Here is a 47,573-nt window from a genome sequence, read left to right on the forward strand (position 1 = left end):
GGGGCCCCGCGGTGGGGGGCGCCCCCCCCCGGGGTGCGGCCCCCCCCCAGGGGGTCGGGGTTGGCCGCCCCGCGGCTTTTTGCGCCCCCGCGGGGGGGGGGGGCCCGGCCCCCCCCCCCCGACGCCCGTTCACGGCCGGACCGCGCGGTGGCCGCGTAGCCGTCCGCTCCGGCGTCCCGGCCGCCGCGCGCATGGTCGTACTGCCCCGCGAAGACATGGCGGCCCGCGGGCACCGTACGGCCGTCCTTCAGCGTCCAGCGGTAGACCAGGAAGCCGCCCTCGGGCCGGACGGTGAAGGTGAAGTCCTCCTCGGGCAGCGTGCGCCACGCACCGGTCGACCGCACGCCCTCGGTACGCGCGACGCGCAGCTCCACGGCCAGGGCGGTGAGCGGCTTCGCCGTCTGCAGGGTCACATTGCTCTGGGCCCAGAAGTCGTTGCTGTGCGGGTCGACGGAGCCGTCGCTCCAGAGCGGGCCGTCCTCGGTACGGGCGCCACCCCGGGGGTCACCGGGCGCGGACGAGCCGCTCGGCACGGGCGGCGCGCTGTGGGCGGGCGGGGCGGCGCCGTCGGCCCTGCCACCGCTGCCGTGGTCGTCCAGCACCGCGGACACGCCGTAGCCGCCGGCCGCCAGGACTCCGGCTACGGCGGCCGTCGCGCCCGCGATCCGCAGCCAGGGCGCCGTACGGCCCGACCGCCCCGGCACGGGCCGGTCGGGCACGGTCATACCGCGCTCGACCCGGGCCAGCATGCGTTCCCGGTCCGGGCGGTGGGCCGCCGCGGCCTGCCGCAGCCGGCGGCGCACCTCGTCCATCACGTCCTCCTGCCGACGAGTTCCCCCGCGGCGCGCGCACCCAGCAGCCGTTCCAGCTGCGCCATCCCCTTGGAGGTCTGGCTCTTCACCGTACCGACCGAGATGCCGAGGGCGAGCGCGGTCTCGCGCTCGGACAGATCGAAGGCGTGCCGCAGCACGACACAGGCCCGCTTGCGGAACGGCAGGGTGCGCAGCGCCTGCTGCACATCGACGACGGCGGGCACGTCCGGCGCGTCGGTGTGCTCGGAACACTGCGCCCAGAACAGCGCGATCCGGCGGCGTTCCCGGATGGCGCTGCGGATGTGGCTGCGGGCCAGGTTGGCGACGACACCCCGGGCGTACGCGGCGGGGTGGTCGGCGGCGCGGACCCGGTCCCAGCGGTGCCAGAGCGCGACCAGCGCGTCGGCCGCCAGGTCGTCGGCGCCTTCGGTGTCGCCGGTCAGCAGCCGGGCGAGCCGGCCGAGTTCGGCGTAGTGGCGTTCGAAGAACGCGCGGAACTCCGTGGCGGCGTCGGCGGGCGCGGCCACTGCTCCGTCCACGGACCTGTTCACCCACCCTCCCTTTTGTTCGGGATTTCGACCACTCCTCGACATGGCGAACACAGGCTAGGGGCGGTCCGGGCCCCGGGCAACCGTCCGGAAGGCCCGCTCCGGTTCGGGGGACGGTGGCGGCGATGACGGCAACGGCGGCAACCCTTCCGGGCGCTGCGCCCACCGGAGCACACGGGATCCCTCCCGTACCCCACCCGCACCGCACGCCAGGAGGCAACGTGCAACATCCCCAAGCGCCCCGTCCCCGGCGGAGACAACGCAACGACCGCCGCCGCGCCCTGGTCACCGCCGTGGTGGCCGGCACACTCGCCGCGGCCGGTCTCGCCGCGCTCCCGGACACCGCGTCCGCCGCCCCCGCCCGGCAGGCCGAGAAGCTCGACCGCGGCGTGGTCAGCGTCCACACCAGCGGCGGCAATCTGGTCGGCTGGCGCTGGCTCGGCACCGACCCCGACAACGTCTCCTTCAACGTCTACCGGGCCGGCACCAAGGTCAACTCCACCCCCATCACCGGCTCGACGAACTACTTCCACGCGGGCGCGCCCGAACAGGCCGACTACACCGTCCGCGCGGTCGTGAACGGCACCGAGCAGGGCGACTCGGCGCACGCCGTGCAGCTCCGCGCCGGCTACAAGGACGTACCGATCACTCCCCCGGCGGGCGGCACCACCCCGGACGGCGTGGCGTACGCCTACGAGGCCAACGACGCTTCGGTGGGCGACCTCGACGGCGACGGCGCGCTGGACTTCGTACTGAAGTGGCAGCCCACCAACGCCAAGGACAACTCCCAGTCCGGCTACACCGGCAACACGATCGTCGACGGCATCAGGCTCGACGGCAGCCGGTTGTGGCGCGTCGACCTGGGCCGCAACATCCGCTCCGGGGCGCACTACACGCAGTTCCAGGTGTACGACTACGACGGCGACGGCCGGGCCGAGGTCGCGATGAAGACCGCCGACGGCACGGTCGACGGGCAGGGCAAGGCGATCGGCAACGCCTCCGCCGACCACCGCAACAGCAGCGGATACGTGCTGTCCGGTCCCGAGTACCTGACCATGTTCGACGGCCGGACGGGCGCCGCGATGGGCACCACCGACTACGTGCCCGCACGCGGCAACGTCGCCTCCTGGGGGGACAGTTACGGCAACCGCGTGGACCGCTTCCTCGCCGGCACCGCCTACCTGGACGGCTCCCGGCCGTCCCTGATCATGGCGCGCGGCTACTACACCCGCAGCGTGATCGCCGCCTGGGACTGGCGCAACGGCGCCTTCACCCGGCGCTGGACCTTCGACACCGACTCCTCCACCAACAAGGGCAAGGGCTACGACGGGCAGGGCTCGCACAGTCTCTCCGTCGGCGACGTGGACGGCGACGGCAAGGACGAGGTCGTCCACGGCGCGATGGCGGTGGACGACAACGGCAACGCGCTGTGGACCACGAGGACCGGGCACGGCGACGCCCAGCACCTCGGCGACCTGGACCCTGGCACCGCGGGCCTGGAGTACTTCAAGGTCTCCGAGTCCACGGGCCAGCCCGCCGAGCTGTACATCGACCCCAAAAACGGCTCGGTCCGCTGGCAGCTCGCCGCCTGCTGCGACAACGGGCGCGGCGTCGCCGGTGACATCTGGTCCGGCAACGACGGGGCCGAGGTGTGGTCCGCCTCCGACAGCCAGATACGCGACGAGGCCGGCGCCGCCAAGGGCCGCGAACCGTCCTCGGCGAACTTCCTCAGCTGGTGGGACGGGGACACCACCCGCGAACTGCTGGACGGCACCCACATCGACAAGTACGGCACCGGCGGTGACACCCGCCTGCTGACCGGCGCCTCGGTAGCCTCCAACAACGGCACCAAGGCGACCCCCGTGCTCTCCGGCGACATCCTCGGCGACTGGCGCGAGGAGGTCGTCTGGCGCACCTCCGACAACCGCAACCTGCGGATCTACTCGACGCCGCACGAGACCGGCACCAGGATCACCACACTGCTGCACGACACCATGTACCGCACCGGCCTGGCCTGGCAGAACTCCGGCTACAACCAGCCGCCGCACCCGAGCTTCTTCCTCGGCGCCGGCATGGGAACGCCGCCCCGGCCGACGATCACCACTCCGTAAGCACATCGGACGGCCCGTCAGCCGAGCCGGACGACGTTCCACGACAGCGGTTCCAGGGTGGCGCGCAGTGTGCCGCCCTGGAGCACCGTCCCCGCCACCTCGTGCGGCACGACCCGGTCCGGCGCGTCGAGGGTGTTGCGGGCCTCGGGATCCGCGTCGGCCAGGGCGCTGTGCCCGGTGACATGTGTCACGCCCAGCCCGTGCAGCGCCACTTCCAGGGGCAGCGCGGCGTCCTGGCTGCGGTTGACCGCGAAGACGGTGACCGCTCCGGTCTCCGGATCGCGTACCGCGGTGGCGTGCAGCAGCGGTACCTCGCCGTACTTCGCCGTGGTGTACGTGGGTGAGTCCACCCGTACGTCCAGGACCTGCCCGCGGCCGTAGCGCGAGGCCTGCGCGAAGGGGAAGAAGGTGGTCTGCCGCCAGGCCGGACCGCCCGGCTCGGTCAGGATCGGCGCGATGACGTTGACCAGCTGGGCGAGGCAGGCGACGGCCACCCGGTCGGCGTGGCGCAGCAACGCGATCAGCAGCGAGCCGACGACGACCGCGTCGGTGACGCTGTAGTGGTCCTCCAGCAGCCGCGGTGCCTCGGGCCAGCCGGCCGGCGCCGCGGCGGCCCCGTCCTGCGCCCGGGACATGTACCAGACGTTCCACTCGTCGAAGGAGAGGGTGATCCGCTTCGTCGACTTCAGGCGCGCGCCGATGTGGTCGCAGGTCGCCACGGTGTCCTCGATGAATGACTCCATGTCGACGGCCGAGGCCAGGAAGGAGTCCCGGTCGCCGTCCTCCTCCTCGTAGTACGCGTGCAGGGAGACGTGGTCGACCAGGTCGTAGGTCTCGGCGAGCACGGTCGCCTCCCACGCGGCGAAGGTCGGCATGGCCCGGCCGGAGGAGCCGCAGGCGACCAGCTCGACGCCTGGGTCGGCCTGCCGCATCGCGCGGGCCGTCTCGGCGGCCAGCCGCGCGTACTCCGCCGCCGTCTTGTGGCCGGTCTGCCAGAATCCGTCCAGCTCGTTGCCCAGGCACCACAGGCGGATGCCGTACGGGTCCTTGTCGCCGTGCGCGATGCGCCGCTCGGACAGCTCGGTGCCGGCCGGGTGGTTGGCGTACTCCTGGAGCTCCAGCGCCTCGGCGACGCCCCGGGTGCCGAGGTTGAGCGCCATCATGGGCTCGGCCTGCGGGCCGAGCTTCCTGAGGAGACCGGCGTACTCGGCGAGGCCGAAGCGGTTGGTCTCCGTCGACCGCCAGGCCAGGTCCAGCCGCCGCGGCCGGTGCTCGACCGGCCCGACCGAGTCCTCCCACCTGTAGCCGGAGACGAAGTTGCCGCCGGGGTAGCGGATCACGGTGACGCCCAGCTCGCGGATGAGTGCCAGCACGTCGGTGCGCAGTCCGGCCCCGTCGGCGGCCGGGTGGCCCGGCTCGAAGATGCCGGTGTAGACGCAGCGTCCGAGATGCTCGACGAAGGCACCGAAGAGCCGCGGGCCGGACTCGCCGACGGTGAAGGCGGGGTCGAGGGTGAAGCGTGCCGTGCGCCTCATCTCGGCTCTCCCAGCAGCGCCAGGTAGGTCCAGCCCTCCTCCGGCACGACACCGGCCTTCTTGAACACCTTCTCGTCGATGACGAGCGACATCGTGTTGGAGCCGACCGGGACGCCCAGCAGTTTGCCGTCCACCTCGCCGGCCTTCTCCAGGCCCGACCGGAAGCCCGTCATCTTCAGACGGCCCGCGTCGGCCTGCTGCTTCAGGTCGAGCAGCACACCCCGCTTGTCGTACTTCCGCAGGAACGCGACGGCACACTGGAACACGTCCGGTGGATTGCCGCCCGCGGCCTGGGTCTGGAACTTCTCCCAGAAGGCCACATAGTCCTGGAAGTCCGTCTTGACCTTGATCTTGGGGTGCTTCTCCTCGAAGAGCGCGATGCTCTTCTTGATCCGCTTGGCCCGGTCGTCGGCGCCCCACCACGCGTACCGGATCGTGACGGTCCCGTCCGCCGATCCCCCGCCGGTACCGCAGCCGGCCGCCGTCAGACCGAGGGCGGCGACCGAGCCCCCCGTGATCTTCAGCAGGCCGCGCCGGTCAACTCTCCCACTGGCACGCACAGTCGTCCTCCGCACGTATCCCGCACAGCCCACCAGGGCATCGAAGCAGCCCACAGGTGTGTCGATTTGAATCGTTCAAGGAAAGCGCTTGCCGTGTTGTGCGAACAAGGTAGGGACGCACCGCGGCACGGTCAATGGACCGGACAAAATTGAGGGAGAGCGGATGGGCGAGGGAGATACCGGTATGATGAATCGATTCATGCAACGACACCGCATGAAACCCGTTGCAGAGACCGGTTGCAGACCGCATCGCACGGCACTGCCGCAGGGCGGAACCCATGAGCGCGTCACATCGGGTGATGGCCGAGGCAGCAGGCGCCTCGGTGTCATCCTGGTGGAACCGGTTCCTGGAACCGGTTGCCCGAGGTGGGGATTGGTTGCCTGAGGTGGGGCCCGGTTGCCTCAGTTGCCTCGCTCCGTCCCCGCGACCTGCCGGTCATTCGTTTCGGGCCGGTCCCGTGGAGCCGCGGACGACGAGTTGGGTGGGCAGTGGCAGCACCCGGGGTGTCTGCCGCTCGCCTGCGACGGCGCGTGCCAGCAGGTCGAGGCTGAGCGAGCCGGCCCGGTCCATCGGGACCGCGATACTGGTGAGCGCCGGGTGCGACACCGCGGCGAAGGGGATGTCGTCGACGCCGATGACGCTCAGCTCCTCGGGCACTCGTACGCCCATCGCGCGGACTCCCGTGAGCACTCCCAGCGCCATCAGGTCGTTGTGAGTGATCACGGCGGACGCGCCGGAGGCGAGCACACCGGCGGCCGCGGCGGAGCCGCCGGCCACGGTCTCGGCCTGCCAGCCCAGCAACTCCAGCGCCATGCCCGCTCGTTCGGTCTGCGCGCGGACGAGTGCCACGCGCCGGGCGTTGGACCAGGAGTGCCGGGAGCCCTGTACGTAGGCGAGCCGGTGGTGGCCCAGCGCGACGAGGTGGTCGACGGCCTGGCGCAGCCCGTCCTCCGCGTCCGCCAGCACGCAGTCCGCCCCGGTGGTCTCGCGGTTGACCAGTACGGCCGGGGTGCGGCCGCACAGCGACAGAACCTCGTCGGCGGGCAGCCGCGGCGAGCACACCACCAGACCGTCGGACTGCTCCCGCATGCGCGTGAGCAGCGCCCGCTCGCGGTCCGGGTCGAAGTCGGTGTCGGCGAGGACGACCGTCTGCCCCCGTGACCAGCCCACACCCTGGGCCGCCTTGACGAACGCGCCGAAGACCGGGTTGGCGATGTCCGGTACGACCACGGCGATGGTGGTCTCCGCGCGCCCGGCCGCTTCGGACGTCCGGGACACGGTCGGCTGGTAACCCAATTCCTGTGCGGCGGCCAGCACCTTGCGCAAGGTCTCCGGGCCCAGCCGCCCGGGTTCGCTGAACGCCCGGGACGCCGTGGAGAGCGCCACTTCGGCACGTCGGGCGACGTCGGTCAGGGTGGGCGACATGGCTGCCTTCCTCGCGGCGAGGGCGGGCGACGGCCGGCGGAGGCCGCCGCCGGCATCAGAGCTTGCGCAAACTTATCAACGCTTGCTGAGGCTTGCCGCCGCCCACGACCGGTCGTCGCCGGTCTTCGCCGGACGTCGGGCCTCGCCGGGCGTCATCGGTCCGGTTGCTGTCCCGGCACTCCTCCAGCCGTCCCGGCACTCCCCTGGAGGTATTCGCTGTCGGCGACCGACGGAATACCGATAGGACTCCTTCATGGACTCTTCTTCCTCCGCCGACTTTCCCCGCCAATTCGCCCGCACCCGCCGCTTCTCGCTCGGCGCGCCACGGAACTTCACCCTCTCCCCCGACGGCCAGCGCGTCCTGTTCACCCGTACCGGCGGTGGCCGGGACCCGATAGGCCGGCTCTGGCTGCTGGCGGAGGACGGGGAACGGCTGCTCGTCGACCCGACCGCGCTGGTGGGCGCCGGTGCCGAGGTGCCGGAGGAAGAGCGGCTGCGCCGGGAGCGGGCCCGCGAGCGCACCGCCGGAGTGGTGTCGTACGCGACCGACAGCGCGGCCCGTCTCGCGGTCTTCGCGCTGGGCGGCGCGCTGTGGGCGGTGCGCACGGACGAGGGCAAGCCCTTCCCGGTCCCGGCGGCGGGCCCCGTCGTCGACCCGCGCCCCTCCCCCGACGGGCGGCACATCGCCTATGTGACGGGCCGTTCGCTGCACGTCGTGCCGGCACCGGGCAGCTCGGCCGGTGTGGAGAAGCCGGGGCGGGAGGACCGGCGGCTGGCGGCGGCCGAAGGTCCGGAGATCAGCTACGGACTCGCCGATTACACCGCCGCGGAGTCCATGGGCCGGCTGCGCGCCCACTGGTGGTCCCCGGACGGCGAGCGGCTGCTCGTCGCGCGGGTGGACACCACACCGGTGCGGCACCGCTGGATCAGCGACCCGGCCCGCCCGGACCGGCCGCCGCGCGTGGTGCGCTACCCGGTGGCCGGCACGGCCAACGCCGACGTGACCCTGTGGGTGTACCGGCTGGACGGCAGCCGCACCGAGGTGGTGTGGGACCGGACGGCGTACGAGTACCTGGTCACCGCCGGCTGGGACGCGCACGGCCCGCTCCTCGGGGTGCAGTCCCGCGACCAGCGAACGCTGCGCACGCTCGCCGTCGACCCGGACACCGGCGCCACCTCGGTGCTCGACGAGCGGACCGACCCCGCGTGGGTGGAGCCGGTGCCCGGTACGCCGGTCAGGACCGCGTCCGGCGCGCTGGTGGTCACGTACGACGTGGCGGGCACCCGGCATCTGACGGTCGGCGGCGAGGTGGTGACACCGGCCGGTCTCCAGGTCCGGACCGTGCTGGGCACGGAGGGCGAGCGGGTCTTCTTCACCGCCTCCGACGACCCGACGGAGACCCATGTGTGGTGCCACGACCCGGAGGAGACGGAAAAGATGAAGGAAACGGGGGAGACGGAGGAAGCGAAACCGGTGCGGCTGAGCGGCGGGCCGGGCACGCATGCGGCCGTGGTGCGTGGCGGCACGGCCGTCTTCCACGGGCTGACACCGGACGGACCGTACGCGGAAGTCCGCCGGGCGGGCGGAGCGACGGCGACGACGGCAACGGCAACGGCAACGGCAACGGCAACAGCCTTCACCACCGCCGCCTCCGCCGTGACCGCCCTCGCCTCCCTGGCGGAGGCCCCGGCCGTCACCCCGCGCCCACGCCATCTCCTGCTCGGAGCACGGGAGTTGCGGGCCGCGCTGTACCTCCCGTCCTGGTACGAACCGGGTACGGGGCCGCTGCCCGTACTGCTCGACCCGTACGGCGGTCCCGGCATGCAGATGGTGGTCGCCGCCCGCGACTGGCCGGCGTGCGTCTCGCAGTGGTTCGCCGAGCAGGGCTTCGCGGTGCTGGTCGCCGACGGGCGCGGCACACCGGGCCGCGGCCCCGACTGGGAGAAGGAGATCCACGGCGACCAGCTGACGCCCGCCCTGGAGGACCAGGTGGACGCCCTGCACGCGGCCGCCGAGCAGGTGCCGGACCTCGACCTCACCCGGGTGGCGATCCGCGGCTGGTCCTTCGGCGGGTTCCTGGCCGCCGCCGCGGTGCTGCTCCGCCCGGAGGTCTTCCACGCGGCGGTGGCGGGCGCGGCACCCACCGACCAGCGGCTGTACGACACGTACTGGAAGGAGCGCTTCCTCGGCCATCCCGACAAGGAGCCGCAGAACTACGACCGGTCCTCGCTCACCGGCCGGGGTCACCTGCTGCGCCGCCCGCTGCTGCTGATCCACGGCCTGGCCGACGACAACGTCGCGCCCGCCAACATGCTGCGCTTCTCGGCCGAACTGCTCGCCGCCGGCCGCCCGCACACGGTGCTGCCCCTGTCGGGCGCGACCCACGCGCCCGCCGACGACCGGGTGAACGAGAACCTCCTCCTCTTCCAGTGCGATTTCCTCCGGGACGCGCTCGGCATCGGCACGCGCCCGGCAGCGGGGTGACACACGGCCCGAGGCGGTCGGATGCGTGCGGTGCGGACCGGATCTGGCCGGATCGTCGCCGGAACCCGGCCGCCCGGTACGGGGCCCGCCTACCGCGCTTGAGCGGCGGTCGCGCACCCTGAGAGGGTGCGGCGCGTGGAACTGCGCCATCTCTCCGGGTTCGTGGCCGTCGCCGAGGAGCTGCACTTCGGCCGGGCCGCGGAGCGCCTGCACATCGCCCAGTCCCCGCTCAGCCAGCAGATCCGGCTGCTGGAACGGGACCTGGGCGCCACCCTCTTCGAGCGCACCACGCGCTCGGTCCGGCTGACCGCGGCCGGACAGGCCCTGCTGGCACCGGCCCGCAGCCTCCTCGCCGACGCCTCCGCCGCGCGCCGCACGGTGCGGTCGGTCAGTCTGGGCGAGGCGGGCCGGGTGACGGTGGGGTACGCGGACGCCGGCGGCTACGCGGCACTGCCCCCGCTGGCCCGTGCCGTCACCACGGAATTCCCGGGCATCGAGCTGGCGTTGCAGGGCCAGGTGCACTCCGGCGAGGCGCTCGACCGGATCGCCGACGGCACCCTCGACCTCGGATTCGTTCCGCTCCCCGTACGCCGCGGCATCCTCTCCCGCGTCGTCCGCGTCGAGCGGCTGGTGTGCGCGCTGCCGGACAGCCACCCGCTGGCCGCGCGGGAGGTGGTCGACCTCGCAGAGCTGGCGGCGGAGCACTTCGTGACGTTACCTGCCGCGCGCGGATCGGCCGTACGGGATGCGACGGTGCATGCCTGCCGCACCACCGGCTTCACGCCGCGCATCGCCCAGGAAGCACCGGACTCCTACCACCTCCTCGGCCTGGTCGGAGCCGGGGTGGGCGTGGCTCTGGTAGTCGAGTCGGCCCGCCGCATCCGCCTGGAGCAGGTGGTCTTCCGCCCCTTGGCGGGCGAGGTGGCCCCGTTGCCGATCGCCCTCGCCTGGCACGCGGACAACGGGTCGGCGGCCCTGCACAACGTACTGAAGGTCGCGGAACGGATACTCCCCACGCCTACGGAGTACGCACCGTAGGCCCGCCTCCCCTCTTTTCCTTGCGTTTCCGCGCGTTTCCTTGCGTTTCCGCGTGTCTCTGCATGTTTCCGCGTGTCTCTGCGTGTCTCCGCGTGTCTCCGCGTGTTTCTTTGTCCCGACGGTCGATCGTCCTCCGCTCGAAACACCCGGTCGGGAAACACCCGGTCGGCCGAGCCGCTGAACACCGGAGGCTCGGGGTCCGTATGGAACCTTCACAAGAGCCAGTGGACACCCGCACGGGACCGGTACACCACCGGTCCTCAGGATCCGTCCCGGCTCCCGACCGGGACCGGGGCCTGTGGAGGCATCATGAGTTCACCATCACCGGACCGTGCCGAAGCGGCCGGCCCTGCCGGAGCGCCCGGCGATGCCCGATCGACAGCGCGTCCCGGCAGCGCCCGGCGTACGTTGGTGGCGGCGGCCGGTGCCGCGGGGCTGACCGCGGCGCTCGCGGCGTGCGGGAACGACAGCGGAGGTGGTGGCGGTGGCGGCGGGGGCGGCAACTACGGCTCGTCGTCACCGTCGGCCTCCTCGGCCTCTTCGGGGTCGCCGTCATCGGACGGCTCCCCGTCGGCCGGCGGTTCGGAGTCGTCCGAGGGCAGCGGCCCCAGCCGCGGCGGCGGGAAGGTACTGGCCAAGACCTCGGAGATCCCCTCCGGTGGCGGCAAGATCTTCAAGGCGCAGAAGATCGTGGTGACCCAGCCCTCCGAGGGCAACTTCAAGGCCTTCTCCGCGGTCTGCACCCACGCGGGCTGCCTGGTCGGCAAGGTCAGCGGCGGCACGATCGACTGCCCCTGCCACGGCAGCAAGTACGCCATCGCCGACGGCAGCGTGCGCCACGGCCCGGCGACCAAGGGCCTGCCCTCCGTACCGCTGAAGGTCAGCGGCGGCGAGATCGAACTGGCCTGAGGCCGCCCGCGCCCCCTCGTCCCCCTGCCTCACCGCTCCCGGCGCGGCCGCTTCCAGCAGGTGAGCACCGCGTCCGTGGAGGTGACGGTGGCGACGAGGGCGAGGGTGTTGCGCACCATGGCCGGGGTGTATTCGGCGGGCACCCCGGCGATGGCATCGGCCGGCACCACCGCCGTGTAGCCGAGGTTGACCGCGTCGAAGACCGCGTTGGGTATCGCCACGTTCGCCGAGACGCCGACGACCACGATGTTGCGGACGCCGAGGTTGCGCAGCAGCGCGTCCACGTCCGTACCGGAGATCGGCGACAGCCCGTGCAGCCGGCGCACGATCAGGTCCTCCTCGGTCACCGGTACCGGGTCGGCTATCCGCACCGCGTCCGACCCGGTGATCTGCTGTACGGGCAGCCGCCCGGCGGCATGGAAGAGGCGGGCGTTGTGACTGGCGCCGCGGCCGTCGGGCCGGCGTTCGGCGACCGCGTGCAGCACCTGCACACCGGCCTCGTGCGCGGCGTCGGTCAGCCGGGCCACCTGGGCGAGCGCGCCGGTGGTGCGCGCCGCCTCGGCCAGTTCGGGCAGTGCGCTCTCCGGTCCGACGACGCCGTTCTGGCACTCGACGGTGAGCAGCGCGGTCGTCGCGGGGTCGAGCTGCTCCACCAGACGAGCGGCCTGGTTTGCCTGTGCTTCCGTGGCCATGCGGGGTGCCTCCTGGGGGCGGACGGTCGGGCCCGGGGGTCCATTGCGTTCGCTGAGCCGAGGGCCCATGATTCCTGACACTTGGTCAGACGGCCAGGGCCCGCAGCCGGCCGGTCGGACCGGGGCCGGCGCGGACAAGGGACGTACGGAACACCGGAGGTGGCGGCAGATGGCGACAGCGGCGGGGCAGCGCAGAGGACGCCGGATCATGATGAGCCCGGAGGAGCTGAACACCTTCCTGACCCGGCAGCGGACCTGCCGGATCGCCACGGTCGGCCCGGACGGCGCACCGCATGTCAGCGCGCTGTGGTTCGTATGGGACGGCACATCGCTGTGGCTGTACTCGCTCACCCGCAGCAAGCGCTGGGCCCAGCTCGTGAAGGACCCGCGCACGGCGGTCGTGGTCGACGACGGCCACGAGTACGGCGAGCTGCGCGGCGCCGAACTGTCGGGCAGCGTGGCGTTCGTCGGCGAGGCACCGCGCCACGGCGAGCCCTGCCCGGAACTGGCCGAGCCCGAGCGTCTTTTCGCGGCGAAGTACTTCGGCATGGAGACGATGCCGCACGACGGCCGCCACGCCTGGGCCCGCCTCACCCCGGATGCGGTGGCATCGTGGGACTTCCGCAAGATCCCGGGCTGAGGGGCAGGGGCAGGGGCTGCGGTTCAGAGGTCAGGGCTTCTGTCGGGGGTGTGGTCCTGCACGTCCCGCGCACCCGCCGCGTCGTCGCCGTCCTCCGGCGTCCAGGTCAGTAGCCGTACCTCGGCGACCGTACGGAGGTGCCGGCGCATGGCCGTCGCCGCGCTCCTCGGATTGCCTTCCCTGATGGCCTCCAGGATCCGGCGGTGCTGGGCGAGCGAGCGCTTGGGGCGGCCGGGCTGGCGCAGCGATTCGTTTCGGCTCTCGGTGATCTGCTCGGCGATGGCGCGCATGAACTCGGCGAGCAGCGTGCTGTGCGCGGCCGCGGTGACGGCGGCGTGGAAGCGGCGATCGCCCTCCACGCCCGGCCCGCCGTCCGCGACCTCCTGCGCCATGTGCGCGAGGGCGTCGTCGAGCGCTTCGAGGTCGGCGTCCGTACGGCGGCGGGCGGCCAGTTCGGCGAGCTTGGTCTCCATGGCCTCGCGCGCCTCCAGCACGTCCGGCAGCCGGCGGCGGCGCTCGACCAGCCGCTCGACGGGCTCGGCGGCGTCCAGGGTGCCGCGCACGAGATAGGTGCCGCCGCCATGCCGGACCTCGACCAGGCCCTGCACCTCCAGTACCACGATGGCCTGCTTCACCGACGCGCGGCTGACCCCGAGCCGCTGGGCCAGTTCGCGCTCCGGGGGCAGGCGGTCGCCCGCGCTCAGCCCGCTCTCGGCGGCGTACTGACGCAGTCTCTCGACCACCTGCTCGTAGAGCCGTGGCCTGGTCATCGGCCGCAGTGCCTCGGACATCCGGTCGCCCCCTCGGTTCGTTCGCCGTGCCAAGAGTATTGACGCACGTCGCCGTTGGCCATCAAAGTGGCTCAGCCAATTGGCCATTGACCCAATGTCCCGCCGGGGCCCCTCGCGACCCCACCGGGCCGTCATCCCTGCCCGTGCGCTGTCCCCGCCCTGCACCTCTCCTTCCCCTCTTCCTTTTCCTCCCCCTCTCCCTTCTCCCTCCCCCTCCCCTCCCCCTGTCCCACTTTCCCCAGCCGGTCGGGCCGCTCAGGCCGCTCGGGCCGGCCATGAACGGAGCCGCAGATGTCGCCCGAAGTGATCTCGATCCTCGTGCTCGCCGTTGTCTTCGTACTGGCCACCACCCGGTCGATCAACATGGGCGCGCTGGCGTTCGCCGCCGCGTTCGGCGTGGGCACGCTGGTCGCGGGGATGAGCACGGACGACATCTTCGCCGGCTTCCCCGGTGACCTGTTCGTGGTCCTGGTCGGCGTGACGTACCTCTTCGCCATCGCCCGCGCCAACGGCACCACCGAGTGGCTGGTGCACGCATCGGTGCGGCTGGTCGGCGGCCGGGTCGCGCTCATCCCGTGGGTGATGTTCGCGGTCACCGGCGCGCTCACCGCGATCGGCGCGGTCAGCCCGGCGGCGGTGGCGATCGTCGCCCCACTCGCGCTCGGTTTCGCGGCGCAGTACGGCATCAGTCCGCTACTGATGGGCGCGCTGGTGGTGCACGGCGCGCAGGCCGGCGGGTTCTCGCCGATCAGCATCTACGGCTCGACCGTCAACGGCATCGTCGCGCGCGAACAGCTGCCCGGCAGCCCGCTCGCGCTCTTCGCCGCAAGCCTGATCGTCAACCTGGTCATCGCGGCAGCCCTCTTCGTCGCCCTGGGCGGGCTCCGCCTCCCCCGGACGGGTGGCGGCGACCGTGCCGCGAACACCACGCTCCCGGGTACCGGCAACGGTACGGAAAGCACCACGCTCACGAGTGCCGACAACCGCACGGACAGCACCACACTCACGAGTGCCGACAACCGCACGGACAGCACCACACTCGCGGGTGGCCGGAGCGGCACGGAAACCACCACGCGAACGAGTGGCGAGGGCGGCACGGCGGTGGGGGCCCTCTCCCTCACACCGGCTCGCATCGCCACCCTCCTCGCCCTGCTGGCGCTGGTCGTGGCGGTCCTCGTCCTGGACCTGGACGCAGGCCTGACCGCGATCACCCTCGCCGTCGTCCTCAGCGCCGTATGGCCGCAGGACAGCAAGGCCGCGGTCTCGGAGATCACCTGGCCCACCGTGCTGCTGATCTGCGGTGTCCTCACCTACGTCGGTGTCCTGGACGAGATGGGCACCATCACCTGGGCGGGCCACGCCGTCGGCGGTATCGGCATACCCCTGCTGGCCGCGCTGCTGTTGTGTTACATCGGCGCACTGGTCTCCGCGTTCGCCTCCTCCGTCGGCATCATCGGGGCGCTGATCCCCCTGGCCGTACCGTTCCTGGCGCAGGGCTCGATCGGCGCGGTCGGGATGGTCGCGGCGCTCGCGGTCTCCGCCACCGTCGTCGACGTGAGTCCGTTCTCCACGAACGGCGCACTGGTGCTGGCGAACGCCAAGAATGTCGACCGGGACGGTTTCTTCCGGCAGTTGATGGTGTACGGAGCCCTCGTGGTCGTGGCCGTACCGGCACTGGTCTGGCTCGCGCTGGTGGTACCGGGCTTCGGCTGACACCGAGATGCCGTCGGCCGCCCCGGGCCCGCCCGCCCACGTACGACTCGTCACGTACCACTCATCAGATATCGATGATCACGTACGGGTGATCACGTACCGGTCATCGTCCTCGGGTGTACCGGGCAGGGATCACCCGCCACGGTTCCACAGGGACCTCGGGTATCCAGGAGTGGGTACCCACACAGCAAGAGAACGAAGGAGTTTCGGTGAACGAGCTTTTCCCGGCGCTGCGTACGGCGTCCTCCCGTACCGCACTGCGTTTCCAGGACCGCGCGCTGACGTACGGACAGCTCGCCGCGTCCGCAGGCACGCTCGCGGCGCGGATCGGCGCCGAGCGGCGGGTGGCGGTGTGGGCCACGCCCACGATGGAGACCTCGGTCGCCGTGGTCGCGGCGCTGCTCGCCGGAATCCCGGCCGTACCGGTCAACCCCAAGATCGGCGAGAGCGAGCTGGCGCACATCGTCTCCGACAGCGCGCCCACGCTCGTCCTGGCCGAACCGGACGCCCAACTCCCCGGCCCGCTCGCCGCACTGCCCCGCATCGACGTCGATCCGTACGAGGGGACCGAATCGGGCGCGACGGCCGAGGGAAGCGAACCCGGTACGTCGGCCGGGGAGCCGGGCGCGAGCGGTGCGAGCGCCGAGTCCGGCGCTCCGGCCGGTGCGGCAGGCGGGGCGACGGACGGGGTGGTCGAGCTGCCCCCGGAGCCCGGTGCCGAAGCCCCCGCCGTGATCGTCTACACCTCCGGCACGACGGGCCGTCCCAAGGGCGTGGTCATTCCCCGGCGGGCGATCGCATCCACGCTCGACGCGCTGGAGGAGGCGTGGCAGTGGACCGCCGATGACGTACTCGTCCACGGCCTGCCGCTGTTCCACGTCCACGGCCTGATCCTGGGCATCCTCGGCCCGCTGCGCCGCGGCGGCACCGTGCACCACCTCGGCCGCTTCTCCACCGAGGGTGTGGCGCGCGAACTGGCCGGCCCCGGCACGATGCTGTTCGGCGTGCCGACGATGTACCACCGGCTGGCCGCCGAGGCGGGCGACAACCCGGCGCTCGCCAAGGCGCTGGGCGGTGCGCGGCTGCTGGTATCCGGCTCGGCCGCGCTGCCGCTGACGGACCACCAGAAGATCACGGCGGCGACCGGCGCACGGGTCGTCGAGCGGTACGGCATGACCGAGACCCTGATGAACACCGCCGTCCGGGCCGACGACACCGCCGCGCCGGGCACGGTCGGCGTGCCGCTGCCGGGCGTGCACGCGCGGCTGGTCGACGAGTCCGGCACGGCCATCGAGGAGAGCGACGGCGAGACGGTCGGCGAGATCCAGGTACGCGGCCCGAACCTCTTCGTGGAGTACCTGAACCGGCCGGACGCGACGGCCGAGGCGTTCGACGGCGGCTGGTTCCGCACGGGCGACATGGCCACCCGGGACGCGGGCGGGCGGTACCGGATCGTCGGCCGCAAGGCCACCGACCTCATCAAGAGCGGCGGCTACAAGATCGGCGCGGGCGAGATCGAGAACTCGCTGCTGGAACACCCGGGCGTCGCCGAAGCCGCGGTCACCGGCGAACCGGACGAAGATCTCGGCGAGCGCATCGTGGCCTGGATCGTCCCCGGCACGGACGAGAACGGCGGCTCGGCACCGACGGCACAGGAACTCATCGACCACGTCGCCGCCCAGCTCGCGCCCCACAAGCGCCCCCGCATCGTCCACTTCCTCGACGCCCTCCCGCGCAACGACATGGGCAAGATCCTCAAGCGGGGCCTTCATGCGTAACCACACGAACGGTGAGGGGTCGGCGTCGGGGCCCGCGAGCGGGCCGGGCTCGACGCCCGCGAGCGGGCCGCTTCCGGGCGGGGCGTCCGCGGGCAGGACACCGAATGCCGAGGCGGCGCCCTCGGCTCGCCTCTCTGCACGGGAGGTACTGGCCCGCCTGACGGACGAGGGAACCTTCCGCCCCTTCCCCGGCTCGGAGCCCATCGCACCGGAGCCGGTCGTACGGGAGCCGGTTGTACGGGAGTCGGAGCCGACCGGCTCGGAGCCGGAACCGGAGCCGGAGCCGGAACCGGTGCCTGAGCCGACCGACAGGGACGAGGGCCGCGGCCCCGCCGACCCGACGACGAAGCCGCCCGGCCTGGCGCAGCCATCCGGCCTGGCGCAGTCGTCCGGCCTGGCACAGCCGTCCGGCCTCGGGTCCGATCCCACCCGCCCGGCGGCGGATCACACCACCCCGTCGTCGGCCCCCACCCCGTCGAGGCCGGCCCACGGCCCGCCCGAGCCGGCACCCCCACCGCAGGAGCCGGCCGGGGCGCGCTCCTCCCAGGAACCCACATCAGCGCAGCCCCCGCCGGGACAGCCCGCATCGGCACAGGCCACACCAGTGCAGCCCGCTTCCGTGGAATCAGCGCACGCCCCGGCAGTCGACGACGGTCCCCTCCGCTGGGACGGCTACGGTGCCGCGCGGGCCCGTGCCACCGAGACGACCGGGGAACGCGAGTCCGTCGTCTGCGGCACCGCCGACTTCGGCGGCACCCCCGCCGTCGTCATCTCCTTCGAGTTCCGCTACCTCGGCGGCTCCCTCGGCCGGCACACCGGCGACCGCCTGGAAGCCGCGTACATCCGGGCCCGCCAACTCCGCCTCCCGGTCGTCTCCCTGATCGCCACCGGCGGCAGCCGCATGCAGGAGGGCATGCTCGCCCTCACTCAGCTCCAGCGCATCGCCGGGCAGTCCGCGCTCACTCGTGCCGCCGGCCTCCCGCAGCTCGCGGTCCTGCGCGACCCGACGACCGGCGGCGGCTGGGCGACGCTCGGCGCCGGCGCCGACGTCATCCTCGCACTGCCGGGCGCACAGGTCGGCTTCGCCGGCTCCCGCGTACGTCCCGCCGACGCCGACCCGTCCGCGTACACCGCCGAAGGCCAGCTGGCCACGGGCCACATCGACGCGGTCGTACCGCCCGAGCGGCTGCGGGTCACCCTCGCCCGCTGGCTGCGGCTGCTGACCACCACGGACGAGGAATCGGCACCGGTACCGACCGCGCAGGGCGCAGGCGACCTGCCGGAATCGGGCTGGCGCGCGGTGCAGCGGACCCGCGCCCCCACGCGCCCGCGCGCCGACGCGTACCTGAACACGTACTTCGACTGGCGCGAGGAGATCAGCGGCGATCGCTGCGGAGGCGTGGACGACGGCATGCGCTGCGGGTTCGGCCACCGGGCCGGCCGTACGGTGGCGTACGCGGCACAGTGCGGTACGGCCACCCGCCCGGCCGGCTTCCGCACCGCGGCCCGCCTCGTACGCCTCGCCGACCGGCTCGGCATCCCCGTCCTCACCCTCGTGGACACTCCGGGAGCGGCCAACGACACGGCGGCCGAACGGTCCGGCGCCGGCGCCGCCATCGCGGACCTCTTCACGGCGATGGCCGAGGCGCGCACGCCGCTGACCTCGCTGCTCATCGGCGAGGGCGGCTCGGGCGGCGCGCTCGCACTGGCCGCACCGGGCCGACTGTGGGCGACCCCGGACAGCTACTTCTCCGTCATCGCCCCGGAATTGGCCACCGCCATCCTCAAACGCACCCCCTCCGACGTCCCCCGAACCGCCGACCAGCTCCACTTACGGCCTCAGGACCTGATGTCCCTCGGTCTCATCCGCGGCATCGTCCCAGCCAACTGACCCCACCCCGCCCCAACCTGGTACCAAGCACCAGGCACCAGCTCCCGGGTACCAGGTCCCGGGCCCGCGCCCCCTGCTCCCTGTCACCGCCCAGGCACCCCGCCAGCGACGGCGACAGGGAGCAGGTCACATCAGGTCAGGTCCGGACCGGGCCGGCCCGGGCAGGTCAGATCAGATCCGGGCAGGTCAGATCCGGGCCCGGGCGAATGGGCACGCACTGCTGGCATACAGCCACCCCAACGCCCCGCTCACCATTTCCCCCCACTCGCCGCCTCCCCCTCCCTCACCGCCTCCCCCTCACTCCTCCAACGCTCGCCCCACCTCGCGCAGGGCCCCGACCGCCGCGCGGATCGACGGGCGGCGGTCCGCGTCGGCGCGCCAGATCGCGTACACGTGCCGCCGCATCGGATGCCGTACGGGCACCACGCTGACGCCCTCCGGAACCGGCCCCCTCCCGAGCCGCGGCGCCACCGCCACCCCGAGCCCCCGGGCGATCAGCGCGAGCTGCGTGCCGTGCTCCTCTGCCATGTGCGCGATCCGCGGCTCGATCCCCTTGCTGCGCAGCGTGAACATCAGCCAGTCGTGGCAGAACTCCCCCTGCGGCCACGAGATCCACGCGTCGTCCGCAAAGTCCTCCAGCTCCACGGTCCGCCGCCCCGCCAGCCGGTGGTCCGACGGCATGGCTACATCCGCCGGGTCGTCCAACAGCGGGGCCTTGGCCAGCCCTTCCGGCAGCGACAACGGCCGGTTGTACCAGTCCAGTACGACACCCAGGTCGATGTCGCCCCGTACCACCGCCCGCACCGAGTCGCCCGGCTCCATCTCCCACAGCCGCGCCCGCAGCTGCGGATGGTCGACGAGCAGCGCGGCAAGGGCGTCCGGGAACAGTCCGCGTGCCGCCGTGGGAAAGGCCCCCATCCGCAGCTCCCCCACCGCCTGCCCGCGGTGTGCCTCCAGCTCGGCCTCGGCCAGCTCGACCTGCGAGAGGATGCGCGCCGCGTGACCGGCGAGCAGCCGCCCCGCATCGGTCAGGCGCACTCCCCGCCCGTTCTTGGCCAGCAGCTGCTGCCCCGTCTCCCGCTCCAGCTTGGCCAGTTGCTGCGAGACGGCGGAGGTGGTGACGTGCAGTCCCTCAGCCGCCGCGCGCACCGAACCGTGCCGCGCCACGGCGCTGAGCGTCCGCAGCCTCTCCATGTTCAACATATAAGCAATGCTACGCGGTAGGGCTCACGAAATCTCACTTGTGCTACGCGATAACCGCACGCGATCGTTGACGCCATGAGCACCGCCCCCTCTTCCTCGTCACCCCACCCTGCTTCCGCACAAGCCCCCGGCCCCCTCGCCACGGCCCCCGCCCCCGGCGCCGATCGCGGCAGCGGCGGAAGCACCCCGGCGAGGACGTCTCGCCACACCACGCCCCGTTCCGCGCTCGACTGGCGCATCCGGTTCGCCGTACTGGCGCTGATCTGGGGCTTCAGCTTCCTGTTCATCAAGGTCGGCACCCACGGGTACGCCCCGCTCCAGGTCACGTTCGGCCGCATGATCTTCGGAACGGCCGTACTCGCCGCCGTACTCATCGCCAAGCGGGAGCGCCTGCCACGAGGCCGGCGCACCTGGGCTCATCTGGCAGTGTCCGCCCTGTTCCTCAACGCGCTGCCCTTCTCGCTCTTCGCGTACTCCGAACTGACCATCCCCTCCACCCTGGCCGGCATCTGCAACGCCACCTCCCCGCTGTGGGGCATGGCCCTCTCCGTCGTGGCACTGTCCGAGGACCGCCCCACCCGCCGCCGCGTCGCGGGCCTGGGTCTCGGCTTCCTCGGCGTACTGACCGTCCTCGGTGCCTGGCAGGGCTTCTCCGGTACCGACCCCCTGGGCACGCTCATGGCCCTGGGCGCCTCGCTCTGCTACCCGATCGGCTGGATCTACGTCCGCCGCACCCTCGCGGGATCCAAGAACTCCAGCCTCTCCATGTCCAGCGCCCAGCTGCTCCTCGCCACGCTGCAACTGGCCGTGGTGACGCCGCTCTTCACCGCTCCCCCCACCTCGTTCCCCGTCGTCCCCCTGCTCGCGATCATCGCTCTCGGCGCCCTCGGCACCGGCTTCGCCTTCCTCCTCCAGTACGGCCTGGTGGCCGAGGTCGGCCCCACCACCGCGCAGATGGTCACGTACTTCATCCCGGTCATCGCCACCGCCGCCGGCGTCGCCGTCCTGGGCGAACACCTCAGCTGGAACACCCCGGTAGGCGCCCTGATCGTCCTGGCCGGCGCCGCCCTCACCCAGAGCCGCCCCCGCCCGTCCCGCTCCTGACCTCCCCCGTCCTACGTCCCCCTTCCCTCGTTTCTCCAGCCGGGCCCAGGCCGTCGCGCCCGGGCCCCGCACACCGCCGAGCGGTCAGACGCACACAAGGGGTCAGACGCACCCAAGCGGTCACACGTACCGAAGCGGTCACACGTACCGACGGGCCTCCCCCGGCAGGCAGGCCGTGGCCACGGCCGTGGCGAGCGGTTCGATGTCCTCGTGGGAGAGGCTGGACACCGTGATCCGTATGCCGGGCGGCGAATCCATCCGGAACCGGGCTCCGGGAGCCACCGCCCAGCCGGCGTGCAGCAGCCGTGACACCGCACCCGTCTCGTCCGGGACCGGCACCCACACGTTCATCCCGCTCCGGCCGTGCGCCTCGACACCCCGCTCGGCCAAGGCCCGTATCAGTTCATCGCGGCGACGCCCGTAGGACTCGGCGACCTCGACCGGATCCACGGCTTCCGTGCGCCAGAGATGCATCACCGTGTCCTGCAGCAGATGGCTCACCCAGCCGGGCCCGAGCCGCTGCCGTCCGCGGAGCCGGTCCACCGTGACCGTGTCGCCGGTGACGACCGCCAGCCGCAGATCCGGCCCATACGCCTTGGCCGTCGAGCGGATCAGCACCCAGTGGTCGGTCACCCCCGCCAGGGGACGCAGCGGGACGTCGACGATGTGGTGACTGTGGTCGTCCTCGACCAGCAGAACCGTGGGATAGTCGGCCAGCAGCGAGCGGAGCTCCTCGGCGCGCGTCGCGCCCACCGCCGCGCCGGTCGGATTCTGCGCCCGGTCCGTGACGATCGCCGCCCGCACACCGAGCGCCAGCGCCCGCTCCAGCTCCGTCGGCAGCGGTCCGTCCTGGTCCACGCCGACCGGAACGGGGCGCAGTCCCAACGCCGGGATGAGATCCAGCAGACTCCCCCACCCCGGATCCTCGACCGCCACCGCATCTCCGGGGCGGAGGTGCGCGGCGAGGACCCGCTCGATGGCGTCGAGCGAGCCGGAGGTCAGCGCGACCGGGCCGGCCGGCACCCCGTCGGCGTCGAATGCGGCTCGCGCCCGCCCGGCCAGTTCCTCGTCCACCAACGGCGAGCCGTACAGCGTCGGGCGGGCGGCGGCGCGATCGGCCGCGGCGGCGAGCGCCGGACCCAGCGCCGGAAGCAGCTCGGGGTCGGGATTGCCGTCGGACACGTTGCGTACGCCCGGAGGAACGTCGACCCGCAGCGCCTCGCGTGGCGTACTGGTCGGGCGCGACCGGACGCGAGTGCCACGTCGTCCCGCGGTTTCGACCACTCCTCGGTCACGCAGCGTCCGGTACGCGGACGCGACCGTGTTGGGATTCACCTCGAGGTAGACAGCCAACTCCCGCATGGGCGGGAGGACTTCACCTGGTTGGAGCTCGCCCGCACCGATGGCTCGCTCGACGCTGGCGGCAATATCCGATGCGCGCCGCCCTTCGATCCGATACTCTCCTAGCACAAACATGAGTATGCACTAGTGCAATGGAGTTGGCAACATGGCTGAGCCCGCATCCACCACAACGGCCGAAGCCGGCGCAGAGTCCCCCGCCGCCTACGCCCCGGGCGAGCGCACGGTCCCGACCCGGTCCGCCGACCGCGCCGCGTACGACCGCGACACCGTGCACTCGATCCTCGACGCCGGATACGTCTGCCACCTCGGCTTCGTCCGCGACGGCGCCCCGGTCGTGCTCCCCACGCTCTACGGCAGGGTCGGCGACCGCCTCTACCTCCACGGCTCGACCGGCTCACGGCCGCTGCGGATGGCCGGCGGGACGGACCCCGGCCTTGCGGTGTGCGTGACCGTCACCCACGTCGACGGCCTGGTCCTCGCCCGCTCCGCCTTCCATCACTCCATCAACTACCGCAGCGTCGTGGTCCACGGCACCGCGCACCAGGTCACCGACCCGGAAGAAAAGACGGCAGCGCTCGACGCGCTGGTGGATCACGTCCTGCCCGGCCGCGCCGCCGACTCCCGCCCCGGCAACACCAAGGAGCTAGCCGCCACGGCCGTCATCCGGCTCGACCTGACGGAGGTATCCGCCAAGATCCGTACCGGCGGGCCGAACGACGAGCCCGAAGATCTCTCGCTCCCCCACTGGAGCGGCGTCGTACCGGTGGCTCCGACGTACGGCCCGCTCATACCCTCCGACGACCTGGCCCCCGGCACGGCCGTCCCCGCCTACCTCCAGAACCTCTGAGGCCGGCCACGCCCGTCCACACCTGGGGCACGCCCTCCGACGACGCCCCACGTCTGGCCTGACCGGCCGGACAAACCTCCGCCCCTGCTCGCGAGGCGCGGAGGGCGAGAGGCGGGGGGTGAGGGGTGAGGGGACAGGAGGCTTGAGGAGAACCGCGCTGCGCCCTTACGTGCCGACCGACCCGGTCGACCCTGCCGGCATCGCTGTCTCCGCGCGCGTCTCGTCACCGGTGCGCGAGGCCACGTCCCGGGGTGGCTTGGGCGTGCTGGACTGTGCGATGAACGCGCCGATGAGTACCACCGCGCCGCCGATGACCTGAGGCGCGGACAGGTGCTCACCGAGCAGCACCCAGGCCAGTACGGTCGCGATCACCGCCTCGAGGCACGCGACGACGCCCGCGACCTGGGGCGACAGCCGTCGGACGGAGATGACGCCGGTGAGGTAGGCGAGCACCGTCGCCAGCAGCACGAGCCAGGCGAGCAGCAGTACGGCGGGGACGGTCGTGCCATCCATGTCGGCGCTGCCCGCGAGCACCGACCAGTCCATGTTCCAGGGCCGCGCCACCACGGTCAGAAGGAGGGCGCCGAAGAGCAGCCCGTACGCGATCACGCCGAGCGGGTGGGCGCCGTCCTCGTCGTCGCCGCCGTGATCGGAGAGGACGAAGTACCCCACCTGACAGCAGGCCGCGCCGAGTGCGAGCGCCAGCCCGAGCACGTCGAAGCTCAGCCCCGCCCACACCTCGACGACGCAGGCCAGGCCGCCGACGGCGAGGACGGCCCCGGCCGCGGCGGCGCGGCTGACAGGGCGACGCTGGACGAATCGCACCCAGCCGAGGACGAGCGCGGGGGCGAGGTACTCGATGAGCAGCGCGACGCCGACCGGAATACGGGACAGCGCGGCGAAGTAACAGGCCTGGACGCCCGCTACGGCGAGCAGCCCGAAGCCCATGAGCAGTGCGGGGCGACGGAACAGCAGGGCGCGGTGGCGCCAGGCGACCGGCAGCATGACGAGGGCGGCGCCCGCGCTCCGCAACCAGGTGACGTGCAGCGGTTCCAGGCCGGCCGCGATCAGCGGTTTCGCGGCCACACCCGATCCTCCGAAGGCCAACGCCGACAGAAGAGCGAGGCCGAGCCCGATCCCTTTCGACCGGTCACGCAGGCTCACTTCCGTCCCCGAAGTCTCGTGCATCCGGCCATCATGACAGGGGAGGTCAGCAGCTTCACCACCGAGATCCCTGTCACAGCAAGGGCAGGGAGAGAACATCGCGGCTTGCTGCGACAGGCGTGCCGTCGCAGGTGAAGCCCCGAGGAGCTAAAACTCGTCCGCCACCGCTTCCTGGGTCTGCCGGTCGAGCCGCACCGCAAGAAGCACCGTGTCGACGGAGGCGCGGCGCAGCACTTCGACGGCCCGGCATTCGGAGTCGTCGACGAGTGCGGCCAGGAGATCCAGACACCCGGCATGCATGGCGTAACGGGCGTGCGCACGGTCCAGCGCGCCGTCCATGGCGGCCGCGGCGGCCGGCGACCAGCCCGGAACCCCGCCCTCGGCCACCATCGGCACGGCCCCGGAGTCCTCCACGGTGCCGTGCCACTGCAGGCCGTAACCAATGCTGCGCTGCACGAGATAGCCCAGCAGCCGTGCCGTCCTGTCCCCTTCGGGATCGACCACCTCACGCACGGCGGGGTCGGATTCGAGAAGACCGTGCAGCAGGTGGGCAGTGTCCACCTGCCGGTCTCCATCACGCGTGGCCCGCCTGCGGGCAGCTGAGAGCACCGACGCGAGCTCGACAGTCAGACAGGCGTCGAGATCCTCCGGGGACGGACCCGCTCCGCTGTTGTACGCAGTACGGTTTTGCACGTACCCCACCCCACCAGCCTCTTGCTACCGGAACATCCCCGGGAGGGAGCATTTGCGCATCCCACCATGGTTGGGCACCTGGTAAGGAAATCTCATCCCTACGGATGACATGCCCGGCACGTACGCGGGCGCCCAGGGATGGGTACGCAGCCCCGCACCCCGCTGGCGCACGCCCAACAACCTGACGGCCCATCAGTCTTGAACCTTGCGCCACCAGCGGCTACCTTCCGCGGCACCACGGGAGCGAGGGCTCGGCCGGACGCACGGTCGCCGAACTCTCGCCAGGATCATCGCCGACGAGGACGACCCATCGGGCCGTCACCAAGGGGTGCCCACATGGCCGACGTCACCGCCCAGGCCCGCATCACAGCACCAGCGGAAGAGATATGGCGCCACGTGACCGACTTCGACGCCTACGGCCGGTGGAACGCCACCCACACCGGCTTCCCCGAAGGGGGCCCTGCGACGCTGGAGCCCGGAGCCACCTACGCGGAGACCATGAAGCTCATGGGCTTCCCCGCCGAGGTGAGCTGGACCGTACGCGCTGTGGAACCCGCACGCCTGCTCGACATCGAGGGCAAGGGGCCGATGGGCGTCAGCCTCCGTATGCGGTACGCCCTCGCGCCGGCCGGCACGGAGGAAGGGGACGGGCCCGCGGCTGAGGCGACGACCGTCCGGATCGACGGGTCGTTCACCGGCGCGGCCGTGTCGTTGATGGCCGGCAAGCTGAAGGACTCGGCGAAGTCGGCGCTCGACGAGTCCCTCGACAGGCTCGCGGGGCTCGTGGCCTGACCGGCCGACCGGCGGTTTCGCCATGGGCTCGGCTCGTCGACTCAGCGGCTCGGCCGCTGAACGGCCGGCAGGGCCGGCCGACTGAACACACGAAGGCCGCGGTCGGACATCGTCACGACCACGGCCCTCGCATCCACCATGGGCCGGTCGGCTCACTCATCCTCGGCGAGGATCAGGTAGAGATCCTTCCGCGCCCGGTTGACCACAGCGATCGCCTTCTCGCGCTGCTCCGGCGTACCGGTTGCCCACACCTGCCGAAAGGCTTCGACGAGGCCACCACCGGCCTTGCGGATCTCGCTCATCGCCTCCCAGTCGACGCCACGACCGGCGTCTTCCCAGGGGGCGTCCGAGCCGTTCTCCGCTTCCGTACGCCCCTCGCCGGTGAGCTCGAACAGCTTCTTGCCGCCCTCGCTCCGACTGGCGATCAGGCCCTCGTCCTCCAGCAGCTGCAGGGTCGGGTAGACCGAACCGGGGCTCGGCTTCCACGCGCCGCCGCTGCGCTCGGCGATCTCCTGGATCATCTCGTAACCGTGCATGGGGCGGTCCTTGAGCAGCGCCAGGATCGAAGCGCGTACATCACCGCGCCGCGCACGCCCCCGCGGACCTCCTCGGCCTCGGCCACCACCGAACGGAGGCCCACCGAAGGGCGGCCCGAACGGCCCGAAGGCGGCGCGCCGCCCCTCGTACTCGCCCCGGCCGCCACCTCGACGTCCGGAGTTCCAGTGTTCATGTCCGTGTGCTCGCATCTTCGCGCCACTCCTATCGTTGATCTGTCGCGATGCTTCAACGATATATCGGAAGCGTTCGATCGACAAGCGTCGACATGGAGGGCATTTGGAGTGGCCTCATAGAAGGCGGCCACCTCGCCACGACAAGCGGGCAGTGGCGGATCGACACCAATCCAATAGCCCTCAAGCCAGTCCAATTTTCTTCGATTGGCACTCGTGACTCATGGGCCAGGATGCTTACGCTCACGACATGCAGATCCATATCGTCAACGCCTTCACCGACCATCCCTTCGGCGGCAATCCGGCAGGAGTCGTCCCGCTCGACGGCTCGTCGTATCCCGAGCAGTCCTGGCTGCAGCAGGTCGCGGCCCAGGTGAACCTCTCGGAGACCGCGTTCGCGCTGCCGCTCCCGGACAGCGACGAGGCGGACTGGGCGCTGCGCTGGCTCACGCCCGCCACCGAGGTGGACATGTGCGGCCATGCCACGCTCGCCACCGCGCACGTCCTGCACTCCGCCGGCATCGCCACCGGCACGGTGCGCTTCGCCACCCGCAGCGGCGTACTCACCACCACCGCGTCCGACGACGGCTCCATCGGAATGGACTTCCCGACCGCGCCGCTCACCGCCGTACCGGTACCGGAGGGGCTGGCCGCGGCACTCGGTACCGAGCCGGTCTCCACGTACGAGACGGGCCCGCACGTGGGGGACCTGCTGGTGGAGGTGGCGAACGAGCGGACCGTACGCGAGCTGTCACCCGATCTCGCGGCGCTGGTCCGGTTCGGCGATCGGGGCGTGATCGCCACCGCGCGCGCCGAGAACCCGGACGGCGACTACGACTTCGCCACGCGCTGCTTCTTCCCTGGTGTCGGCATCGCCGAGGACCCGGTGACGGGGAGCGCGCACACGGCGCTCGCGCCGTTCTGGTCAGCGCGACTGGGGCGCGACGAGCTGACCGGCCTGCAGGGCTCCACCCGTACCGGCCTCGTGCGCACCGCACTGCGCGGCGACCGCACGCTACTGACCGGCAGCGCGGTGACCGTCATCAAGGGCGAACTGACGGAGGCGGCGCGCCCTGGGCGGTGAGGCGGGGGTGGTCGGCGGAGGGGGAGATGCCGGGGGGAGGTGGCCGGGGGGGAGGCGGCCCGGGGGGGAGGCCCGGGGGGGGGAGGTGGCGGGGGTAAGTGGCGGCGCCCCCGTTTGATCTCCGCTTTCCTCGGGGGCCTCCCCCCACCCCCACCCCACTCCCCCTCACCCCGTTGGCAGCCACCCCACCCTCCCCGCCAGGAGGGCGTAGCCGGTGAATGCGACTAGGTCGATGGTGGCATGGGCGATGATGAGGGGGGCGAGTCGTCCACAGCGGCGGTAGATAAGTACGAAGAGTGCGCCCATCACGACGTTGCCGACGAAACCGCCGATGCCTTGGTACAGGTGGTACGAGCCGCGCAGGAGCGAGCTGGCGAGGAGCGCGGCCGTCGGTGACCATCCCAACTGGCCGAGGCGGCGGAGCAGGTAGCCGAGGACGATCACCTCTTCCACGACCGAGTTCTGTACGGCGGAGGCGATCAGGACCGGGAATTTCCACCAGACGTCGGGCAGTGATTCGGGGACGACGGTGAGGTTGGCGCCGGCCGCTCGGGCGCCCAGGTAGAGCAGCAGTCCGCTGCCTCCGATGGCGGCGGCCACCAGGACTCCCCATCCGAGGTCGAACCCGGGGCGTCGGCGGTCGAGGCCGAGAGCGCGCAGCCCGCCCGCGCGTTCCCTGAGGAGCAGGTGGGCGACGAGCACTACGGGGACCAGCGCGGTGGCGATCCCGAAGAGCTGCCAGGCGAGATCGAGCCAGGGGCGGCCGGGCGCGTGGGAACTGTTGAGGTTCGCCGCCTGGTCCTTGAGGCCGCCGGGTTTGGTGAGTGCTCCGACGAAGCTGATGAGGGCGGACACTGCGCTGGCCCCGAGGGAGAGCGCGAGGACGATGAGTGTCTCGCTCCTCAGTGTCCTGCGGGAGAGGCCGCCGGACGGGCCTTCGCCGGGGAGAGAGTCAGCAACGGGGTGCACTTCGGACTGCACGCCTGCCTCCAGTTCCGCGATAGCGCCTGTACGCCTCCACTGCCTCGCCAGGGTCTCGAATGCGGGTACGGATATCGCACTCGACAGGCCGCAGCGAGCGTAGCCACGTGGCACGCACCGCAGTGGAGGTCACAGCTTGCCCGAAGGCCCCGAAGACGTGGCACGCGGGGGCGTCGCACGGGGCGTTGCATGAACGGCTCCGGCCCGCGCGCACTGGGGAGGGGGACGGACAGTGTGCGGCGTCCCCAGACGCACCGAGCGGCACTCTCCGTCCCCCCACACACCTACCCCCCTCCTACACGACCCCCTCCAGCTCCCACTCGTGCACCGGTCGTCCCTCGTGCATCAGTTCGCTGTAGCGGCGGGTCATGGCGGCGAGGGCTTCCTGGCGGTCGAGGCCGCTCTGGAGGGCGCGGTGGTAGGCGGCGGACTGCCAGGAGGCGCCGTTGATGCGACGGCGGCAGCGGGCCTCGATGACGCCGAGGTAGTGGTCGCGGTCGGCGGGGGCGACGCCCCAGCCGTCGAGCCCGGCGGCGGCCATGGGCAGCAGTTCCTGGAGGACGAGGCGTACGGCGGGGATCTGGGCGATGCCTCCGGAGCGGCCGGGGCGGGGCCATTGAAGGGCGGCATCGATGCCGTAGCGGCAGGCGGTCTCGAAGTTCTCGGCGGCGGCGGCGAACGGCAGCCGGGTCCATACGGGCCGCGGGTCGTCGGCGAGGGCGCGTACGAGGCCGTAGTAGAAGGCGACGTTGGCGATCACGTCGGTGACGGTGGGGCCGGCGGGCAGCACACGGTTCTCGACGCGGAGGTGCGGGACGCCTTCGGTGACGGCGTAGACGGGGCGGTTCCAGCGGTAGACCGTGCCGTTCTGGAGGACGAGTTCGGAGAGCTCCGGTACGCCGCCCTTCTCCAGTACGGCGAGGGGGTCCTCTTCGCCGCACATGGGGAGCAGTGGGGGGAAGTAGCGGACGTTCTCCTCGAAGAGGTCGTGGGCCGATTCGATCCATCGTTCGCCGAACCAGGTGCGGGGGCGGACGCCCTGGGCCTGGAGTTCGGGCGGGCGGGTGTCGGTGGACTGCTGGAAGACCGGTGGCCGGGATTCGCGCCACAGTTCGCGGCCGAAGAGGAAGGGCGAGTTGGCGCCGATGGCGATCTGTACGGCGGTGAGGGCCTGGGCGGCGTTCCATACGGCGGCGAAGCGGCCGGGGGTGACCTGGAGGTGCAGTTGTACGGAGGTGCAGGCGGCTTCGGGGGCGATGGAGGGTGAGGTGGCGGTGAGCCGCTCCACTCCTTCGATGTCGATCTCGAAGTCCTCGCCGCGGGCGGCCCGCATCTCGTCGTTGAGGAGTGTGTAGCGGTCGGCCTCGGAGAGGTTGGAGGAGACCAGGTCCTCAGCGGTGAGGGTGGGCAGAATGCCGATCATCACGATGCGCGCTGCGACTTCGCGGGCCTTGCGGTCGGCGTAGGCGAGGCCGGTGCGCAGTTCTTCGGCGAGCTGGTCCAGCACGCGTCCGGAGAGGCGGTGCGGCAGGATATTGACTTCCAGGTTGAACTGGGCGAGCTCGGTCTGGAAATCCCGGCTGGCGATGCGTTCCAGCACCTCGGAGTTCATCATCCTGGGCATGCCGTCGGCGCTGGCAAGATTCAATTCTATCTCCAGGCCCATGAGGTTCTTGGGGCGGTCGAACCGCTTCTCGGCCAGTAGCCTCTCCAATGCCTCCAGGCACTCGTTGAGCCTTCTTCGATAACGCTGCCGGTCGCCGGGATCAATTCCGCCGGCGCTGACCTTCTCCCCCATCGGAGCGTCCCTCCTGACGTGGCGGGCCCGCGGGGCGCGGGTCCGTGCGGTCGATGATGCCCGGCAATCGGTTCGATAACGCCTCGGGGGGCCGGGTGCCCCCGATAGGCTTGGGAGGTCGGACCGAATGGCACATTCCGAGGGCATACGGCGGGGGCTCGCGCCCGGCGCATTGGCCCTGTTCCAAAGCACGATGACATCCGGCCGACCGCGTCGTCGGAGTAATCCGAGGTCCGTGCACCAACAGGGTGCATAATTGCATCGAAAACACCGCGGAGAACGGGCCGTAATACGACTTGCCAAAAATCTCCGTCAGCGGTAGCCGAAACAAGCACTGAACACCTGTCGTATAAACTTCGTGGACGAGGCAGAGAGTTGGCGCCCAGCTAGCGGGGCATTTCCGAGGCTGAGGCACAGCGGCTGACACCCCCGCCGGGCCATGGCCCCGGTCGGCCACGCTCTGCTCCCGCCTGCTGACAGCGTCGTCCGCACGTGCCCAGCACCACCGTGTCTCCCAAGTGAGAGGCGACCCACCATGCCGCTGCATGTACCCCCTGCCCCTGCTCCCGCCCTGCGCAGCGTCCTCACCGCCCTCGGTTCTCCTACTGCCGTACGTGAGGCCCCGACTCCCGCCCTCCGTGTCCATCAGGGGCCGCTGCGCCCCGAACGTCCCCTGCCCGTCCATGTACTCGACGACGTCTCGCGGCGCGGCACCCCGCGTACCCGCCTGACCGGCTGGCGATTCCTCATCCGTGGTGGCGAACGCGCGCTGGCCACGGCGGATGCCATGCTCACGCCGGACGGCTGGGCGTTCTCGCACTTCGGTGAGGGACCGTACGTGTCCGCGATCGAACGGGCCCTGCACCAGGCCGAATCCGTGCCTGCCGCGTATCAGCCACGGCTGCTCTCCGTACCGGAGCTGTACATGCTCACGCTGTGGCTGCACGAGGACGTCACGGCGGACGGTGCCGAAGGCTGCCCGGTACCGGGGGACCTGCTGGTCCCACTGGCCCCGGCACCGCCCGGCATCGCCGCCCACCGGCCGCACCGTGTCGCCGATCTCCTGTCCCGTCTCACGCTCCGCCTCACCCCGGCGCCCCTCCTCGGCTCGCCGGCGTAGGTACTCGGTACGCGGCGTCCCTCGAAACGCCGCCTGCCGGGCAGGTACCGCATTGCCGGAATGCGCCCCGCGGTTCTCCTCACCGCGGGGCGCACTGTTGTCCGCGGGTGTCCCGGGTGGTTCGGCGGGGCATCAGTACGGGTAGCCGTACGCGGCCGCGTGTCCGGCCGGAGCGTGCCTGAACGTGCCGTTCCGCCACGGGACTAGCCCGGAATGACCAGACGGAACCACCCGTAGGTGCTGTCTTGGCGGCGGCAACCGCCCGCACGGGTGATGCGTCCTTACCGAGTAAGTACGGCTGCTGCGAAATCCCTGCGGAATCAGTTCTGTAGGGCAACACTGGGAGCGAACTACCGAACGGGGGGCGGCCATGAACACTTCATCGCGCCGCAGGAAGACGTCCACCACCACACCGCAGCGAAAGACAGCATCCATGTGCCAGCACCAGCCACCGTGTCCGTCAGCAGAGTCCGCCGACCGGGAAGCCGCGCATCTCGTGGCGCACCACCCGGAACAGGGCTGGAGCCTGTTGTGCAACGGCGTACTTCTCTTCGAGGACACCGGTGAGCTCCTGCCGGACGGGCAGGTCATCGACCCGCACCGGCCGATGGGCACCGGGCGGGTCGTCACCGCGGCCTGACGCGGTGAGCGGGAACGAGCAGGGCCCCCGGCGGATAGCGCCGAGGGCCCTTTTGTGTGCGGGCGCCCGTGTGGTGCGTACCGCACGGGCGCCGGAATGCCGTCAGCCGGCGTAGTCCTCCAGCGGCGGGCAGGAGCACACGAGGTTGCGGTCGCCGAAGGCGCCGTCGATGCGGCGCACCGGCGGCCAGTACTTGGCGGCCGGGTCGACGCCGGCCGGGTGGACGGCTTCCTGCCGGGTGTAGGAGTGCTGCCACTCGCCGGTCAGGGCGGACGCGGTGTGCGGGGCGTTGCGCAGCGGGTTGTCGTCCTTGTCCCACTCCCCCGTGCCGACCTTCTCGATCTCCGCGCGGATGGCGATCATCGCGTCGCAGAAACGGTCCAGTTCGGTGAGGTCCTCACTCTCGGTCGGCTCGATCATGAACGTGCCGGCGACCGGGAAGGACATGGTCGGCGCGTGGAAGCCGTAGTCGATCAGGCGCTTGGCGACGTCGTCGATGCTGACGCCGGTGGCCTTGGTCAGCGGCCGTACATCGATGATGCATTCGTGCGCGACGAGGCCGCCGGGGCCGGTGTAGAGCACCGGGTAGTGCGGCTCCAGGCGCTTGGCGATGTAGTTGGCGGAGAGCACCGCGACCTGGGTGGCGCGCTTGAGGCCCTCGCCGCCCATGAGGCGGACGTACGCCCAGGAGATCGGCAGGATCCCGGCCGAGCCCCAGGGGGCCGCGGAGATCGGGCCGACGCCGGTCTCGGGGCCCGCGGTGGGCTGCAGCGGGTGGTTGGGCAGGTACGGCGCGAGGTGCGCGCGCACGCCGACCGGGCCGACGCCGGGGCCGCCGCCGCCGTGCGGGATGCAGAAGGTCTTGTGCAGGTTCAGGTGCGAGACGTCGCCGCCGAACTTGCCCGGCTCGGCGACGCCGACCAGCGCGTTGAGGTTGGCACCGTCGACGTAGACCTGGCCGCCCGCGTCGTGCACGGCGGCGCAGATCTGGGTGATGTGCTCCTCGAACACGCCGTGCGTGGACGGGTAGGTGACCATCAGGACGGCCAGCTCGTCGCGGTACTGCTCGATCTTGGCGTGCAGGTCGTCGGTGTCGACCTCGCCGTCGTCGCCGGTCTTGACGACGACGACCTTCATGCCGGCCATCACGGCGCTGGCGGCGTTGGTGCCGTGCGCGGAGGACGGGATGAGGCAGACGGTGCGCTGCTCGTCGCCGTTGGCACGGTGGTACGCGCGGACGGCGAGCAGGCCGGCGAGCTCGCCCTGGGAGCCGGCGTTGGGCTGGAGGGAGACCTTGTCGTAGCCGGTGACGACGGCGAGGCGCTCCTCCAGTTCCTGGATGAGGGTGAGGTAGCCCTGGGCCTGGCCGACCGGCGCGAAGGGGTGCAGCTGGCCGAACTGCGGCCAGGTCACCGGCTCCATCTCGGTGGTGGCGTTCAGCTTCATCGTGCAGGAGCCGAGCGGGATCATGCCGCGGTCCAACGCGTAGTCGCGGTCGGCGAGGGTGCGCAGGTAGCGCAGCATCGCGGTCTCGGAACGGTACTGGTGGAAGACCGGGTGGCCGAGGTAGTCGTCGGCGCGCAGCAGGGACTCGGGCAGCGCGTCGGCGGCGGCCGCGTCGAGCTGTTCGATGTCGCCCTGGACGCCGAAGGCGCCGAGGACGGCGGTGAGCTGAGCGCGTCCGGTGGTCTCGTCGCAGGCGATGCCGACCAGGTCGGCGTCGACCTGGCGGAGGTTGACGCCGGCCTCGCGGGCGGCGGCGACGATCTCGGCGGCGCGGCCGGGGACCCGTGCGGTGAGGGTGTCGAAGTACGTACCGTGCACCACCTCGACGCCGCCGGCGCGCAGGCCCTCGGCGAGGACGGTGGCGTAGCGGTGGGTACGGCGGGCGATGGCGGCCAGGCCCTCGGGGCCGTGGTAGACGGCGTACATGCCGGCCATGACGGCGAGGAGGACCTGCGCGGTGCAGATGTTGCTGGTGGCCTTCTCGCGGCGGATGTGCTGCTCGCGGGTCTGGAGGGCCAGGCGGTAGGCCTTGTTGCCGTCGGCGTCGACGGAGACGCCGACGAGGCGGCCGGGGAGGCTGCGGGCGAACTTCTCGCGGACGGCCATGTAGCCGGCGTGCGGGCCGCCGAAGCCCATCGGCACGCCGAAGCGCTGGGTCGTGCCGACGGCGATGTCGGCGCCCAGCTCGCCGGGCGAGGTGAGCAGCGTCAGGGCCAGGAGGTCGGCCGCGACGGTCACGATCGCGCCAAGTTCGTGAGCTTGTTCGATGAGGGCGCGGGGGTCACGGACCGCGCCGGACGCGCCGGGGTACTGGAGCAGCACGCCGAAGACGCCGCGCTCGGCAATCTCGGCGGGGATGCCGTCGCTCAGGTCGGCGACGACGACCTCGACGCCGGTGGGCTCCGCACGGGTCTCTATGACGGCGATGGTCTGCGGCAGACAGTCGGCGTCGACGAGGAAGACGCCCTTCTTGACCTTGCCGACGCGGCGGGAGAGGGCCATGGCCTCCGCCGCCGCGGTGCCCTCGTCCAGCAAGGAGGCGCCGGAGGTGGGCAGGCCGGTGAGGTCGGCGACCATGGTCTGGAAGTTGAGCAGCGCCTCCAGGCGGCCCTGCGAGATCTCCGGCTGGTACGGGGTGTACGCGGTGTACCAGGCGGGGTTCTCCATGACGTTGCGCAGGATGACCGGCGGCGTGAACGTGCCGTAGTAGCCCAGGCCGATCATGGGAGCGAGCACGTGGTTGCGGTCCGCGAGGGCCCGCAGCTCGTCCAGTACGTCCGCTTCGGTACGCCCCTGGGGCAGGTCCAGCGCCTCCGCGCTCTTGATCACGTCGGGGACGGCGGCCGCGGTGAGTTCGTCCAGCGAGCCGAAGCCGATGTGGGCGAGCATCTTGGCCTGGGACTCCTGGTCCGGGCCGATGTGACGCTGCTCGAAGGGGGTGCCGCGTTCCAGCTCGGTCAGCGAGATGCGGTTGGTGGTCATCTGCGGGGGCCTCCTGGTCTCTGGGACCTACGAGGGGCACCACGGCGCGGGTGCCCGGACGGCCTCCCCCTCTGTCATCTCAACCTGAGAGCTTCACCGGAACGTACGCAACGCCCGGCTTTCACCGTCGGTGAGGAGGGGCTCCGGCACTGCGCTGGTCCGTGGCCCACCCTGCTTTCCAGAGTGATCTCGTCCGCGCGGTACGGGTGCCTGAGAGATTCCGGGGAGGAGTTGCTCCTTCGGCGCCTCCGGCCCGGGGGACGGAGGGCTCTCCCGCACGGGGTCATCGATCGCTGACCAGCCTACCAGCGCGGCTGCCCGGCATCCCCCGAGTGGCCGGGGCGGGGAATGTGCCGTTTCGTAGGGTGCACAGGGCAGTTCCGGCAGGTAGGAGGAACCGTGCAGACCGACATCGATCCCCGCAGTCTGATCGGCCGCAAGGCGTTCGACCGGCACGGCACCAGGATCGGCACCATCGACGAGGTGTACCTGGACGACGCGACCGGCGAGCCGGAGTGGGCGGCGATCCGGACGGGACTCTTCAGCCGGGACGCGTTCGTGCCGCTGGAGCCGAGCCGGCTGGTGGACGACGCGCTGCACGTGCCGTACGAGCGGAAGCTGATCAAGGACGCGCCGGACTTCGGAGTGGGCCGGCACCTCTCCCCCGAGCAGGAACTCCAGCTCTACCACCACTACCGGCTGGATATCTCCGCCACGGACGCGGCACTCGCCGACGAGGACGGGGGCCGCTCGCCCGCCGGCTCCGCCGACCGGGAGTTCGGCCGCATAGCAGGCTCGCCGGAGGACTGAGCACCGGACGGCGGCGTACCGCCGGATATCGGCGAGGACGGCGGCGGACCGTCGGATACCGATGAGGACGGCGGCGGACCGTCGGATACCGATGAGGACGGCAGCGAGCCGTCGGGTATCGGCGGGGGCACCGCAGTGTCGTCGGCGTGCGTGGGTGCTTGCGCGGCGGTCACGTCCGGCCCGCCGCCCACCAGGGGCAGCGCCTCCCCCGGCGTCAGTGCCGGATCGTCGACGAGGAAGGTCCGTACCCGCCCCGGCGCGGACCACGGCTGCTCGAACCGTACGGTGACCCGCCCCAGACCGCTTCCCTGGACCCATCCAGGGCCGTACTCGGCATGGACCACGTCCAGGCCCGGCACCCACTTCCTGGGGCGCTCAGCGGCCTCCTCAGCCTCTTCCGCCCCATTGTCCCCGCCGGCCGCTCCGGCGGCCGCCTTCGCCTCCTCGGCGAGCCGGGCCTCCTCGGCCGCCCGCTCCGTCGCCGCCTGGGCGAAGAGGTCCTCCTGCGTGAAGTCCGCGAGGCCGCTCACGCCCACGCCGAGCAGCCGCACGCCACCCGTGGTGTCGATCAGGTCCAGCAGCCGCCCTGCCGCGTCCCGCACCACCGCGGGGTCGTCCGTCGGCCCGCGCTGGGTCTCGGACCTGGTCAGCGTGGAGAAATCGTAGTTGCGCACCTTCAGCACGACCGTACGGCCCGAGCGCCCGGCCGCCCGCAGCCGCTGCACGCACCGGTCCGCCAGCCGCATCACCTCGGCACGCACCCGCGTACGGTCGGTGAGGTCCACCTCGAAGGTGTCCTCGACGGAGATCGACTTGGCGTCCCGCTCCGCGACCACCGGGCGGTCGTCCTGCCCCAGTGCCATGGCGTACAACCCTGCGCCGTGCGCCCTCCCCAGCAGCCGCACCAGCTCGGCCTCGCCGGCCTCGGCGGTCTCGGCGATCGTGTGGATCCCGGCCTTGCGCAGCGCCTCGGCCGTGGCAGGGCCCACGCCCGGCAGCGTCCGCACGGACATCGGTCCCAGCAGCTCCCGCTCGGTGCCCGGCTCGATCAGCACCAGGCCGTTCGGCTTGGCCTGCTCGGACGCGATCTTGGCGAGCATCTTGGCGCCCGCGAGACCCACCGATCCGGTCAGCCCCGTGACGGCCAGAATGTCGCGGCGCAGCTGCTCCCCCACCGCGCGGGCCGAATCTCCGTCGTCGGCGACGCCGCCGGCCTCCAGGTCGACGAACGCCTCGTCCAGGCTCAGCGGCTCCACAAGGGGCGACAGCTCGTGCAGCAGCGTCATGACCTTGTCGCTGACCTCGCGGTACACGTGGAAGCGCGGCGCGAGGTAGGCGGCGTTCGGGCAGAGCCGGCGGGCCTGGGCGGTGGGCATGGCCGAGCGGACCCCGAAGACGCGGGCTTCGTACGAGGCGGTGGAGACGACGCCGCGCCCGCCGATGCCACCCACGACGACGGGCTTTCCGCGCAGGCTGGGCTTGGCCGCCTGCTCGGCGGCCGCGAAGAACGCATCCATGTCGAGATGCAGGATCGTCGGCGTACGTCTCACGTGATTGATGGTGCCGTACGCCACTGACAATCGGCCGCTCGGCGGGCCGTGAAGCCTCTGGTGACCTGCTGGGGGATGTCGTCCGGCCGGGTCGGCCGGACCCTTCGCGCCTGCCGTCGGCCCGTTCCGTGGCGGGCCCCGGCGGCGTCAGACCGCGCGGTTGCGGCGGCGGGCCAGCTCGTCGTGGGGGTTGTGGCCGACGAGGGTCTCGCCGGTGTCCACGCGCTCTCCGTGCAGCTGCTCCAAGCCGGCCTCCACGTCCCGCCAGACCACACCGACGGCGATGCCGAAGACGCCCTGGCCGCCCTGGAGCAGGTCGACGACCTCGTCGGGCGAGGTGCACTCGTACACCGTCGCGCCGTCGCTCATCAGCGTCATCTGCGCCAGATCGGACAGCTCGCGCGAGGCGAGGTGCTGCACCGCCGTGCGGATGTTCTGCAGGGAGACGCCGGTGTCCAGCAGCCGCTTGACGATCTTCAGGACGACGACGTCCCGGAAGCTGTAGAGCCGCTGGGTGCCCGACCCGTACGCGGGCCGCACGCTGGGCTCCACCAGGCCCGTACGCGCCCAGTAGTCCAGTTGCCGGTAGGTGATGCCCGCGGCGGCACACGCCGTCGGACCTCGGTACCCAATGGTCTCGGCACCCCTGTCCACCGGCTTGCCGGTGGCCTGCGCCGGGGCACGGTCTATCGGGGCACGGTTCGCCGCGCCAGTGTGAAGCGGCAATGCCCCTCCCGCCGCCGTACCGTCGCCGGTGATTGCCACGCCGACCTCCGTCCTCCACGTCCCGGACGGGACCTGCCTCATCGACGGTATGCAGTCACTCGGGGTGCGTCAACGATCGCCGCGCTCGCCACGCCGAGTGATAATCACCCTACGAGTGGTTTCACGTGACTTTATGCGGGGAATGTCTGGTGGGTTGTGCGCCGGGCGTGCTCTCGTGCGCCCCGCACGCCACCTGCCGGCGGCGAATCCGCACCCGCGCTACTGGCTGTTGGTCCCGAAGTCCTCGGGCGAGATCTGATCGAGGAACTCGCGGAACTTCTCCACTTCGTCCTCCTGCTCGTCCGGGATCGCGATGCCGGCATCGTCCAGCACCCCGTCGGTCCCGTAGATCGGCGTACCCGTGCGCAGCGCCAGCGCTATGGCGTCGGACGGGCGGGCGCTGACCTCCACACCGCTGGCGAAGACCAGCTCGGCATAGAAGACGCCTTCCCGCAGGTCGGTGATGCGCACCTGGGACAGCTCCTGGCCCACCGCCTCCAGCACGTCCTTGAACAGGTCGTGCGTCAGCGGCCGCGCAGGGGCCATCCCCTGCTGGGCGAAGGCGATGGCGGTCGCCTCGCCGGGCCCGATCCAAATGGGCAGGTAGCGGTCGCCTCCCACCTCGCGCAGCAGCACGATCGGTTGGTTGGAAGGCATTTCCACCCGGACACCCACGACGTCGAGCTCGTTCACACAGCAACCCTAGGACGTGCCCGGCCGGTTTGGATAGTCGGGCACCCCCTCGGCGGGGACGCCCTCACCCAAGGTCACGGCAGCCGGACGTGGAGAGCGGCCTGGACCAGGGCCGCATGCAGTCGTACGGAGAGCGTGGCCAGCTCCCTGGCCGTGGCCTCCGCGTGGGCCCTGGTCTGCGGGTTGCGGTGCCGCTTCAGCGGCGCCACGACCTGCTCGATCAGGCCCGCCTCGCGCTCTGCCGCGGCCTTCACCGCCCGCAGATGGCGCGCTTCCAGGCCGAAACGGCCCAGCTCGGCGACGAGCTTGGCGACCGCGACGGCTTCGATGTCGTACCCGCCGTCGGACGCCGGGGCGAGCAGTCCGTACGCCTCCCAGTCCGCGAGCTCGGATTCGTCCACCTCAGTGGCGGCCAGCAGCTCGTCGCGGCCGATCCGGGCGGCCGTCGGATACTCGCCGGACGGCTCCTGTACGCCGTCCAGCAGCTCCCTGGGCGCCGCGGCCGGCGCCGGGAGCTGCACGTCCTCACCGCGCGCCAGGGCGTCCAGATGCTCACGGATGACCTTCAGCGGCAGATAGTGGTCGCGCTGCATGCGCAGCACGCCCGCCAGCCGCTCCACGTCCTCCGTGCTGAACTTCCGGTACCCGGACGGCGTACGCTGCGGCTCGACGAGCCCCTCGGACTCCAGGAAACGGATCTTGGAGATCGTGACCTCGGGAAATTCGTCGCGCAGCAGGTTGAGCACCGTACCGATGCTCACCAGCTCGCCGCCCGCGGCGGCGGTGCCGGAGGACCCGGCACCGCCCGACGCTGTGTGGTGCATGTGCCTTCCCTGGCGGGTCAGATGCCGACGCCCCGCTGGCTCGCGTAGAAGACCAGGCGGAACTTGCCGATCTGCACCTCGTCGCCGTTGGCGAGCGGAACGGAGTCGATCCGCTCACGGTTGACGTAGGTGCCGTTCAGGCTGCCGACGTCGGCGACGGTGAAGCCGCCGTCCTGGCCGCGACTGAACTCCACGTGGCTGCGGGAGACCGTCACGTCGTCCAGGAAGATGTCGCTCTGCGGATGGCGCCCCGCCGTGGTCAGGTCGCTGTCCAGCAGGAAGCGGCTGCCGGAATTGGGGCCCCGGCGGACGACGAGGAGCGCGGAGCCGAGCGGCAACGCGTCCACGGCGGCCTGGGCCTCGGGGGACAGCGAAGGCATCGGGGTCTGCCCCGTCGTCTCCGCGTCGTAGGCCTCGATCCCCGAGATGGAGATGGTCGAGGTCGTCTCGGAGGGACGCTCGGCCTGCCCCCCGGCGCGCAGCGGCGCGCCGCAGTTGGAGCAGAACCGGCTCGCCTCGGCATTGCGGTGCCCGCACCTCGTACAAACCGGCAAGGCGGACCCTCCACCCGTAGCGGCTGATGGTTCCTGGAAACCTATGGGGGCGGACGCGGCAGGGTCAACAGAACCCGGCCGCTGACCACCGGAAGTGCCACCGGCGGAGCCGGCCACCTCGTCACGGAAGAGCGGACGCTCCTCATTTGCCGCCGGCTCACCTGACTGCCGCGGCGCGGCGTGCCGCGCAGAGGCGTTGCCGCCGTCCTTGCGGTCACTCTTGCCGAACAGCTTTGCAAAAAAACTCACGGGCGATTCCCCTTGAACGAAACAGACCCGCCCGTGGGGCAGGACGAACCCTCGATGCACACACCGGCCGATCCGGACATCCATTCAACGTCCGTGGCCTTCACACAGTTTCCACCACGCACCACTTGTGCGGTGCGCCGACCCCCGGCTAGCTCATGCCCCGTCGCAGGCCTCGCCATACGTTCCCGCCTCACTGCGACGACGACCGCGCGTAGTCGGGCCGTTCCGCCTTGCGCAAGGCGTCCACGACGATCTTGTCCTGACGGGTCACAGACACCGTGGCCTGCTCCTTCTCCAATGTCTGAACGACTCCGCCCGGGATGTTCAGGGCCGGCTCCAGGTCCTCGGGCTTGCCGATGACCTTGAAGCGGAAGGGCTGGGCGACCCGCTTCCCGTCGATCTCCACACCGCCCCGCACGTCCGAGAGGTAGGTGTTCGCCACGACGCGGACGTCGTTGACCTGAATGGCCTCCGCGCCGGCCGCGCGCAGCTCCTGGATCGTGTCCAGGAGCTTGTCGGCCTCGACGGAGCGCGACGGGTCGTCGATCGTGAGCGAGATGCCGGGCCCCTCGGCCGCCACCGTACCGGCCAGCACCCCGAGCTGCTGTTCTTTTTCCACCGTCTGCTTACGGGCCTCCTCGGCCTGGTCCGAACTGTTCTCCAGCTCGGTCTTCTGGCCTTCCAACCGCCGCTGCTCGTCCTCCAGGCGCTGCGAGCGGTCGTCGAGCTCGTCAAGGATGCGCACCAGGTCCTCCTGGCGCGCTCCGCGCAGCGCACTGCTGTCACTGGTGGAACGTACCTGAATCGCGAGCCCGAGCCCGAGAATGAACAGCAGTACGGCCGCAATCAATTGAGCCCGGTTCAGCCGCGGCGGCCACAGGCCCGCCTTGAGGCGCTCCCGTCCGGTGAGCTGGGGGCCGCCCGCCGGCTCCGGGGTCCCCCCGGACGGCTGACCTCCCGTGGGCGGCGGTCCGGGCGGTACCGATCCGTGGTGCCCCGCTCCGGAGGCAGCGGGGGCCGCGTGGCGATGCCCGTGAGGGGCAGCCGACGCGCCGCCCGGACGGCCGCCCTGCGCGCCTTGAGGGGCACCGCCGGGCCCCTGGCTCTCGGGCGGCATGGGGAACCGTCCGGCGGACCCAGGACGCCCACCAGGGCCCTGCGGACGGCCTGCTACGGGTCCCCGTGCGGGGCCCTGCGAACGGCCGCGTACGGGGCCGTGAGCGCCGTACGAGCCACCCTGCCCGGGCCCTTGCGGCCGCCCCTGGGGAGAACCCGGCCGCCCCTGAGGGCGCCCCTGGCCCTGTACGGGGCGCGGCGGGCGTCCCTGAGGCGGTCCCTGCAGCGGGCCCTGAAGGCGGCCCGGTCCGGAGCGCTGCGGGGTGCCCTCACCGGGGCCGTGCGTGGTCGCACGGCCGGGCGGCGTCGCCTTCCCTTGTGCCTCACCCGACTCGGATTCCTCAGGCGTACCTGTAGTGCCTTTCGCCTCGGAGGACTCGGGCTTCTCGGACGTCCTGGGCGTTTCGCGGCGCTCCGGGACATCGCGCCGCTCCGCAGCGCCACGCTCTCCGGCCTCTTCCCCGCTTCCGGACGCCACGGGACGTTTCTGCGACCCGGCCGCCTCCTCAGGACGCTCCGGCCGCTCACCCTCGGGTGCCGCGGGCGTCGCCTCTTCGTGGGCGGACGACTCGTCACCCTTCGGGGGCACACCGCTCTTCGAGGACGCAGCACCCGTGGCGGCCGCGCCGCTCTCCGGGGACGCGGCGCTCTCCGGCGCCGTCCCCTCGTAGTCGCTCTCCGAGGACGCGTCGCGCTTCGGAGTCTCGTCGTGCTCGTCGGATGGCATCGGCCTCACGCCCTGAACACGTGCCGGCGAATCGCGGCGGCGTTGGAGAAGATGCGGATGCCGAGCACCACGACGACGCCGGTGGAGAGTTGGGCACCTACGCCCAGCTTGTCCCCGAGGAAGACGATGAGTGCGGCGACGACCACATTGGACAGGAAGGACACGACAAAGACCTTGTCGTCGAAGATGCCGTCCAGCATCGCCCGCAGGCCGCCGAACACGGCGTCCAGCGCCGCGACGACGGCGATCGGCAGGTAGGGCTCGACCACCGTCGGCACCACGGGACGGACCACAAGCCCGACCACGACTCCCACGATGAGGCCCAGTACGGCGATCACGATGTGCCCTTCCCTGTGTCGGTGCCGCCCGGCTGCGGGGCACCGGTCTTCGGCTGTGCGGTTCGTACGATCAAGCTCGGCGCGGGCGGCAGCGTGAGCTCGCCCTCGGTGGAAATCCGGGTGCGGACGCCGTAGTTCTGCTGCAGCACATGCAGGTACTGGCCGTCGGCACTGTCCTGGAAGGCGGTGCTGAGCCGCTGCCCGTCCCCCACCGCCAGCACCGTATACGGAGGTGCCAGCGGTTTGTTGTCGACCAGTATGGCGTCTCCCGCCGCCCTGATCGCCGAGAGGGAGGTGAGCCGCTGCCCATTGACGGAGATGGCCTCGGCGCCGGACTCCCAGAGCCCATTGACGACGCGTTGCATGTCCCGGTCGCGCACCCGGCCGGTGTCGGAGAAGCCGGAGCTCTCGCGGGGGCCGCCACTGCCGGCCTCCGCCTCCTTGGCATCGTCCACGACCAGCTTCACGCCGGGCCCGGTGACCTGCGTGGAGCCGGACAGCAACGCCAGCAGGTCGGCCCGCTCGCCGCCGCTCTTCTTGAGCGCCTTGCGCTGCATGTCGCCGACGTCGTCCCGCAGGGAGTCGACGTGCTGCTGCAGTTTGTCGGCCTTGTCGGTGCCCTGGTCGATCCGGGCGATGAGCTCCTCGCGCTCCTTCGCCATGGTCGGTGCTGATATGCGCGCTTGAGCGGCGCCCACCGTGACGACCACGGCGGCCAGCACCAGACCGGCCGCGAGGCCCAACTTGGCCCGCAGCGTGCGCGGCAGGCCACCGTCCTCCGCCGCCTTACGGGCTGCTGCCTCGGCGTACCCGTCGTCGAGGCTGTGCTCCATGACATTGTTCAGCAGCGACATGGAGGCATCGGGGCGCGGAGCGGGTCCGGGGCTGCTCCGTTCGGGGTGCTGCTGCGACATGCCGCACATCGTCGCACGTCGGCGGCGCACTCTCCCAATGGCCCCACCGGCGCGCCGAGTCGAGACGCGCCGATGGGGACCCAGGTCAGCGGCCCGCGCTGTCCACGACGGACGACCATTCGTCCAGGAGCTGCTGAGCGGAGGCGTCGTCCGGGCCCTCCGCCCACAGGTGCGTGACCGCCTCGGCCGGGTCGGGCAGCACCAGTACCCAGCGCCCGTCGGCCTCGACGACGCGTACGCCGTCGGTGGTGTCCACCGAGCGGTCGCCCGCCGCCTCGACCACGTGCCGCATGACAAGGCCCTTGACGGCCCACGGGGTCGCCAGGTCGCGCTTGAGTACGTGGGCACGCGGGATGCGCGCGTCAATCTGGCTCAGCGTGAGCTGCGTACGGGCGACCAGACCGATGAGCCGCACGAAGGCGGCCGAACCGTCGAACACGCTGGCGAACTCGGGGACGATGAAACCGCCCCGGCCGTCGCCGCCGAAGATGGTGTCGTCCGCCCTGCCCACCCTGGTCAGGTCATCGGGCGAAGTCGTCGTCCACTCCACCTGCGTACCGTGGTATGCCGCCACCTGCTCGGCGATACGCGTCGTGGTCACGGGCAGCGCCACCCGGCCGCTGCGCCGCTCGGCGGCCACCAGGTCCAGCATGACCAGCAGCGCGCGGTCGTCCTCGATGATCCGCCCACGCTCGTCAACGAGAGAGAGCCGCTCACCCACCGGGTCGAAGCGCACCCCGAAGGCCGCCCGCGCCGAGGCCACGATCTCGCCCAGCCGCACCAGGCCGGAACGCCGGGCGTCCTCGGTCTCCGTCGGCCGCGACTCGTCGAGACCCGGGTTGATGGTCAGGGAGTCCACCCCGAGCCGGCCCAGCAGGCTGGGCAGCACCAGACCCGCGCTGCCGTTCGAGGCGTCCACGACCACCTTGAGGCCGGCTTCCGCGATACCCGTGGTGTCCACGGACCGCAGCAGCGAGCCGGTGTACGAGTCGAAGACGCTGGACGGGAAGTGCAGGTCACCGATCTCGCCGGGGAAGGCGCGACGGTACTCCTGCCGCGCGTAGACACGGTCGAGCTTGCGCTGACCGCCCTGCGAAAGGTCCGCGCCCCGCTCGTCGAAGAACATGATGTCCACGGAGTCCGGCACACCAGGCGTCGTCCGGATCATGATCCCGCCGGCGCTGCCCCTGGCGGTCTGCTGACGGGCCACCGGCAGCGGCACGTTCTCCAGGTCGCGTACGTCAATCGCGCTCGCCTGGAGCGCGGAGATCACCGCACGCTTCAACGCCCGGGCACCACGGGAATGGTCGCGGGCCGTGGTGACCGACGAACCCTTCTTCAGAGTCGTCGCGTAGGCACCCGCGAGCCGCACGGCCAGCTCTGGCGTGATCTCCACGTTCAGAATTCCGGAGACACCACGGGCGCCGAAGAGATGCGCCTGGCCGCGGGACTCCCAGATGACCGACGTGTTGACGAACGCACCCGCCTCGATCGTCTTGAAGGGATAGACGCGTACGTTCCCCTGAACAATCGATTCCTCACCGATGAGGCACTCGTCGCCGATGACGGCGCCGTCCTCGATACGGGCCGCCCGCATCACGTCGGTGTTCTTCCCGATGACGCAGCCGCGGAGGTTGCACTGCTCGCCGATGTACACGTTGTCGTGCACCACGGCCTTGTGCAGGAACGCACCGCTCTTCACGACGACATTCGAGCCGACGACGGTGTGCTCGCGCAGCTCCACGCCGGCTTCGACCTTCGCATAGTCGCCGATGTAGAGCGGGCCGCGCAATACGGCGTCCGGGTGAACCTCGGCGCCCTCCGCCACCCACACACCCGGCGACATCTCGAAGCCGTCGATATCGACGTCGACTTTTCCTTCGAGAACGTCGGCCTGGGCCTTCACATAGCTTTCGTGGGTGCCGACGTCCTCCCAGTAGCCCTCGGCGACATAGCCGTAGATGGGCTTGCCTTCCTTCATGAGCTGGGGGAAGACATCGCCGGACCAGTCCACCGGAACGTCCGGCTCCACGTAGTCGAAGACCTCGGGCTCCATGACGTAGATGCCGGTGTTCACCGTGTCGGAGAAAACCTGGCCCCACGTCGGCTTTTCCAGGAACCGCTCGACCTGGCCGTCCTCGTCGACAATCGTGATACCGAACTCGAGCGGGTTGGGAACCCTTGTCAGACAGACGGTGACAAGGGCGCCCTTCTCCTTGTGGAAACGGATCAGGTCGGTCAGGTCGAAGTCGGTGAGGGCGTCACCGGAGATGACGAGGAAAGCATCGTCCTTGAGCGCCTCCTCGGCGTTCTTGACGCTGCCCGCGGTGCCGAGCGGCTTTTCCTCATTGGCGTAAGTGAGCTCCATACCGAGCTCTTCGCCATCACCGAAATAGTTGCGCACCAACGAGGCCAGGAATTGCACCGTCACTACGGTCTCACTGAGGCCGTGCCGTTTCAGCAGCCGCAGCACGTGCTCCATGATCGGCCTGTTCGCCACCGGAAGCAGCGGCTTGGGCATGCTCGAAGTCATGGGCCGAAGGCGCGTGCCTTCGCCGCCCGCCATCACAACGGCCTTCATGTCGGAAGCGTCCTCCTCGAAGAGATGACGATCTTGCCGACTTCACTCGTCCCGATGGCCCACTTTTTGCTGGTGGGGCACCCGGCCTCACGCGTCTGCCGGTTAAGGCGAGCTCAGTCGGCCGCGGTGTCCGCCTTGATGATGCGGCGGACCTGAACCACGTAAAGGATTCCTGCCCACCAGTAGAGCGTTGTACCCCATCCGGCGAACGCCCATCCGAAAATAGCAGCGAGTGTATGCAGCCAGCCACTTCCGTCACTGAGAAGCAGCAACGGGAAGGCATACATCAGGTTGAACGTGGCCGCCTTGCCGAGGAAGTTCACCTGTGGCGGACCGTACCGGTGCCGGCTGAGCCACCCCACCGCCACCAGCAGCATCAGCTCGCGAGCGAGCAGCGCAATGGTCAGCCAAAGCGGAAGGATCTCCCGCCAGGTCAGCCCCACCAGGGTGGACAGTATGTACAGCCGGTCGGCCGCCGGATCGAGAATGCGGCCCAGGCTGCTGATCTGATTCCAGCGGCGGGCCAGCTTCCCGTCCAGGTAGTCGCTGACGCCGCTCAGGGCCAGGACGAGCAGCGCCCAGCCGTCGGCCTTCGGACCGCCGAATTCCGGCCACAGGATCAGCCACAGGAACACGGGCACGCCGATCAGGCGAGCCATGCTCAGAATGTTGGGGATGGTGAGGACGCGATCGGTCTGGATCCGCGTCTCCTGAACCTCCACCCGTGGGCCTCCTGTGGAAACGTAGCGATGATGCCCCATGACTTTACCTGCCCGGTTCGTCCCCCTGTACCGCGGGCCCCGTATCGGCCACGACCAGGCCGGCCGCCCCGCCGGACCATGTCCGGAAACAGCCGCCGGCCGTCGCACCGGTAACCGGATGCACCTGGAGAACAAAAAAGCTCCGGCCCCTGAACCAAAAGGCTCAGGGACCGGAGCTGAAGAATTGTTCGGCGGCGTCCTACTCTCCCACAGGGTCCCCCCTGCAGTACCATCGGCGCTGAAAGGCTTAGCTTCCGG

General features: G+C 71.3%; 39 protein-coding genes, 1 pseudogene and 1 riboswitch. Of the genes and pseudogenes, 15 read left to right on the forward strand and 25 right to left on the reverse strand.

Annotation, left to right across the window (positions count from 1 at the left end; genetic code table 11):
- Both ACIGQF_RS36100 and ACIGQF_RS36105 read right to left on the reverse strand, forming a co-directional pair.
- On the reverse strand, nt 1–812 hold an 812-nt coding region (locus tag ACIGQF_RS36100), incomplete at its 3' end, for a hypothetical protein (RefSeq protein WP_399719558.1).
- The gene (locus ACIGQF_RS36105; protein WP_399719561.1) at nt 812–1,363 is read right to left on the reverse strand and encodes a SigE family RNA polymerase sigma factor; all 552 of its coding nucleotides are present in this window, start codon (nt 1,361–1,363) and stop codon (nt 812–814) included. The genes ACIGQF_RS36100 and ACIGQF_RS36105, both read right to left, overlap by 1 nt.
- Nucleotides 1,364–1,581: 218 nt before the next feature.
- On the opposite strand from ACIGQF_RS36105, the gene ACIGQF_RS36110 reads away from it, so the two are divergent.
- Entirely contained in the window at nt 1,582–3,471 is a 1,890-nt protein-coding gene (locus ACIGQF_RS36110) for a rhamnogalacturonan lyase (protein ID WP_399719563.1), read from the forward strand.
- A 17-nt stretch (nt 3,472–3,488) separates the two neighbouring features.
- On the opposite strand, the gene ACIGQF_RS36115 is transcribed toward ACIGQF_RS36110, so the two are convergent.
- The 3 genes and pseudogenes from ACIGQF_RS36115 to ACIGQF_RS36125 all read right to left on the reverse strand — a co-directional run bounded on the left by ACIGQF_RS36115 (nt 3,489) and on the right by ACIGQF_RS36125 (nt 6,992).
- Complete coding sequence (locus tag ACIGQF_RS36115; protein WP_399719566.1) at nt 3,489–5,006, reverse strand: alpha-N-arabinofuranosidase; 1,518 nt, start codon at nt 5,004–5,006, stop codon at nt 3,489–3,491.
- 23 nt (nt 5,007–5,029) lie between these two features.
- Nucleotides 5,030–5,566, reverse strand: a pseudogene (locus ACIGQF_RS36120) (extracellular solute-binding protein); the annotation flags it as partial.
- A gap of 436 nt (nt 5,567–6,002) precedes the next feature.
- Nucleotides 6,003–6,992, reverse strand: coding sequence for a LacI family DNA-binding transcriptional regulator (locus ACIGQF_RS36125; RefSeq protein WP_399719568.1), 990 nt, complete (start codon nt 6,990–6,992; stop codon nt 6,003–6,005).
- A 253-nt stretch (nt 6,993–7,245) separates the two neighbouring features.
- Between ACIGQF_RS36125 and ACIGQF_RS36130 the strand changes: the two genes are divergently transcribed.
- From ACIGQF_RS36130 to ACIGQF_RS36140, 3 genes are all read left to right on the forward strand, one after another.
- On the forward strand, nt 7,246–9,477 hold the full coding sequence (locus ACIGQF_RS36130) for a prolyl oligopeptidase family serine peptidase (protein ID WP_399719570.1): 2,232 nt from the start codon (nt 7,246–7,248) through the stop codon (nt 9,475–9,477).
- Nucleotides 9,478–9,612: 135 nt separating this feature from the next.
- Complete coding sequence (locus tag ACIGQF_RS36135; protein WP_399719573.1) at nt 9,613–10,515, forward strand: LysR substrate-binding domain-containing protein; 903 nt, start codon at nt 9,613–9,615, stop codon at nt 10,513–10,515.
- 309 nt (nt 10,516–10,824) lie between these two features.
- Nucleotides 10,825–11,424: a Rieske (2Fe-2S) protein gene (locus ACIGQF_RS36140; protein WP_399719576.1), complete on the forward strand. Its 600-nt coding sequence runs from the start codon at nt 10,825–10,827 to the stop codon at nt 11,422–11,424.
- A gap of 29 nt (nt 11,425–11,453) precedes the next feature.
- Here ACIGQF_RS36140 and ACIGQF_RS36145 read toward each other — a convergent pair whose 3' ends face one another.
- Nucleotides 11,454–12,116, reverse strand: a complete 663-nt coding sequence (locus ACIGQF_RS36145; RefSeq protein WP_399719579.1) for a cysteine hydrolase — start codon at nt 12,114–12,116, stop codon at nt 11,454–11,456.
- Between the two features lie 169 nt (nt 12,117–12,285).
- Here ACIGQF_RS36145 and ACIGQF_RS36150 point away from each other — a divergent pair, with 169 nt between their 5' ends.
- On the forward strand, nt 12,286–12,756 hold the full coding sequence (locus ACIGQF_RS36150; RefSeq protein ID WP_399719581.1) for a pyridoxamine 5'-phosphate oxidase family protein: 471 nt from the start codon (nt 12,286–12,288) through the stop codon (nt 12,754–12,756).
- A gap of 23 nt (nt 12,757–12,779) precedes the next feature.
- Here ACIGQF_RS36150 and ACIGQF_RS36155 read toward each other — a convergent pair whose 3' ends face one another.
- Nucleotides 12,780–13,547, reverse strand: coding sequence for a FadR/GntR family transcriptional regulator (locus ACIGQF_RS36155; protein WP_399719584.1), 768 nt, complete (start codon nt 13,545–13,547; stop codon nt 12,780–12,782).
- Nucleotides 13,548–13,838: 291 nt separating this feature from the next.
- On the opposite strand from ACIGQF_RS36155, the gene ACIGQF_RS36160 reads away from it, so the two are divergent.
- The 3 genes from ACIGQF_RS36160 (at nt 13,839) to ACIGQF_RS36170 (ending at nt 18,929) form a co-directional block, all read left to right on the forward strand.
- Nucleotides 13,839–15,260, forward strand: coding sequence for an SLC13 family permease (locus tag ACIGQF_RS36160; RefSeq protein ID WP_399719587.1), 1,422 nt, complete (start codon nt 13,839–13,841; stop codon nt 15,258–15,260).
- Between the two features lie 209 nt (nt 15,261–15,469).
- Nucleotides 15,470–17,038 (forward strand): acyl-CoA synthetase, encoded by a 1,569-nt coding sequence (locus tag ACIGQF_RS36165; RefSeq protein WP_399719589.1) that lies wholly within the window; start codon nt 15,470–15,472, stop codon nt 17,036–17,038.
- 619 nt (nt 17,039–17,657) lie between these two features.
- Nucleotides 17,658–18,929: a carboxyl transferase domain-containing protein gene (locus ACIGQF_RS36170; RefSeq protein ID WP_399719590.1), complete on the forward strand. Its 1,272-nt coding sequence runs from the start codon at nt 17,658–17,660 to the stop codon at nt 18,927–18,929.
- A gap of 297 nt (nt 18,930–19,226) precedes the next feature.
- Here the strand turns inward: ACIGQF_RS36170 and ACIGQF_RS36175 are convergent, their stop codons facing one another.
- A complete protein-coding gene (locus ACIGQF_RS36175) occupies nt 19,227–20,132 on the reverse strand; it encodes a LysR family transcriptional regulator (protein ID WP_399719593.1) in 906 nt (301 codons plus the stop codon).
- Nucleotides 20,133–20,207: 75 nt separating this feature from the next.
- Between ACIGQF_RS36175 and ACIGQF_RS36180 the strand changes: the two genes are divergently transcribed.
- Complete coding sequence (locus ACIGQF_RS36180) at nt 20,208–21,236, forward strand: DMT family transporter (protein WP_399719595.1); 1,029 nt, start codon at nt 20,208–20,210, stop codon at nt 21,234–21,236.
- A gap of 138 nt (nt 21,237–21,374) precedes the next feature.
- Here the strand turns inward: ACIGQF_RS36180 and ACIGQF_RS36185 are convergent, their stop codons facing one another.
- Nucleotides 21,375–22,706, reverse strand: coding sequence for an aminotransferase class I/II-fold pyridoxal phosphate-dependent enzyme (locus ACIGQF_RS36185; RefSeq protein WP_399719598.1), 1,332 nt, complete (start codon nt 22,704–22,706; stop codon nt 21,375–21,377).
- Nucleotides 22,707–22,743: 37 nt separating this feature from the next.
- On the opposite strand from ACIGQF_RS36185, the gene ACIGQF_RS36190 reads away from it, so the two are divergent.
- Nucleotides 22,744–23,445: a pyridoxamine 5'-phosphate oxidase family protein gene (locus tag ACIGQF_RS36190; protein WP_399719600.1), complete on the forward strand. Its 702-nt coding sequence runs from the start codon at nt 22,744–22,746 to the stop codon at nt 23,443–23,445.
- Nucleotides 23,446–23,610: 165 nt separating this feature from the next.
- On the opposite strand, the gene ACIGQF_RS36195 is transcribed toward ACIGQF_RS36190, so the two are convergent.
- Nucleotides 23,611–24,633, reverse strand: a complete 1,023-nt coding sequence (locus ACIGQF_RS36195; RefSeq protein WP_399719601.1) for an EamA family transporter — start codon at nt 24,631–24,633, stop codon at nt 23,611–23,613.
- A 123-nt stretch (nt 24,634–24,756) separates the two neighbouring features.
- Nucleotides 24,757–25,302 (reverse strand): Clp protease N-terminal domain-containing protein, encoded by a 546-nt coding sequence (locus ACIGQF_RS36200; RefSeq protein ID WP_399719653.1) that lies wholly within the window; start codon nt 25,300–25,302, stop codon nt 24,757–24,759.
- A 336-nt stretch (nt 25,303–25,638) separates the two neighbouring features.
- Here ACIGQF_RS36200 and ACIGQF_RS36205 point away from each other — a divergent pair, with 336 nt between their 5' ends.
- Complete coding sequence (locus ACIGQF_RS36205) at nt 25,639–26,094, forward strand: SRPBCC family protein (protein ID WP_399719603.1); 456 nt, start codon at nt 25,639–25,641, stop codon at nt 26,092–26,094.
- Nucleotides 26,095–26,246: 152 nt separating this feature from the next.
- Here the strand turns inward: ACIGQF_RS36205 and ACIGQF_RS36210 are convergent, their stop codons facing one another.
- A complete protein-coding gene (locus ACIGQF_RS36210) occupies nt 26,247–26,840 on the reverse strand; it encodes a PadR family transcriptional regulator (RefSeq protein ID WP_399719606.1) in 594 nt (197 codons plus the stop codon).
- A gap of 232 nt (nt 26,841–27,072) precedes the next feature.
- Here ACIGQF_RS36210 and ACIGQF_RS36215 point away from each other — a divergent pair, with 232 nt between their 5' ends.
- Nucleotides 27,073–27,906 carry a PhzF family phenazine biosynthesis protein gene (locus ACIGQF_RS36215; RefSeq protein WP_399719609.1) on the forward strand — a complete coding sequence of 278 codons (834 nt, stop codon included), beginning with the start codon at nt 27,073–27,075 and terminating at the stop codon, nt 27,904–27,906.
- 165 nt (nt 27,907–28,071) lie between these two features.
- Here ACIGQF_RS36215 and ACIGQF_RS36220 read toward each other — a convergent pair whose 3' ends face one another.
- On the reverse strand, nt 28,072–28,875 hold the full coding sequence (locus ACIGQF_RS36220) for a CPBP family intramembrane glutamic endopeptidase (RefSeq protein ID WP_399719656.1): 804 nt from the start codon (nt 28,873–28,875) through the stop codon (nt 28,072–28,074).
- A 307-nt stretch (nt 28,876–29,182) separates the two neighbouring features.
- Complete coding sequence (locus ACIGQF_RS36225; protein ID WP_399719612.1) at nt 29,183–30,685, reverse strand: glutamate-cysteine ligase family protein; 1,503 nt, start codon at nt 30,683–30,685, stop codon at nt 29,183–29,185.
- Between the two features lie 535 nt (nt 30,686–31,220).
- On the opposite strand from ACIGQF_RS36225, the gene ACIGQF_RS36230 reads away from it, so the two are divergent.
- Together ACIGQF_RS36230 and ACIGQF_RS36235 are read left to right on the forward strand one after the other, a co-directional pair.
- A complete protein-coding gene (locus ACIGQF_RS36230; protein WP_399719615.1) occupies nt 31,221–31,805 on the forward strand; it encodes a hypothetical protein in 585 nt (194 codons plus the stop codon).
- A gap of 433 nt (nt 31,806–32,238) precedes the next feature.
- Nucleotides 32,239–32,445: a DUF5999 family protein gene (locus tag ACIGQF_RS36235; protein ID WP_399719618.1), complete on the forward strand. Its 207-nt coding sequence runs from the start codon at nt 32,239–32,241 to the stop codon at nt 32,443–32,445.
- Nucleotides 32,446–32,547: 102 nt separating this feature from the next.
- Here the strand turns inward: ACIGQF_RS36235 and gcvP are convergent, their stop codons facing one another.
- A complete protein-coding gene (gene gcvP, locus ACIGQF_RS36240) occupies nt 32,548–35,433 on the reverse strand; it encodes an aminomethyl-transferring glycine dehydrogenase (protein ID WP_399719621.1) in 2,886 nt (961 codons plus the stop codon).
- A gap of 188 nt (nt 35,434–35,621) precedes the next feature.
- Nucleotides 35,622–35,719: riboswitch (glycine riboswitch) on the reverse strand.
- Between the two features lie 113 nt (nt 35,720–35,832).
- Here gcvP and ACIGQF_RS36245 point away from each other — a divergent pair.
- Nucleotides 35,833–36,243: a PRC-barrel domain-containing protein gene (locus ACIGQF_RS36245; RefSeq protein WP_399719624.1), complete on the forward strand. Its 411-nt coding sequence runs from the start codon at nt 35,833–35,835 to the stop codon at nt 36,241–36,243.
- Here ACIGQF_RS36245 and ACIGQF_RS36250 read toward each other — a convergent pair.
- The 10 genes from ACIGQF_RS36250 to ACIGQF_RS36295 form a co-directional block, all read right to left on the reverse strand.
- Nucleotides 36,126–37,793: a DNA polymerase IV gene (locus tag ACIGQF_RS36250; protein ID WP_399719627.1), complete on the reverse strand. Its 1,668-nt coding sequence runs from the start codon at nt 37,791–37,793 to the stop codon at nt 36,126–36,128. The two genes, ACIGQF_RS36245 and ACIGQF_RS36250, sit on opposite strands and share 118 nt — an antisense overlap.
- Nucleotides 37,794–37,940: 147 nt before the next feature.
- Nucleotides 37,941–38,558 carry a MerR family transcriptional regulator gene (locus ACIGQF_RS36255; RefSeq protein WP_399719630.1) on the reverse strand — a complete coding sequence of 206 codons (618 nt, stop codon included), beginning with the start codon at nt 38,556–38,558 and terminating at the stop codon, nt 37,941–37,943.
- Between the two features lie 219 nt (nt 38,559–38,777).
- Nucleotides 38,778–39,251, reverse strand: coding sequence for a bifunctional nuclease family protein (locus ACIGQF_RS36260; RefSeq protein ID WP_030263902.1), 474 nt, complete (start codon nt 39,249–39,251; stop codon nt 38,778–38,780).
- A 74-nt stretch (nt 39,252–39,325) separates the two neighbouring features.
- Nucleotides 39,326–40,075 carry a MerR family transcriptional regulator gene (locus ACIGQF_RS36265; protein ID WP_362218237.1) on the reverse strand — a complete coding sequence of 250 codons (750 nt, stop codon included), beginning with the start codon at nt 40,073–40,075 and terminating at the stop codon, nt 39,326–39,328.
- Between the two features lie 17 nt (nt 40,076–40,092).
- Nucleotides 40,093–40,629 (reverse strand): FHA domain-containing protein, encoded by a 537-nt coding sequence (locus ACIGQF_RS36270; protein WP_361566166.1) that lies wholly within the window; start codon nt 40,627–40,629, stop codon nt 40,093–40,095.
- A 439-nt stretch (nt 40,630–41,068) separates the two neighbouring features.
- A complete protein-coding gene (locus ACIGQF_RS36275; protein ID WP_399719635.1) occupies nt 41,069–41,995 on the reverse strand; it encodes a DUF881 domain-containing protein in 927 nt (308 codons plus the stop codon).
- Nucleotides 41,996–42,726: 731 nt separating this feature from the next.
- Nucleotides 42,727–43,059, reverse strand: a complete 333-nt coding sequence (locus ACIGQF_RS36280) for a small basic family protein (RefSeq protein ID WP_003984969.1) — start codon at nt 43,057–43,059, stop codon at nt 42,727–42,729.
- Complete coding sequence (locus ACIGQF_RS36285) at nt 43,056–43,973, reverse strand: DUF881 domain-containing protein (RefSeq protein WP_361568590.1); 918 nt, start codon at nt 43,971–43,973, stop codon at nt 43,056–43,058. Before ACIGQF_RS36285 ends, ACIGQF_RS36280 begins: the two co-directional genes overlap by 4 nt.
- 85 nt (nt 43,974–44,058) lie before the next feature.
- Nucleotides 44,059–46,554, reverse strand: a complete 2,496-nt coding sequence (locus tag ACIGQF_RS36290) for a mannose-1-phosphate guanyltransferase (protein WP_361568588.1) — start codon at nt 46,552–46,554, stop codon at nt 44,059–44,061.
- Between the two features lie 113 nt (nt 46,555–46,667).
- A complete protein-coding gene (locus tag ACIGQF_RS36295) occupies nt 46,668–47,276 on the reverse strand; it encodes a CDP-alcohol phosphatidyltransferase family protein (RefSeq protein ID WP_361568586.1) in 609 nt (202 codons plus the stop codon).
- Between the last annotated feature and the right edge of the window lie 297 nt (nt 47,277–47,573).

Source organism: Streptomyces sp. NPDC053560 (assembly GCF_044544605.1).
Lineage (GTDB): Bacteria > Actinomycetota > Actinomycetes > Streptomycetales > Streptomycetaceae > Streptomyces.

Bases quoted from the DNA above. Each gene is read 5' to 3' on its own strand.
- ACIGQF_RS36180 (WP_399719595.1), top strand. From the start codon at position 20,208: ATGAGCACCGCCCCCTCTTCCTCGTCACCCCACCCTGCTTCCGCACAA.
- ACIGQF_RS36160 (WP_399719587.1), top strand. From the start codon at position 13,839: ATGTCGCCCGAAGTGATCTCGATCCTCGTGCTCGCCGTTGTCTTCGTA.
- ACIGQF_RS36265 (WP_362218237.1), bottom strand. From the start codon at position 40,075: ATGCACCACACAGCGTCGGGCGGTGCCGGGTCCTCCGGCACCGCCGCC.
- ACIGQF_RS36175 (WP_399719593.1), bottom strand. From the start codon at position 20,132: ATGTTGAACATGGAGAGGCTGCGGACGCTCAGCGCCGTGGCGCGGCAC.
- ACIGQF_RS36145 (WP_399719579.1), bottom strand. From the start codon at position 12,116: ATGGCCACGGAAGCACAGGCAAACCAGGCCGCTCGTCTGGTGGAGCAG.
- ACIGQF_RS36210 (WP_399719606.1), bottom strand. From the start codon at position 26,840: ATGCGAGCACACGGACATGAACACTGGAACTCCGGACGTCGAGGTGGC.
- ACIGQF_RS36155 (WP_399719584.1), bottom strand. From the start codon at position 13,547: ATGTCCGAGGCACTGCGGCCGATGACCAGGCCACGGCTCTACGAGCAG.
- ACIGQF_RS36130 (WP_399719570.1), top strand. From the start codon at position 7,246: ATGGACTCTTCTTCCTCCGCCGACTTTCCCCGCCAATTCGCCCGCACC.
- gcvP (WP_399719621.1), bottom strand. From the start codon at position 35,433: ATGACCACCAACCGCATCTCGCTGACCGAGCTGGAACGCGGCACCCCC.
- ACIGQF_RS36150 (WP_399719581.1), top strand. From the start codon at position 12,286: ATGGCGACAGCGGCGGGGCAGCGCAGAGGACGCCGGATCATGATGAGC.
- ACIGQF_RS36140 (WP_399719576.1), top strand. From the start codon at position 10,825: ATGAGTTCACCATCACCGGACCGTGCCGAAGCGGCCGGCCCTGCCGGA.
- ACIGQF_RS36275 (WP_399719635.1), bottom strand. From the start codon at position 41,995: ATGCCGCCCGAGAGCCAGGGGCCCGGCGGTGCCCCTCAAGGCGCGCAG.
- ACIGQF_RS36290 (WP_361568588.1), bottom strand. From the start codon at position 46,554: ATGAAGGCCGTTGTGATGGCGGGCGGCGAAGGCACGCGCCTTCGGCCC.
- ACIGQF_RS36235 (WP_399719618.1), top strand. From the start codon at position 32,239: ATGTGCCAGCACCAGCCACCGTGTCCGTCAGCAGAGTCCGCCGACCGG.
- ACIGQF_RS36205 (WP_399719603.1), top strand. From the start codon at position 25,639: ATGGCCGACGTCACCGCCCAGGCCCGCATCACAGCACCAGCGGAAGAG.
- ACIGQF_RS36190 (WP_399719600.1), top strand. From the start codon at position 22,744: ATGGCTGAGCCCGCATCCACCACAACGGCCGAAGCCGGCGCAGAGTCC.
- ACIGQF_RS36230 (WP_399719615.1), top strand. From the start codon at position 31,221: ATGCCGCTGCATGTACCCCCTGCCCCTGCTCCCGCCCTGCGCAGCGTC.
- ACIGQF_RS36195 (WP_399719601.1), bottom strand. From the start codon at position 24,633: ATGCACGAGACTTCGGGGACGGAAGTGAGCCTGCGTGACCGGTCGAAA.
- ACIGQF_RS36115 (WP_399719566.1), bottom strand. From the start codon at position 5,006: ATGAGGCGCACGGCACGCTTCACCCTCGACCCCGCCTTCACCGTCGGC.
- ACIGQF_RS36225 (WP_399719612.1), bottom strand. From the start codon at position 30,685: ATGGGGGAGAAGGTCAGCGCCGGCGGAATTGATCCCGGCGACCGGCAG.
- ACIGQF_RS36125 (WP_399719568.1), bottom strand. From the start codon at position 6,992: ATGTCGCCCACCCTGACCGACGTCGCCCGACGTGCCGAAGTGGCGCTC.
- ACIGQF_RS36215 (WP_399719609.1), top strand. From the start codon at position 27,073: ATGCAGATCCATATCGTCAACGCCTTCACCGACCATCCCTTCGGCGGC.
- ACIGQF_RS36285 (WP_361568590.1), bottom strand. From the start codon at position 43,973: ATGTCGCAGCAGCACCCCGAACGGAGCAGCCCCGGACCCGCTCCGCGC.